Origin of the sequence: Robinsoniella sp. KNHs210 (assembly GCF_000686105.1) — a bacterium.
Classification (GTDB): Bacteria; Bacillota; Clostridia; order Lachnospirales; family Lachnospiraceae; genus Robinsoniella; species Robinsoniella peoriensis.
This window is the reverse complement of record NZ_JMLZ01000002.1, coordinates 3,690,415-3,748,085: the sequence shown is the minus strand read 5'-3', so window position 1 is coordinate 3,748,085 and position 57,671 is coordinate 3,690,415. Positions and strand designations below refer to the sequence as shown.

The window sequence follows — 57,671 nt, the reverse complement described above, 5'->3', positions numbered from 1 at the left end:
TATTTTACTTGTAATTACTTCCAGTCTGGAAATCTTTTCAGATACCTCTATACCCGGAATTGCATCATTGCTCTTTTTTATTTTATCCAGATAACTCTGACCCTCTTCTACTACTTTTTTCACATCTTCCGGTACAGAACCATCTTCCATTTTTGCTTTCTGTTCTTTTTTGATTGTCTCAGCATTCTGAATTCTGCTCCGCTCTTCCCGCTGGCGGATTTCCATCTGATGCTGTGCCTCTAAATATTGGTTATAGATCTGATCTGTAATCATGAGGCAGCTCTCCTGGGCATCAATATGTCCCTGGCAGAACATGTTTTTACGGATCATTTCCCTCAGATCCTTTACTGTGTAATTCAATGGTTTTCCAACAGCGTCTGCAAGTTCTTTAATAGAACAGTATTCTCTGCCCCGCAGCTGGCGCACATAGAGCTTAAACCGCTTTAATCTGCCGAGAATCTTACTCCCCCGCCATGCCATAATAATGCTGGCAATCAGGAATGGAAAAATTACGCCGATTGCTATTGCCGCCCCGCCTTCTATGCCTCCGGTAAGCATACTTACCAAAGCCACAATAAAGGTCGCAAGTCCAAGGCTTCCGGCAAAAATATACCCTACAATAGTCAGGGAATAGCCCGCCCCTTTCATCCCGCTGTTCCGGGAAATCAACTCATTTTTAACTCCTTTTTGCGGTACATCCCGAAATGAATTCTTATTTCTTTCCCGGTTCCTGTTCTTCCTGGAATCCCAGGGATTTTGCGGCTCTGAATAAGGATGTCCAAAATTTCCGATGTTTCCCATATTGCCGCGGTTGAACCTCTGATTTGCCTGATTCAGACTCTGATTCACATTATCTATCGCACTGTTTACTGAATTTCTAATTGAATCGTTCAATTGCCTAAAATTCTGCGAATCAATCGCAGACTGCACTGTATTCTTTATTTGGTCGCCCAGATTCGACCAGTCCTGGTTACCCATGATATCCTCCTGCCTTATCAATAAAAACATTATTTTTCCTGATTTGCTTAAGATAAATTATAAATGATAATCCATAAAAAAACAATCTATTTCCTCTATAAGTACTTGATTTTAGAAGCATAGCAGATATTTTTGACATATATATTAGAAAATCCTTAATTTTTTAAGAATTTTACCAAAACAGGGTTGCTTTTTTCTTTTTATGGGTATAATATAGTGATAACACAACATAGTTTTCATTACTACATGTCGTAATATCATTTCCAGAAATTAGTATATTGATGGCATATAATCTTGAGGAGGTATTATTATGAATCAAACAGCAACCATAACCCAGAGAAAATTCCGGTTAAAAGATCCCGGAAGTGCTATCACCCATTTTATTGGTATGGTAATGGCAATTTTTGCTGCTATGCCACTGTTAATTAAGACTGCGGTCATGCAGCCGGACCGGACACATATCGTATCATTATCTATATTTATTATCAGTATGATTATGCTGTATGCAGCCAGTGCCACATATCATTCCCTGGATCTGACTACCCGTACTAACCGCATACTGCGAAAACTGGATCACTGTATGATTTTTGTACTAATCGCAGGTACTTATACACCAATTTGCATGATAGTTTTAAACGGTCCCACAGGCAACCTTTTATGTACCATCGTATGGGGAATTGCGATTGTGGGGATTATCATTAAAATGTGCTGGATTACCTGTCCGAAATGGTTTTCATCTATACTCTATATCGGTATGGGATGGGTATGTGTTCTGGCATTTACCCAGATTGTTAAAACGCTTCCGGCGGCAGGCTTTGGATGGCTGCTGGCTGGCGGGATTATCTATACGGCAGGCGGAATCATATACGCTCTTAAACTCCCGATTTTTGATTCGAAACACAAAAACTTCGGATCACATGAAATCTTCCACCTCTTTGTTATGGGCGGAAGCATCTGTCATTTTATTCTCATGTACGTTTACGTTGCAGGAATGGCAATTTAACTGACTATACAGCCGGCTGCTCTAGAGCGTGTTTTAAAATTGCTTTCTGGCAGCTGTGCGTCACAGTTTGTGGGAGATTTGTCCCGGATGAAGGGCGCGTAGCGGGCTACGTAACCTGAATTCGGGGCAAATATGCCGCAAAGTGGGGCGTGCAGATGGCAGGAATGAATTTTCAAACACGCTCTAGAGCGAACGGATTCTTGAATTTGGGTTTCGCTGATTAAGACGCTTTGTAAATGATAGGTAGTGTACAGAAAGATGGGAGTTTGTTCCTTTTTCTGGTTACAGAATGAAAAACAAATTCCGTTCTTAAGATCAGCTGCTTTACGCCAATCGCGTCCGGCATGCCACAACCCCGGGGTCCTATCATGCTGAGAATACCAGCTTTGTATCAACGAATGCTATCTCGGAAAGAGAAGGGGGCGGACCAGGACATTGGTTCGTCCCCTTCTCTTTCCGTACACTACCTACATCTACAAAGCGTCTTTAATCAGCTAAACCCAAATTTAAGATGAAAATTGTTCGCTATAGTACTAGTATCTTCCGTGGCAGCCATTTTTTTGCGTTTACAGCAGATTCTCCAATTGCTCCCGGTATGAAAATCCTTCCATGAGTTTCAGCTTGTCCTTTTTCGGGAGTTTTTTAATCTCATATTCTCTTTTCATTGCCTCCTGTCTCGTTGCAAATATCTCACAATAAGCAAGTACTACCGGCCGCCTTCCTTTCGTGTACTTGGCACCTTTTCCACTGTTATGATCATCAATCCGTTTCTCCAGATTGTTTGTCCAACCGGTATAGTAGGTGTCATCACTGCACTTTAATATATACGTATAATTCATTTTACCTTCATCCTTCATTGTCTATGTAAAGCGCACATACAAGAACCTCATACATGCGCTTATTATAAAAAGCAATCGACGAAAAAGTACTTCACCCATATCAAATACGACAGTTTGCATTTGGAAATTGTAACGCCAAGTAAGAAAGATTCGATTGCGTATCCGCAGGTGTAACTTTATTCGGTACAGTGGAGTTCTTATCCGCTGTACTAATATAGTATACTCTCTTCTTCGGAAAGTGTGCAAGGTTTTTGAATGGGTGGGAAAAGGCCTTAAATCTTCTTCTTCCGATTAATCATGACGTGAACGTCACTTCTCCTGCCGGAAAGAATGAAAATTTAAGACCTTTATTTATCTTCTTGTTTATGATTACAATTGACTTTACTCCAGGTACAGGAATGGATCTACAGGTGCACCATCTTTTTTCATCTCAAAGAAAAGGTTGCTTCCTTCTTCGCAATAATATTTTGTAGGTTCGCTTACATAACCTATGATGGATCCTGTTTCTACAACATCGCCTACTGCTACCGGAACTTCTTTTAACTGTCCATATACCAATTCGTAGTTGTTTCCAATATTCATGGTGATAGTTGTTCCTGTTTCGTCATTTACGTCGATGGATTCTACAATGCCTTTTGCTGCTGCCAGAACTTGTCCGTTTACTTCACTCCCGATAATAAGTGCCGGATTATATTTGTAAACATTTAATGTTTTGAAGTATACGGTAGAGTCCATACTGTAGTCGATTAATACAGTTCCTGCTACCGGCCATGTCAATGTGCTGTTATCTCCAAAATCAACGGTTGGTTCTATTTTCGCCTGGATATTTGTTGAGTTTGCATCTACGCTGTCTTCTGACTCTTTTGCTGTTTTTGCATCAGCACTTGTTTTTGCTTCGTTATCTGCCAGATATGCCGGGTCTACGTCCATATCATTTGCTAATGTAGGTTTAGAAGCGTCTGATTCTGTCTGATTTTTGGTGTCGCCGGATGTGGCATTCTTATTTCCGTTTTCTTTTGTGTTGTTCTCTGATTGTGATGTTTTATCTGTTGTGATTGGGTCCGATGGTTCCGGATCTTTTGGTTCTTCATTCAGGTCTACCAGATTCTGCTCTTCTTCTTTTGCATTTTGTGACAATTCCATAGTATAATAGGAAGCTGCTGCTACTCCTCCCACCAGACACAGACTCAATGCCACAATGGTTCCTTTTTTCTTAAAAAACTTTACAACATCTTTTTTCTGCATATTCTTCACCTCGTACTATTGATCAATTATGTTCAACAATAGCATTGCCAGTTTATGAAAGAATATACAATGTTTGAAAAATCGATTTATGAATTTATGGCATTTGTTTCTGTCTCTGAACTGTTTTGTTTCTCATTTATTTCTATCGTTACATTTTTAAAATAATATTGCAAAATCTCATCATATGGTTTTCCTGATTCTGCCATTCTCTCTGCTCCGTACTGGCTCATTCCCACACCGTGTCCCAATCCTTTGGTGGTAATCCGAATTCCTTTTTCTACCTGCTCCATTGTAAAACAGCTGGAATTTAAATTCAGAAATCTGCGGAATTCTTCACCAGGTATTTCTGTGTCACCAATCCGGATTTTTGTTATATAACCTGCCTCATCATTACTTTCAATCTCCATATTGTCCCAAAGATTTGTTTTATTTAACTCCTCCGTTCCACTCTTATGATTATCTGTCTCTGACGGTTCTGTCTGGGGTTCTGTCTGGGGTTCTGTCTGGGGTTCTGTCTGGGGTTCTGTCTGGGGTTCTGTTACAGCTTCTGTCTGACTTGCTTTTGGAGTTTCGGACTCTGCCCCGCTCTGCTTCCGGGTTTCTTTTCCATTTCCCGGATCTGTCCCGTTTTGCGTCTGCGTTCCCTTTGGAGCTTCCGGTTCTGCTGCCTCGGTTAAAATTTCTGTTTCTACACCCGAAAGGTCTGTGGATATGGTATCCGGTCCCTGGTCTGCATTCCATGTAGTGGTGACGTTCTCTCTACCTTCTGCTTTCACATTTAATGCTGTTTCCTGCTGATAATTATCCTGTATTCTGCTTTCTTCGGCTCCCGTACCGGCAGTATGATCTGTAGAAACCTCAGTTCCTTCCGGATAATATGCTTTCATATCAGGATACTGCTCCCTGCATATTCGTAATATTTCTTCCGGATCGTATACTTCAGCGTGGAGATAACGTTCTGCCTCCACATCCTGAGCGCTCTGTACCGATACCAGATATGGGTAACTCTGGCTTCCCAGAACATCATTTCCATTTCTTGTCCTTCCGGCACTGATCGCATGATAGGATGCCAGAATCAGATTCCCGTCATAGGTGAGAACCTGTCCGCTTGTTTCTCTGCTTGCCCTGCCGAATTTATCCCTGATTCCCAGTTCCTCCATCTGATCAACGGTTAGATACTTGTCTTTCAATAGTTCCGTTGGATGGTCCTCCAGCATTTTACATAGATTCGTTCTCGCTACCACCATCTGGGCTTTGATTGCCTCTGTCTGATAAGCGGATGGAATCTGTAAGGCTGTAACGCCCATTACATAGTCTTCAAAATTAACTTCACGTACTTTCCCGTCTACTTCTACCGAAATAAAGGAATGATCATCTCCTCTGTCCAAATAGGTTTGTCTTATCTTTCCGGACATAAGAACCGTAATAACATAAGGCAATAAGAGTACCAGTAAAATTAATGCTAGAATATTTTTTATTTTTTCCTTCATGGCGCACCTTCCTTGTCTTATGTATATTACCGTATTTCTATATTATGCATAATTCAGGGATAATTTTTTATTATTTATCTGATACAGCTCTTATAGGAATGTTATACGCAACTTATAGGATAAAGGGCAGCAAAAAACCCGGTATATTTATCTTATTGCAGATAAACCGGATGGCTTCCGTTTTCCCACAATCATTTAAAGATACCAGGTTTTTTTACATTAAAACAACCTTTGTAATTTTAATCTGCTATTTAATTTAAATTCTCTATTCAATCACTACTTTATCTAAATGCCAGATTTCATCCACATACTGCTGAATGGTTCTGTCTGATGTGAATTTACCGCTGCTTGCTACATTCAGAATAGCCATTTTCGCCCACCGGGTTTCATCACGGTATGCTTCTTCTACTCTTCTCTGAGCCTCTGCATATGACTTGAAGTCTGCAAGGATAAAGTAAGTATCTGCTCTGTCACTGCTGTTGGTATTTAACAGGGAATCATAGATTTCACGGAAACGTTCCGGGTCATCCTTTGCATATTCTCCATTAATTAACTGCATCAGTACCCGGCGGATATCCTGATCGTTGTTAAAGTAATCCATTGGATGGTAACCGCCGTTATTTTCGAAGTTTATAACTTCGTCGGCTGTAAGTCCGAAGATAAAGGCATTCTCTTCTCCAACTTCTTCTACAATCTCAACATTTGCTCCGTCCATGGTTCCCAGGGTCGGTGCTCCGTTTAACATAAATTTCATATTTCCGGTACCGGATGCTTCTTTACTTGCTGTTGAAATCTGCTCTGATACATCAGATGCAGCAAATATCCATTCCGCATTGGAAACACGGTAGTCTTCAATAAATACTACTTTCAGCTTTCCTTTGATGGATCTGTCGTTATTAACAACGTCTGCCACTGCATTAATCAGCTTAATGGTGAGCTTCGCACGGCGGTATCCGGCTGCTGCTTTTGCCCCGAAGATAAATGTTCTTGGATAGAAATCCATTTCCGGATGGTCTTTAATGGTGTTGTATAAATACATTACATGCAGAATGTTCATCAGCTGGCGTTTGTATTCATGAAGTCTCTTTACCTGTACATCAAAGATGGAACGGGGATCAATTTCCACACCGTTGTGCTCTAAAATATATCTGGCAAGACGTACCTTATTCTGATACTTGATATTCATAAATTCCTGCTGCGCTTTTTTATCCTCTGCATAGATCTTTAATTTTGAAATCTGCGGCAGATCTGTAATCCATTCATCACCAATATGGGCGGTTACCCATTTTGCCAGAAGCGGATTCGCATGAAGCAGGAATCTCCTCTGGGTAATACCATTGGTCTTATTATTGAATTTCTGCGGCATCATTTCATAGAAGTCTCTTAATTCCTGCTTTTTCAGAATCTCCGTATGAAGCTGGGCAACACCATTGACAGAGTATCCGGCTACAATGGCAAGATGTGCCATCTTCACCTGTCCGTCATGTATGATTGCCATCTTGTTGACTTTATTCTGGTCTCCCGGATATTTTCTGCCAACTTCAATAAGGAATCTGCGGTTAATTTCTTCTATAATCTGGTAAATGCGCGGGAGCAGTCTGGAGAAAAGCTCTATCGGCCATTTTTCCAGTGCTTCTGCCATAATTGTATGGTTCGTGTATGCACAGGTCTTTGTGGTTACTTCCCATGCTTCATCCCATTCCAGGTTTTCTTCGTCCACCAGGATACGCATTAATTCTGCTACTGCCACTGTTGGATGTGTATCATTTAACTGGAAAGTCACTTTTTCGTGGAATTTCCTCATATCGGAATGTTTTTTCTTATACTTTTCAATTGCTGCCTGTACGCTGGCTGAAATAAAGAAGTACTGTTGTTTTAAACGAAGCTCTTTGCCGGCATAATGATTATCATTTGGATAAAGAACCTCTACAATGTTCCGTGCCAGGTTTTCCTGCTCTACTGCTTTCTGATAATCTCCCTTGTCAAAGGAATCCAGCTGGAAGTCGTTAATTGCTTCCGCATCCCAGACACGCAGTGTATTCACGATGCGGTTATCATATCCCACAATCGGAATATCAAAAGGAATCGCACGCACTGACTGGCAGCCTTCCTGGATAAAACGGTTTCTCTTTGTGGTTTCATCATATACCACACGTACATAACCTCCGAATTTTACTTCTTTGGCGTATTCGGGACGGCGCAGTTCAAATGGATTGCCGTCCTTTAACCAGTTATCCGGTACTTCAATCTGAAAACCGTTTTCTATTTTCTGTTTAAACATCCCGTAACGGTAACGGATACCGCAGCCATAGGAAGAATATCCAAGAGTAGCAAGTGAATCCAGGAAACATGCTGCAAGACGTCCAAGCCCTCCGTTTCCAAGCGCTGCATCCGGCTCTTCATCCTCGATTACGTTCAGATCAAATCCGATTTCCTCTAGCGCATCTTTTACATCGTTATACTCTGTGAGGTTAATCAGATTATTGCCCAGGGCACGCCCCATCAGAAACTCCATAGACATATAATAAACTGTCTTTGGGTCGTCTGTTTCGTACTGCTTCTGGGTTGCAAGCCAGTTGTCTATGATTGTATCTTTAATCGTATAGGATACCGCCTGAAATACCTGCTGTTTCGTCGCTTCATCAATCGTCTTACGATATAAGGTCTTTACGTTTGCCTTTACATCGTTAATAAATGCTTCCTTGTCAAATTTTTTACTCATGAACCATCCTCCTGTTTTCTGGTATATTACACCTTCTCCACGCCCATGGTTACTGTCTCCCCGTTGATGTTCCATTCCTTTACATAGCCGTTTGCAGAGCCTGTCACAATATCATTTGCCAGAACTTCTGACTTAATCTCTTCTCTGTGCTCTTCTAATATTTTTTCAATCTTCTGATTGTCTTTTGCATAAACCACGACTCTGTCTGTCACTTCAAAGCCCGCTTCTTTTCTCATGGTCTGTACCTTACTGATCAGCTCTCTGACGAATCCTTCTTCAATCAGCTCCGGAGTGAGATTTGTATCCAGTACAACGGTGATTTCGTTATCCTGCTCTGACACATATCCTTCCGTCTGCGCTGTCTCAATCAGCAGATCCTCTTCTAATAATACAACCTCTGTTCCGTTTATGTCAAGCTTAATGGAACCGTTTCCGTTCAATTCATCCATGGCAGCATTTCCATCTAACTGGGGAAGTGCCTGACGGATTCCTCCCAGAAGTTTTCCATATTTTGGTCCCACCGTCTTTAGCTGAGGCTTAAAGCTATAAGATGTAAAGTTTCTTACGTCATCGGTAAAGGTTACTTTTTTGGTGTTTAATTCCTCTCTGATTATATCCACAAAGAACTCAGGTAATTCAAAACGGGCTTTTACAAACATATTCCCAATCGGCTGTCTGTTCTTGATATTCGCTGTATTTCTGCATGCGCGCCCCATAACAACAATTTTAAGAACTTCATCCATATTTGCTTCCAGGTCCTTGTCGATCTGTGCTGCATCCGCTGCCGGGAAGTCGCACAGGTGAATGCTTTCCGGTGCTGTCTTGTCGATATTACGAACAAGGTTCTGATAGATATCCTCTGTCATAAACGGAATCATAGGTGCTGCAGCCTTGCATACATTTACAAGCGCCGTATACAGCGTCATATATGCATTGATTTTATCCTGTTCCATGCCCTTCGCCCAGAAACGCTCACGGCTTCTGCGCACATACCAGTTACTCATGTCATCTACAAATTCCTGTAATGCTCTTGCTGCTTCCGGGATTTTGTAATTTCCAAGATTCTCATCTACGGTCTGAATCAGGGTATTCATTTTCGACAGCAGCCATTTATCCATTACCGGAAGCTTATCATATTCTAAACTATATTTTGCAGCGTCAAATTCATCTATATTTGCATAAAGCACAAAAAATGCATAGGTATTCCAAAGAGTACCCATAAATTTACGCTGTCCTTCCGTCACTGCTTTTCCATGGAAACGGTTTGGCAGCCAGGGAGCGCTGTTCACATAGAAATACCAGCGGATCGCATCAGCTCCGAAAGTGGAAAGTGCATCGAACGGGTCTACGGCATTCCCTTTTGACTTGCTCATCTTCTGTCCGTTTTCATCCTGGACATGTCCCAGTACGATAACATTCTTGTACGGCGCTTCATTAAAGATCAGCGTGGAAATAGCCAGGAGGGAATAAAACCATCCACGGGTCTGGTCCACTGCTTCTGAAATAAAGTTTGCCGGGAATTGCTGTTTGAATAATTCCTGGTTTTCAAACGGATAATGATGCTGCGCAAAAGGCATTGCCCCGGAATCAAACCAGCAGTCAATTACTTCAGGCACACGGTGCATTTCTTTTCCACAATGAGGACACTTGATAGTCACTGCATCAATGAATGGGCGGTGAAGTTCGATATTCTCCGGGCAGTTATCCGACATTTCTTTTAATTCGGCAATGCTTCCGATGGAGTGCATATGTCCGCATTCACATTCCCAGACATTCAGCGGCGTTCCCCAATAACGGTTACGGCTGATTCCCCAGTCCTGTACGTTCTCCAGCCAGTCTCCAAAGCGACCTTTTCCGATACTTTCCGGTATCCAGTTGATGGTGTTGTTATTTCTGATCAGATCCTCTTTTACATCGGTCATTTTGATGAACCAGGACTCGCGTGCATAGTAGATAAGCGGTGTGTCACATCTCCAGCAGTGAGGATAGCTGTGCTCAAACTGCGGTGCAGAGAATAAAAGACCTCTGGACTTTAAATCTTCTAATACAAGGGGATCTGCTTTTTTACAGAAAGTTCCTGCCCATGGAGTCTCTTCTGTCATCTCACCCTTGCTGTCTACCAGCTGAAGGAATGGCAGATCATATCTTCTTCCTACCTGGGAGTCATCTTCACCAAATGCAGGAGCGATATGAACAACTCCGGTCCCATCTGTTAAAGTAACATAGTCAGCACAGGTTACAAAATAAGCTTTTTTCGCCGGTGTGGTAAATGGGAATAGTGGCTCATATTCTTTATATTCCAAATCTGTTCCTACATAAGTCTCCTGTACCTCGTAGTTGTCTTCGCCCAGTACTTTATCACAAAGTGCCTGTGCCAGATAATAAACCGTTCCATCTTCTTTCATGGATACTTTGACATAAGTCTCCTTCGGATTTACACAAAGTGCCACGTTTGAAGGCAGGGTCCACGGAGTGGTTGTCCATGCCAGAATATATGCTTCTTCGCCTTTTACTTTAAATTTGGCAATGGCTGAACGTTCCTTTACATCCTTATATCCCTGGGCAACTTCATGACTGGAGAGAGGTGTTCCGCATCTTGGGCAGTAAGGTACGATTTTATATCCTTTATATAACAGCCCTTTGTCCCAGATCTGCTTTAGCGCCCACCACTCGGATTCGATAAAGTTATTGTCATAAGTTACGTAAGGGTGCTCCATATCTGCCCAGAATCCTACGGTTGCAGAGAAGTCTTCCCACATGCCCTTGTATTTCCAGACGCTGTCTTTACAATATTTAATAAATGGTTCCAGACCATATTCTTCAATCTGCTCTTTGCCGTCCAGACCCAGCATTTTTTCCACTTCCAGCTCTACCGGAAGACCGTGGGTATCCCAGCCTGCTTTACGCGGAACCATCTTCCCTTTCATCGTCTGGTATCTTGGGATCATATCTTTGATTACACGGGTTAAAACGTGGCCGATGTGAGGTTTGCCATTTGCGGTAGGCGGCCCGTCATAGAATGTGTAGGTCTCACATCCCTCACGGTTATCAATACTTTTTGCAAAAATTTGGTTGTCTTCCCAGAACTTCTCTGTCTTCTTCTCCCGGTCAACAAAATTAAGATTCGTAGAAACTTTGTCGTACATGATTATATTCCTCCTTAAATTTTATGCGTTAGAGCGTGTTTGAATTGCTTTATTCCAGCTGTGCGTTCCAGTTTGTGGAATGAATGTGCACAAAAAAACTCCCATCCCTGTAAAAGGACGAGAGTCATACACTTCGTTAACCACCTGTTACAACATACTATCATACGCGTTCCTGTTAACGGTGGAAAACCGTCAGCACCTACTATTATTCAGCCTGAAACTCTGAAGTGATATTCCATCTATCCTACTCTTACCGGACTTCCACCACCACCGGCTCGCTGTAAATTTCGTTGATTATCAGATATATGTCCGTATTTCCCAGACACACTGACAAAATAAATGTACTGTCTTCGTCATCGTCTTTTCTATATATATTGCTAATTTTCATTATATGTAGCACGGAATGAAAAGTCAAGGAGAAAAATTTTTTAAAAGATCTGTGAAATTCCCTAAGTTTATGCTTTATTTATTTGCATTTTTCCCTATAATCCTATATAATTTGATGTAAACAAATAAATCGTTAAAAGAGGTAGTTTAGAATGGGTAGATTTTTTAGTATGGACAATAAGTTCTTTACTTTTATGTCCAGGGTAGCAGACTTGATGATGTTGAACGTTGTATTTCTTATATGCTGTATCCCGATTGTTACTATCGGTGCTTCCTGTACGGCTATGTATTATGTGACGCTGAAAATGGCGCGTAACGAAGAATCTTATATTATAAAAGGTTTCTTCAAATCTTTTAAGGAAAATTTTAAGCAGAGTACGATTATCTGGCTGATTATGCTGGTAGCCGGAATTATCCTGCTGATGGATTTCCGGATAACAGGACAGATGAAATCTACACTGACTACTGTCATGCGTTATGGTCTTATGGTGGTTGCCGTTGTATATGCATTTGTATTATCTTACATTTTCCCGATTTTATCCAAATTTGTGAATTCTATTAAAAATACTTTTAAGAATTCGCTGTTTATGTCCATCAGACATCTGCCATATACATTTTTAATATTGATTGTTGCTGTTGTTCCGGCCGGAGCTACTCTGATGATCCCTATTGTATTTGCCTATGGTTTAATTGTATGGATACTGATCGGATTTGCACTTATCGCTTTTATTAATTCTTATTTCTTTGTTAAAATATTTGACCGCTATATTCCTGAAGAAACGGAGGAGGATAATTCTTCAAGTGATATTCCCGAGATTATGGAACCATCTGCTTTTAAGAACCTTTCTCCTACAACGAATTCTTCCAATGAAAAATCAGAATAATTACATACTTATATACAGTATGTTTACAACAGCCAGTCCATTTAATAACCGGGCTGGCTGTTGTTACACTGATAAGGTGCTGCATACTTCATGCTGTACTATTGGAAATATTAATACTGCTTTGAACAGGTCGCCATCTACGCTGATGCGAAATTCTCCTCCCTGCATTTCTGTAAGGGATCTGGCAATTGATAATCCAAGACCGCTTCCTTCTGTGCTTCTGGATTTATCCCCCTGTATAAAACGCTCGGTCAGCTCTTCGGCTTCCATATTGAGAGAATATTCCGATATATTTTTAATGGAAAAAATCATCTTTTCATTTTCGGTGCGTATTGTGGCATAAACCCTGGTACCAGGCATGGCATACTTTACAACATTATTATACAGGTTTTCGATAACACGCCAGATACGTGTATTGTCTGCACGGATTATAATGGGATGATCCGGAACACTCGTTACCAGTTCCAGTCTTCTAGCTTTGAACTGGTCATCAAATTCTCCTGCTGTCTGCAGGATAAGTTCTTTGAAATTAATATTTATATACTCTAGAAGGATGTTTCCCGAACTTATTTTAGATGCTTCCAGCAGGTCTTCCGTTAAATATTTAAGCCGCTGTGACTTCTGGTCCAGTATCTCTAAGTAGTTCTGTGCCTTTTGATCTGATAATTCCAGTCTTTTTAACAAATCCACATAATTAATGATCGATGTCAGCGGTGTCTTGATATCATGTGATACATTTGTAATCAAATCTGTCTTCTGTCTTTCACTTTTGGTATTTTTCTCTATGATTGACTCCAGACTGTTACTCATTTTATTTACGGAATCTGCCAGCCTTTTATTTGCCGGCAAAAATTTTGACCCGTCTATTTTATAATCAAAATCTCCTTTTAAAATCTGATCTATTCCTGTTGATATCTTATCCTGCTGCACTGACATCTTTACTAAATTAATTCCGATAATTAATTCCAGTATTATTGTAAGGGGCATTCCCCATACTCCCAGATAAGTAATGGAAAGTATTCCCAGAATATTGACGATTAAAAATCCTATATACCAGACAAGAATTCTAATCGAAATTTTTCTCTTATATATCATATGAGATAACTCCCGCCACAGGTTGTAAATGGTGCTGTATTTTAAAAATACACCTCCCTTTACCCGGCGCACCATGCTGCCATACCACACAATAAACATTCCATTTGCAAATCCTGCAAGGGAAAATAGCACTCCGGCAATACCTGGAAAAATCCCTAGATGCTGATAGCTCAGATATGCCAGATGACCACCCAGTGCGAATACCATTCCGCTTATCACCGTCAGCACCTCTATTGGAAATGCGTCCAGTTTCATCAGCGCGAATTCCCCTTTTTCCAATCCTGCGATATTGGTGTAATATCCGATCGATGACAGCCAGATAAATATAAAAACACCGCATACAACTGCAGCCGCACGGCTCCATGGCATCCAGTTCTCATATCGTTCTTTCATATCATAAAATTCATCCTGCACCAGGAATGATGTATCGACTCCAATCACGATACGGCTGTCAATACAATTAGGCGAAATTCCTCTTCCCAGATTACTGTATATATTTTTCTTAAATTTAAGATTGGCATCGTACTCCAGTTTTTTATAATCCAGCACTACATAGGTACCCAGATCTAAAATCTGTTCCTCTGACAATCCTGTATTCCCATAGACCTGCTTGTTATTTTTATCCAGAACAATGTATTTCAAATTGGTATTCTTACCGTTAAATTCCACTTTCAAAGTATTATAGTGCCATACATCGTCCCAGATTCCTGCTATTGTGCTCTTCACATACAGATATAGTTTATCTCTGTCTTTTCCCGTCTTCCGGGCATATTCCTCAATATCTTTATATCCTATGGGGGAATAGGCTTCCTCATTGTCCAACTCTGCCCCCTGCTGAGCCCATTGCAAAAGATCGTGAAGACGGTAAGATAATCCTCCTTCACTTAGACCTGTAATATTCTTATGTAATGCGTAATTTTCTATATCAACGATTCTATCCGGATCGTAAATCCCATCCGTTTCAAATTTATTGCAGCCCTCCAGAAATTCATGCAGCTGACCGATCTTCTCTTCCACCTGTGTCTCGTATTTAGCCGTTTCCGGATACGGCTTTCCAAATGCATTTTGAAAATCTTCCAGAGAAGTCATCATGCTGAGACTGATCATAAAAGAGCAAATGATAATAATCAGTGACATGTATTCCACGGTCAGTGTTACAATCTTTCTCGCTGCCCGAAACTCATCCTCTTTACTTTTTGTTTCCTGCCCGTTATTCTTCATCTGCTATGCTCTCAACTTTATAGCCAATCCCCCATACTACTTTTAGATACCGGGGGCTTTTGGGATTGATCTCAATTTTTTCTCTGATATGTCTGATATGTACAGCCACCGTATTGTCAGCACCGATTGCCACCTCGTTCCAGATGCTTTCATAGATCTGGTCTATGGAAAAAACCTTGCCCTTATTTTTCACCAGCAAAAGCAAAACATTATATTCAATAGGCGTAAGTTTTACAATCACTCCATCTACTGTAACTTCTTTTTCTTCATCATTAATTACAAGGCCGCCCGTACGATAGAGAACGGTTATATCTCCTTTTACATAATTCCCCAGTTTCGTATATCGCCTGAGCTGGGATTTGACCCTTGCCACAAGCTCCAGGGGATTAAAAGGTTTTGTCAGATAGTCATCCGCACCTATATCAAGCCCCATGATTTTATCCGTATCTTCTGATCTTGCTGAAAGGATAATAATCGGAACCCCGCTGTTTTTTCTGATTTCCTTTGTCAACGCTATTCCGTCCAGCTTTGGCATCATTATATCTGCAATGACAAGATGGATTTCTACCACTTTTAGGGTCTGCAAGGCATATTCGCCATCCAGCGCTTTATAGACTTCATATCCTTCCTGATTCAAATATATTTCAACAGCATCCATAATCTCCTTGTCATCATCGCAAACTAGTATATTAAACATGTTAACTCCCTATTCCTTCTGGTGCAGAACGTGTTTGAAAAATGCCTGTACCAAAATATACAATCCACTATTTTAAATCAGCCGGTTTAACCATTGCAGAATATCCCGGTAAACCTGTTTTCTATCCAGTTCATTCAAAATTTCATGACGGTCATCCGGATAAAGTTTGCAGGAAATATCCTTCATTCCTGTTTTTCGGAATGTCTCGACAACTTTTTTTACGCCTCTGCCCTGGTCGCCTACCGGATCATCCTCCCCCGATACAAACAGGACAGGCATCTCCCGGGGCATTCGTTCTAAATATTCTTCAAAAGTTAATTTATATAGTCCATGAAAAAGATTATGGTAAGCATTCAGCGTAAATAAAAACTGGCATTTTTCTTCAGCAATATAAGCATCCACGACCTTCTCATCCCGGCAAAGCCAGTCCCTGTCTGTCCTTGCCGGTTTATAATTCCTGTTATAACCGCCAAATGCCATTGCATCTACGAGCCTGCTGCGGTACATCCAGCCATGTCTTTTCGCCAGTATTGCAGTCAGTACGATTCCTGCCTTCACTGCAAATCTCGGCTTATACCCGGTTCCCATAATAATGGTTCCGGCCAGCCCTTTTCCATGACAGCAGATATACTGTCTGGTCAAAAAAGATCCCATGCTGTGCCCCAGAATAAAATAAGGTAAGCCTGCATATTCTTTTTCCGTGATACACCTTAGTTTATGCATATCCCGTATGAGTGCCCGGTTCCCATTCTCTTTTGCAAAATAACCGTAATACTCTTTGGACTTAATGGAGTCTCCATGCCCCAGATGGTCATTTCCAACCACCAGGAATCCATGGTCTGCCATATAACCTGCAAATTCCTCGTACCTCTCAATGAATTCAACCATTCCATGAGCAATCTGGAGAACCGCCCTGACCTCTCCGTCCGGCATCCATTTTACTGCATGAATTTTTGTTTCCTGATCATCCGATAAATAATAAAAAACCTTTTTTACTGACATTCTATCCACCTCACCTGTTTAATTAATACAATATATATATCATTCCAGTCTCTAAATAGCTTAATAAAACAGTTTTTCCTATAAAGAAAACACATTCTTCCATTTCCATACAATAAGCCCATAATATAATATATTATAGCATAGAATAAACAAAAAAATTTTTAAGAATTACGAAAGATCATTTTTTAGTCTGTCCTAATTACTTTTTCTATGATATACTTAATATAGTCATTAAACTATAATGGAGGATATTATGATAACAGGAAGCAAGGAATTAATCCGTGATATTAACAGCCATCTTGTTTTGGAATCGATTGTTAACAACGGTCCCATTTCAAGGGCGGACCTCGCCAAGGCACTTGGGCTTACAAAAGCCACTATTTCAGCGATTGTCCAGGTTTTGATGGATGAGCACCTGGTTATTGAAATTGGCAGTGCCAAGACAGACAAGGGCCGTAAGCCAATCCTTCTGGATCTCAATCAATCCGGCGGCCATGTAATTTCACTGGATGTTAGCGTAGATTACATAACGGTACTCACCTCTGACCTGAAAGGAACCCATTGTTTTGTCAAACAATATAAAAATTCATCCCATGACCTGGAAATTCTTCCTATATTGATTTCTATTATCGAGAAAACTATAGAGGGGCTAACTCCTACTGTTCACGGGGTCGTTGGTATCAGTATTGGTATTCACGGAGTAGTGCATAACAATCATGTGATGTTCACCCCATACTATTCCATAAAAGAAGAGAACCTTTCTGATTCCTTATCGGAACACTTCCATGTACCTGTCTATATGGATAATGAAGCTAATCTATCCGTTTTGGGAGAACGCACTTTTTATTTTGATTATCCCAATATTATTAACCTGAGTATACATTCCGGTATTGGAATGGGAATTCTGATTGATGATCAGCTTTATACCGGGTATAACGGTTATGCAGGAGAGTTCGGACACACAATCATCGTTCCTGACGGGCGCGCCTGCCCCTGCGGCAATCATGGATGTTTTGAGCAATATGCTTCAGAACGGGCAATCCTGAAGGATTACGCAAGGCGTAAAGACAGTACGGAAGTTTCCATTGACGCATTGATCCGTTCTTATCAGGCGCAAGACAGTGATGCCCTGGAGGTCATTCAGCAATTTGTCAAATATATGGCAATCGGCATTAATAATATTCTGAATACGTTTAATCCTAATCTGATCGTAATTAACAGCGCTTTCACTATGTATATACCGGATATTACAAAGCAGATCCAGGAATCTCTCTGCAACCGTATGGATAAATACTGTACCATCCTCCCATCCGGACTGCAGGACACCGCTATTTTGCTGGGCGGCGCCTGCGTAGTAATTAAGAACTTCCTGGGGATTGATAAAATGATATTGAAGCCATAATAAAAACCGGGAATAAAGAAGACTTTACGTTTTCTTTATTCCCGGTTTTTATATTAAATTCATTTGATGCAGTTTATTCTTTTGCCGAAATGATGTTACTGAGCCTTGCAAACTCACTCAGCGTAAGCGCCTCCCCCCGGATAGTGGGTGAAACCCCAAGTTCCTCAATCGCTTCTGCAATGATCTCCTTGGAAATCGGAATCTCAGGTGAGTTATTCAACCCATTTACCAGCGTTTTTCTTCTCTGGTTAAATGACGCACGGATGATCCGGAACATCAGACGCTCATCCTTTACATCGATGGGAGCTTCTTTGTATGTTGTCAGCCGTATTACTGCACTTCCTACTTTTGGACGGGGCATAAAGCAATTGGGTGGCACATTTGCAACAATATACGGCTCGGCGTAATACTGTACCGCAAGTGAAAGTGCACCGTAGTCCTTGCTCCCCGGCCCTGACTGCATTCTCTGTGCCACTTCTTTTTGTACCATGACGGTAATACTGTCGATGGGAACATGGCTTTCAAATAATCCCATAATGATTGGCGTAGTAATATAGTACGGAAGATTCGCCACTACTTTAACCGGTCTGCCGCCGTTTCGCTCCATCACAAGCTGCTTAATATCCAGTTTCAGAACGTCTTCATTTATGACTGTTATGTTATCATAGGAAGACAGGGTATCCTCTAAGATCGGAATCAGCGCTTTATCAATCTCTACTGCCGCCACCTCTCTTGCAGCTTCAGCCAGATACTGGGTCATTGTTCCGATGCCCGGTCCGATTTCCAGCACAAAATCATCCTTTGTAATATTGGCAGAACGAATAATTTTATCCAGTACGTGACCATCGATTAAAAAGTTCTGACCAAACTTTTTTTGAAAGGCAAATTCATACTTTTGAATGACCTCTATAGTTTTCTGGGGATTTGATAATTTTTCCATTCGTTACCTCTTCTTCTCATGATTTTATCTGGTACATTTTCAATGCATTTTCACAGGTCTTCTCTTCTACTAATTCTTTTGATATCCCTTTGATACGTGCGATTTCTTCTATTATATAGGGCAGGAACAGAGACGAGTTCCGTTTTCCGCGATTAGGAGCCGGTGCCAGATAAGGGCAGTCTGTCTCAATCAGAATCTGTTCCAGAGGCACATATTCTGCAACCTCTTTCATTACTCTGGCATTTTTAAAGGTGACAACACCACCGATTCCAATATAATATCCCATGTTGACATAATCCCGTGCCATTTCCCTGGAATTGGAGAAACAGTGGATTACACCGCCTGTGCTGCCTGCGTGTTCTGCCTTCATAACATCTATGGTATCCTTTGCCGCATCCCTGCTGTGGATAATCACCGGCAGACCTGCTTTTTTGGAAAGGGCAAGCTGCCTTGCAAACCATTCCTTCTGGACTTCGTGGGACTCCTTGTCCCAATAATAGTCCAGACCAATCTCTCCTACCGCAACGATCTTCTCCTCTTCACACAGTTTCTCCAGCCAAAGCAAACGCTCTTCATTCAAGTCTCCTGCCTCATCCGGATGAATTCCAACTGCTCCATATATAAAGGGATAGCTCTTTGTGAGCTTTACCGTGTCCTCCACGCCCCGTAAGCTTGCACCTACATTTACAATATATCCAATTCCATTCTCCTGCATACTGCCAAGCAGGCTCTCTCTGTCTTCGTCAAACGCCTCATCATCATAATGGGCATGGCTGTCAAATATCATACTTTTCCCTCCTGCATATCGCAGGCCTGCCTGCGACAATGACTTAATAAGTAGTTTGAAAGCGCTTTTCTTTCAAGCTTTTCCTCCATGCATAACGCAGTTTGCACTGCGAAACTGCTGCCTATTTGTATTCTTTATTTTAAGCTATTGCTATATGCTGTTATTTTATTCTGTTATTTTAGCAGTATCTGGGGTTGGTTGCAAGTAAAAGAGGATGTTGCGGGTAGAAACTTGGGATTTTGTTGATTACTGCGCTTTATAGATTGAGATATCAAAGCATCTTTATCAGCAAAACACAAATTAGATTTCTCATTCTCCATACATATTTGTCCCCATAGACTACATATCTATAATGATAAAGGCAAAGCAGTATCGCAGTCTGATCCCCGATACTGCATGGGGTCATATGTCGTTATTTCGCATATCCGTTATCCGCTCTATCGGAAATCATCTCAAGGAGGCGCATTCATGCAAATGTATTACAATCTTTCAAAAGAAGAAGTCAGACAACAGATAAACGGCTCTGACCCGTTTCTGACTACCCGAAAGGCAAAGGCAAATCAGGAAAAATACGGTAAGAATATATTAATTGAAGGTAAAAAGAAAAATCTGCTGCAGATATTCCTGGAACAGTTTATGGATTTCCTGGTGGTTATCCTGATTGTTTCTGCCGTAATCTCAGGTGTTATGGGAGATATTGAAAGCACGGTGGTAATTTTAGTCGTTATTACAGTCAATGCCATCCTGGGAACAGCCCAGACAATTAAAGCCGAGCACTCCCTTGCAAGCCTGAAAACCTTATCTGCTCCTCTCGCTAAGGTAAAAAGAGACGGCACCATCGTAGAAATTCCTTCCAAAGAGGTTACTATCGGTGATCTGGTTCTTTTAGAAGCGGGAGACAGCATTCCTGCTGACGGGCGCATTATGGAAAATGCCAGTCTCAAGATTAATGAAAGTGCCCTTACCGGCGAAAGTGTCAGCGTAGAAAAAACCGACCATCCTCTGGCTGGCGAACTTGCTATCGGGGATCAGACTAATATGGTATTTTCAGGAAGCTTTGTCACTTACGGCAGAGGCAGTTTTCTTGTTACGGCTATCGGAATGGATACCCAGGTTGGCAAGATTGCAAGCCTCCTAAAATCTACTTCCGAAAAAAAGACACCCCTCCAGGTGAATCTGGATAATTTCGGACAAAAACTGTCTGCTCTGATTATGGCTATCTGCACCCTGGTTTTTTGTCTGGATATCTGGCATGGTGCCGATATCGGAGATTCTTTTCTCTTTGCGATTGCCCTGGCAGTAGCCGCAATACCCGAAGCACTTAGTTCTATCGTCACAATCGTCCTGTCCTACGGTACCCAGAAAATGGCTGCGGAAAATGCAATCATCCGGAAACTCCAGGCAGTGGAAGGACTTGGAAGCGTTTCTGTCATATGTTCCGATAAAACAGGTACTCTGACACAAAATAAAATGACGGTAGAACATTATTATACAAACGGCAAGGATATTGCAATATCCAGCCTTGATCTGGATAATTCTGCTCAGAATAAACTTATGACTTACAGTGTTTTGTGTAATGATGCGTCCGGTACCGATGGGAAAGAAATTGGAGATCCTACGGAAACTGCGTTGATACATGCGGGAGAATCTTTTTCTTTCCCTACTGCATCCATACGAAAGCGCAGCCCCAGAGTCAGTGAACTTCCTTTTGACAGTAACCGAAAACTGATGTCCACTCTTCATTCTATAGACCGCCATATGGTTATGATTACCAAAGGTGCCGTGGACGTACTGGTAAAACGCCTTTCTTATATTGAAAAAGACGGACAGATCCGTAATATTACCGTGCGGGATACGGCAAAGCTGAAACAGATGAATGAATATTACTCCAAAAACGGACTGCGGGTACTGGCATTTGCCTATAAAACGGTAGAACGCCCCATGCCCCTTAAAATGGCTGATGAAAATAATCTTACCTTCCTGGGTCTTGTGGCTATGATGGACCCTCCGCGTAAAGAATCGGCCGAAGCAGTTGCCCGGTGTATTGAAGCTGGAATTACCCCTGTTATGATAACTGGAGACCATAAAATTACGGCTTCCGCCATAGCCAGAAGAATTGGCATCTTAACCGATATGTCTCAGGCATGCGAGGGCTCTGATATCGAGAATCTCTCTGATGAAGAGCTTGAAAAATATGTAGAGAAGGTCAGGGTATATGCACGGGTTTCTCCTGAACATAAAATCCGTATCGTAAAAGCATGGCAGAATAAAGATCATATTGTCGCCATGACCGGAGATGGTGTCAATGACGCGCCCGCCCTGAAACAGGCTGATATCGGGGTTGCTATGGGCATCACCGGAAGCGAGGTTGCCAAAGATGCTGCATCTATGGTTCTGACCGATGATAATTTCGCCACAATTGTAAAAGCCATTGAAAACGGCAGAAATGTCTACTCACATATTAAAAACTCGATTAAGTTCCTGTTATCGGGTAACTTTGGGGCAATTCTGGCAGTACTGTATGCATCCCTGCGATGCCTGCCGGTTCCCTTTGCACCCGTGCACCTGCTCTTCATCAATCTTCTGACCGACAGCCTTCCGGCTATCGCACTGGGGCTGGAACCTCACAGTACAGAAGTTATGAAGCAGCGTCCCCGCCCACGGAACGAATCCATATTAACAAGAGGTTTTCTGTTGGGAATCGGCGTGGAAGGACTTTCTATCGGAGTTACCACCATGATTGCCTTTGTTCTGGGATATCACGCCTCCGGAGCTGAAGTAGGAAGCACAATGGCATTTGCCACCCTCTGCCTGGCCCGACTGGTTCATGGATTTAACTGTAAATCTGAAAGACCGGTGCTTTTAACTAAAAAATTCTTTAATAACATTTACTTAATTGCAGCATTTGTTATCGGTGTTGCCCTAATTAATGCCGTACTTTTCATACCGGAACTGCACAGCGTTTTTAAAGTCGCTCCTCTGGAACTTTCCCAGATACTGACGGTGTACGATCTGGCTCTGATTAACCTTCCTGTAGTGCAGCTTATGAAATACGTACGAACACATATGAGAAAACGGAGCAGGTAATCTGCTTTGCCAAAATTTTACTTGTTTATTTGACTTTATAGGAGTAAAATATAGAAAACTTTATAGATAAACTCTAAAATTTCAAAGAACAAGAAGGAGAAAGCTATGATTAATCTGACAAATGTTTCCAAGACTTACGGTAACAGTGGGAAGAAAGCTGTCGATTCCTTGAACTGGAACATTGAAGATGGCAAAATTACCGGATTTATCGGACCAAATGGTGCCGGTAAGACTACAACTTTGAAAATGATTACCGGTATCACCAGGCCTGATGACGGCAGCATCACTCTGAACGGACTGGATATATCCCGTAATCCTACAGAGGCAAAAAAACAGTTTGGATTTGTTTCTGATTCCCCTGACAATTTTCTCAGACTGAAAGGAATTGAGTATTTGAACTTTATGGCAGATATCTACGAGGTACCCTCGCAGACGAGATCGTCCCTCATAGATAGCTTTGCCAAACGCTTTGACATGGAAGAGGCGCTGAACAGCCGGATTATGGGATACTCCCACGGAATGCGGCAAAAGATTATGGTAATGGGCGCCCTGATCCACAATCCTTCAATATGGATTCTGGATGAACCCCTTACCGGTTTGGATCCAAATTCCGCATACGTACTGAAAGAAATGATGCGGGAACATGCATCTACCGGAAAATCAGTCCTTTTTTCCACACACGTACTGGAAGTAGCTGAAAAACTATGTGATCAGGTGGCGATCATTAACAAAGGCAAGCTGTTATTCCTGGGAACGCTTGACGAGTTAAAAACAATCCATCCTGGCGAAGATTCACTGGAAAATATCTTCCTGGAGATAACAAGGAATGCATAAATTTTTTATACTTACAAAGATTCTTTTAAAAAGCGGCCTGGGAATGACGCCTGTCACCAAAAATGGCAGTAGCCAAAAGAAGAAACGGTCTGCAGGAGGCAACAGTCAGCTCCTGCTATTGGTAGTACTTGCAGTTTGCTTACTGCCCCTTGCCGGTTCTTTATTCGCTTTTGGACGAACCTTTTATCATACTTTTGCACAATTAAATATGCCGGAAACTCCGGTTCAACTGCTCTGCTATGCAGCTTCCTTTACTGTATTGGTATTTGCACTGCCTTATGTGGTATCCGTGTTCTTCCTGTCTTCTGACCTGGAAACGCTGCTGCCCCTGCCATTGAAGCCCTGGCAGATTATTGGTGCAAAATTTACCGCTGTTTTAATTTATGAATACCTGATCATCGCCCTGTTTATCCTGCCTCCATTTATTGGGTATGGTTTTGAAGCACAGGGGGGCGTTCTATTCTGGCTCTTTATGATCCTGGTTGTTCTGGTGCTTCCGGTTATTCCATTGATTTATGCGTCACTGATTGCAATTTTGATGATGCGGGTATTTAAAAATATTAAGAACAAAGAGATGATCAGCACCGTATGCTCCTTTTTAATGATTTTTATTATCTGCGGTGCCAGCATGATGGTAAACCGTACGCCGGATGCAGCTCAAATGGCAAATCTGGTGATTGCTAACAAAAATCTGCTTGACAAATTGAATATAATATTTCCTAATTTAACATTTGCAGGGGATGCTTTAGTTCATTCCAGTATTGTATCCATGCTATTATTTATTTTACTGGCGGGAGTATTTCTGGTTATCTTTTTATTTATTGCTGACAGAATTTACTTTGGCGGAGTTATGGGGATGCAGGAAGTAACATCAAAGCGCAAAAAAATGTCGCAGACGGAGAAAGAATCCTATAGCCGCAGTAAAAGTCCGGTAAAAGCCTATGCCATTAAAGAGTTCAAACTGCTCTTCCGCACACCGGTATATTTCATGAACTGCCTGATGACACCGTTAATTTTCCCTCTTTTAATAGGCATACCGATCATTATTTCCTTAGCTGGCTCCAAGGTAAGCCTGTTACCAATACTGACTCAGCTGGCTTCCACAGCCGGGAATACCGTTACCGCAGTTTTATTGCTTCTTTCCTTTGTACTCCCGATTTTTATCGGCGGTTCCTGTATGGTAACCAGTACCTGCATTTCCAGAGAAGGACAGGGATACATCTTTATGAAATATATTCCTATGTCTATCCGGGATCAGCTTCGGGCTAAGATTTTGAATGGTTTTTTGATCTGCCTTGCAGCGACACTGCCTTACACAATCATCTGTACGGTTCTGGGCTTGGTTTTGCTGAATGCAAATTTCCTTGTGATTATTTTATGTCCGGTCATTACGGTGCTTACACTGCTTATGATTAACTATGCCGCACTGTGGGCTGACCTTACAAACCCGAAACTCATCTGGGAAAGCGAACAGGCTGCCGTGAAACAGAATTTCACTGCAACGATTCTGCTGTTTGCAGTGTGGATCATGGGATTCGCAATGGCAGGCGGAGCATTTGCCCTTTATATTATTCTGGGACTTCCTTCTATATTAATCGCGTTGTTCTTTTGTATTGTTCTGGGGATATTGCTATTTGTAATTAGAAATGGGGTTTATTCTTATGGTGCTAAGAGAATTGAAGAATTAGATTAAGTAGGTATTGCAGATGTGAGATTGCTTTTAGTTTCCGAGATGCTGGGCCATGGTGTAAAACAGCGTGGTTCCGGCATTTTTTTAATCTTTGAAACAGCTCTCTATCTTATCAAGAATTTGATCATATGTATAACCTTTAATTCCAAGGTTTTTTAAATCAATACGTTCCTTTCGTATGCTTCTAAGAAATCGCGTCACGTCTTTCTGAACCGTTCCTGTGGTTTTCAGCTTCATATCCGGATGCATATACAGTGCCAGACGAATAACATCATTCTTATGTTTTTTTATACTATTGCTATCGATCTGTTCTCCGTTCTGTTTTCTTTCGGTCAGGTCAAGCCACGCTTTCATTTTAAACAAAGCCAGACTTTCCAAATTCAAAACGGAAATTTCAAAACCATATCCAGATCCTTTGTCTTTCGAAAAAGAACTCCTTCTCTTTCTAAAACAATGTCGCAAGCTGTTCCACCAATAAACACATATTGTCCAGAATATTCCTGAAAGAACTCTTAAATTTCTCTATTCCTTGAACCATGTATACTCCTCCATCATTTCATTTATTGCCATGTCAATTCTCTCGTCGTTATTTTTCAAGCTGCATATCATACTTATTGGGTCTACACATTTGTCATTAGTCAATAAGGAAATGTCATATTTCATTATCTGAACCTCATATAACCTCTCTTCTAAGGCCATCTCCCTTGTAACCCTGTATTTTTGCAATTCCTCTTCTTTACTGGTATAAGCTGCAATTATTGGATGCTCTGGTTCACCTAACATTGACTTTTTACTCAAGGCAGCTAATCCTCCTGCATATATTTTCACATTTGAGGAAATATCGCTTACAAAGAAAACCTTTCTTACAGGATTGATTAAATATTGTTTGCCTTCTTTGAAAAATTTCTTTTTATCCTTACAGATATAAACCTTTTTACGTCCGGTCTTTCCTTCAATAAAGTACTCTAATAACCCGAGTTTCACAAAAGTATCTGATGCCCTTGACACTGTCATTCTGGTTATATTTAGTTTTTCACTGATTTCCTGTTGTATAACGTAATCCTTATCATGGTACAAGATCCAAAGAAAGATGAGCTGCATAGCCGGCGTAAACTGTTCTTTCACATTTTCTTCCCTGTATTCTTTTTCTTTAGATTGCAGATGAAGTCCCAAAAACGGCAAATACATCTGATTATCTTCACAGATAAATGGTATTTTTTGCGAAATAAACATCTTTCGTTTGTATGGGGATGTGCTTTTCATAGCTAAAACAATTGGATACCCCAATCTAGTTTCCATGATATTTATTTGCTTTTGAATCTGGGATATCATCCGTTCCTCAAGTGACTTTATCAGTATAAATTTTATTCCAATAGCTTTCACTAAATAATAATTATAGCTATCACACAGGTAAGGGCTCAATTTGTTTGCTGTATTAAAACTTTTTATCTCAACATCATTATCTACCATTTGCTGCAGATACTTTTTTATGTTTTCCATTTTATCACCTCAAAATCAATATAACATTTAAAAGTTATATTGTAAATAAAAATGTTACATTTATTTTAATTTTAAATATATCACGGTGCACTACAATAGTACACCGTGACACCGCAAAGCTATAACTTTAAACCTTATTGATTCTCCCCAGGAATCTGATACCCCCAGGATCTCCGCATATCATCCATAATCTCCAGCACCCGGATAGTTTCTTCATGAGGCATCTCTCTGCACTGGGTTCTCCCTTCCTGTATCGCCCTGCGGCAGGCTTCTACCTCATATTCATATCCGGTGATCTGTTCCGGAGGCGTGTAATCTGCTAATTCTCTGTAATTTTCGTCGAAGACTCTGATGTGCTCTATGTTATTTACATTTGTGATCTCTATGTAGCCTTTATCACCAAAGATGCTTGCCCTGCGATTCAGTGCGCCAAGCATACTGCTGTGCATCACAGCTATTTCCCCGCCCTCAAATATCATGGTGATGCTGTCCGAATAATCTACTCCTTTTTCAGACATCACTGCACTGGAAGTTACTTTGCTGATTTTATTTCCGAAGACCATCATTGCGAAGTTTACCATATAGACTCCCACATCCAGCAATGCCCCGCCAGCCAGGGACGGTTCTACCATCCTGGTTACACTTTCCAGAGCGTAGCCCAGATTGCCTGTCAGTGATACTGCCTTACCTATGACTCCGCTGTCTATAATATCATTTACCATTTTCCGGGACGGCATATATCTTGTCCAGATTGCTTCTGTCAGAAGGAGTCCTTTTTCTTCTGCCATTTGCAGTACTTCCCTCGCCTGCCTGGCATTTACCGTAAATGATTTTTCGCATAGAACATGTTTCTGATGTGCCAGGCACAGTCTGATATGCTCATAATGATGAGAATGCGGGGTTGCTATATATACCAGATCAACTTCTTTATCAGAAAGCATTTCTTCATAAGAGCCATATGCTTTCGTAAAGCCGTATTGTTCTGCAAAAGACTGTGCCCGTTTGGCATCTCTTGCTGCGATTGCGTATGCCTCTACCATTTCCATTTTTGTTATAGTCGCAGCCATTTTATGTGCAATCTGGCCTGCTCCCAGAATTGCCATCCTCATTCTTGAACCCTTGCCTGCCGCAAGCCTGCTTGCGGAATTTCCTGAATCAGCAGTATGATTTTCCTGTATTTTTTTCTCCATTTTATTCCCTTTCCTGTTATTTTTGCCCATAGTAGGCATTTGGTCCATGTTTATGCATGAAATGTTTATGCATGAAATGTTTACGCATGAAATGTTTATCCTGGGTTACCTGGGGTGCAGTCAGAACTCTCATGCCTCCATCTTATCTAATATTTTGCCCATTCTGTTACGGGCATCCTTCAGATCGTCTTTCCACTTCCCGCTCCCTGTATACCAGAATTCTGTTACAAATTTACGCACACCGATTTCCCAGGCGGCAGCAATCATTTCTTCGAAATTTACATGCCCTGTTCCAAAAGGAATCTCCCGAAACTTTCCGGGCACTGTCTCTTTTAAGTGAACAGATGTAATATGCCCGGCACCTGTTCGTAAATCTTTTTGAACATTGGTGTCATAGCTGACCGATGCATTTTTAATATTACCGCTGTCCGGATATACCGTCAGATAGGTAGAATTTATATTTTTGACATAGTTCATTGCCTTTTCCACGGTGTTCATAAACTCCGTTTCCATGGTTTCAAATCCTAATGTAATACCCAGACTTGCCGCCATCATTACCGCTTTTTTCAGGTTTTTTTCAAACCGCCGGACTGTTTCCGGAGTGGATTGTTCATAGTATACATCATAGCCTGCCAATTGGATAATCCGAATTCCCAGGTCATCCGCAAGGCAAATTGCTTTTTCCATTATTTCCATTCCTCTGCCTGCAATTTCCGGATTATTGCTTCCAAGGGGATATTTGCGGTGCCCGCTCAGGCACATACTTCTTATGGGAATGCCCGCTGCAAACATGGTATCGATCAGTTCCAGCCTTTCTTTTTTTGACCAGTCAAGCCTTGCCAGCTTTTCTTCCGTTTCATCTATGCTGATTTCCACAAAATCAAAACCGGCAGATTTTGCAGCCTGAAGCTTTTCTTCCCAGGTAAGTTCAGGCGGCATTGCTTTTTCGTATAAACCAAGAGTATATGCTTTCATTTTTTATCCTTTCTTTTTTCAATTCTTAAAATGTTTCCAGGTCCCGCTCAGCCCATTGATTACCGCACGATAAGCCGTATACTTTTCTTCATATATCTCTTTGTATTCCAAACGGGGCATCACCGTTTTAGTGATAGTGACCGTTCGTCGGATGGCATCCTGATAATCAGTGTAGATTCCTGCTGCTATTCCAGCTGCCATTGCCGCTCCCTGTGCCCCCAGTTCTTTGTCTTCAATCACATCAACCGGGATCTGCAGTGCATCGGCAAAAATCTGAACCCATACATCAGAATTAGCTGCACCCCCGGAAAGCCGGATGCTGGATGGCATGGAACGGTTTTGCATTAATTTTTTAACATGGGTCAGATGTGAAAATACAATTCCTTCGTACACTGCCCGCAGCATATGTTTCTTGTTGTGGTATCCGGTAAGGCCCACAAAGGTTCCCTTTGCCAGTGCATCTTCATTGGAGCCGTTTAAAAATGGCAGAAAGATCACGTTGGACTCCTCCGGCTTTATTTCTTCCACCCATTTATTAGTAATATCATAGATGGACTTCCCGTCTTCTTTTGCCGACTCTTTTTCAAAGTTCAGAAGATTTCGGATGAACCATTCCATGTTTCCGGCAGATGTCGGGCTGCTTTCTTCTATCAGAAAATAACCCGGTATGCAGAACATGGAGTTCAGAGCAACTGTTTTGTTGGTTACCGGAGCTTTTCCAATGAATTCATTGATACTCCAGGTTCCTGCTATCATGCACATCTGCTCTTCATCTGACAAACCGGAAGCGATCCCGCAGGCATCTACATCAAACATACCCGCCGCAACCGGAATCCCCTGTGGCAGAGTGGTTTTTTTACTAGCCTGGTCCGTTATGTAACCGCAGATATCCGCAGACCCCCGAAGAGGAGGCAGCTTTTCATATATTTCCTCTAATCCGAAGAGTTTCAGATGCTCTCTGTCATACTGTCCGGTGTTTAAATTTACCAGATTGGCTCCCGTAAAATCGGATAACTCTGCAAATGCTTCTCCGGTCAGACGATATCTGATATAATCTTTTACTGCGAAAATAAACTTTGTGTTTGCAATCACATCAGAATGGTGATCCTTCAACCATGCCAGAATACTCACCGGCTGACATGCCAGTATCTCCTGATAAGATTTCTCGAATACCTTTTCTCTGGTGCCGTCGCGATTCCATTTTTCTACATACTCCCATGCCCTGGCATCGGTAGACAGGATACCGTTATAGGATGGCTTGTCATCATACCCCACCATATACAACCCTTTTCCATGTCCGGAAAAAGATATACCGGCTATATCATCGGGATTTATTTTGCTGTCAGAAATTGCCGCACGAATTGCTGCTGCATTGATTTCCCAAAGTTCTTCCATATCTCTTTCCGTATAACCGGGCTTTGGTGTAATGGTCACGGAAGGGACGCTGGCTACAGATATCTGTCTTCCCTCCTGGTCAAAGATTGCTGCTTTTGAAAAAGTACCCCCATTGTCAATCCCCATCAAATATTTCATCTGCTATCTTCTCCTTTCCATATAAAAATCCCCGAATACAAGCTTGATTCCTGCATTCGGGGACGTAATTACTTGATTTTACAGGCAGCGGATCAAATGGCAGTAACTATTTGCACATTTGGCTGCTGACGCAGGATGCCGGTACTTCTTTTGGCACATCCGGATGGTTTGGACCAAAATGTTTTAGTAATACCAATGGCTCTACCTTACTCTCATTCGTGATTACAACACCCTCTTTTGCAGTACCTTCAGAAACGAAGAACTCATCTGAACTTTGCTGACCAAAACGCAGCAGGGTCACCGCTTCTGCATCGTAAACACCCATTTTCCCATGTCCCTGGATAAAGATACATCCATAAGCCGCCCCATCTTTTATCGTTACTGTCTGCCCTGGATAAATGGTTAATTCTTTTGCCGCAACATAATCATTTGCGTAAGTCACCCATTTTTCAATGTACTGTTCTGTCTCACTCGCTGTAACAGGCGGCCTGAAATAGGTCTGTTTGTAATGGGGATCCGTATTCTTTTCCCAGTCCAGCAAGCCAAAAATATAATCTATGTCATCCTTCTTGTCATCCGGACATTCCTCAACCAGCATATCTCTAGGATATATTTCTCCGGAAACTACATTTTCCTGTACGGAATTTACATCGGAATTCCACTGTGGTTCATATGTAAGATATGATGCCGGAGCATGAATGACACCGGCCGGAGTATACCAGCCCGTCCCAAGCTGAACCCGGTAAGCCCTGGATAATTCAGTAATTCTGGTATCATCTTCATTATAATTACGCAGTCTTCTCTTTACCTCTTCCGGATCTGTATCCGGATCAAAACCAAAGTAAGTGGCACCACATTCTCCCTGGTAATTATTTAACTGCCTGGGGAAATAGTAGCACTCCGGCTTGCCAAGCTTACCGACTCTCGCCGCATCCTCAAAGGTAAGGTGGACATGATGGAACAAAGGATTTTCGAAATCAAAGAATTTTGAATACATGGGCCATCCCCCATACTTTTTCATGAGTTCTTTTCCCACAATTTTCTCACCCATTGTATCAATAGCTTCCTTTAATGTAAATTTTTCATCTATTTCATAAGATACGGCTACATAACTCATTCCCTCGTCCGGTGCTGCCAGCGGTCCGTTATTAGCTGGAATTGTGGAGGAAAACCATCTTTCCTTAATAGACCCTCTCTCAATTCCCAGTGCATAATAATCATCAGGGTGTAATTTTAATCGGTGTCCTGCCTTTCCAAATCTTCTTGGTACAAAGGTGGGATTTAGGCGGAAAATCCCGCCTCCTTCTTCAAATACTTTTTCTATTAATGATTGGTTTGCCATATTTTTCTTCCTTTCTGGCTTCTATCTACTTTTTCTGTAATTTTCCGTTTTTTATATTTTCTAATGCCTCACGGCCGAGCCATTTTCTATTGCACCTGCAATGCCGTCAATGGTTGCATTTGCAGGCTCCAATCCCATGACGTAATCTCCGGCACCCATCATTTTCCATTGCACAAAATGATCCAGTTTGTGGGAGAACACGCTCTAGAGCGTGTTTTAAAATTGCTTTCTGACAGATGTGCGTCACAGTTTGTGGAAGAACACGCTCTAGCACACACCTTTCTGCAATACAATATTTGCGTAACGTGCTGTTGTTCCGGTCTGTACAACCAGATATGCCTTCTCGGATTCCTCATAAAAGGGAAGGCGGTCTGCAAAATCAAATTCTTGAAATGCCCGGTCAGTATCATGTTTTTTTAATATACGTTTATAGACATCCCATATTTCAGGTGTGGGCTCAGTTGGCAGATTGCGCATGAGCCTGACCGGATGTTTGATAAAATTATCCAGTGGAAAAAATGGTAAAATTGCTTCCAACAGTTCCGGAACCTCCACTCCTTCCAGCCGTATCAGCCGTTTTGCATGTGCCGCTGCCGGATAATTAGCATCGGCTATAATCAGTACATCACTATGTCCCATTTCCATCATTACTTTCATTAACTCCGGGGAAATAATCTTTGGTATATTCTTAAGCATACTGCACCCTCATTTCTACCGGCGCCTCCGGCAGGGTAAATGCTGACGGAGGCTGCCGCTTTTTATTAATTCATAAATTCGTCTACATTATCTTTGGTAACTAACTGGAATGGAATTCTGATATCATATTCCACCTTTTCTCCTTTTGCCAGTGCCAGAGCTGTATCAACAGCTGTGGCTCCCTGACCTTCCGCATCCTGGAAAACCGTACATGCCATTTCACCATTTTTCACTGCCGTCAGGGCATCAGAAATGGCGTCAACACCTGTGATCATAATATCTGTTCTGCCTGCTGCTTTACATGCAGATAATGCACCAAGAGCCATATCATCATTTTCGCAGATAATTCCTTTTAATTCGTCTCCATAGGTAGTAATCCAGTCTTCTGCCAGTGCCAGAGCCTCTTCTCTCTTCCAGTTTGCAGTCTGCTCAGCCAGCAGTTCATATTTATCAAATAAACCGGCTTCTTCATAACCTGCCCAGCGTCCTACCTGGCCTGCCTGTCCCATCGGTCCCTGGATAACACAGATTTTGGATCCTTCCGGCAGGTTTTCTAATACATAGTTCGCTTCAATCAAACCGGATTCTTTGTCTTCACATCCTACAAAGGACTGGTAATCCTTATTTACCGTATCACAGTTACAGTTTACAATGGGAATGTTTGCTTCATTGGCTTTTGTAATACAGGGGCTGCTTCCATCCATATCCTGAGCATTTAAAATAATTGCATCCACCTGCTGTGTGATCAGATTCTCTGTAATTTCTATCTGCTTGTTAACATCGCCTTCCGCATCATTCATCAGCAATTTTACACCCAGCTCTTTTCCCCTTGCCTCAATTGCATCTGCAATTCTCTTAACAAATGTGTCTGAATTGTCCTTCATAATTACGCCAATGGTGAAATCCCCGTTATCTGCTGAAGCGGCTGCGGCCGCCTGTGTGGCTTTCTCTACTGCTTCTGTGCCTGCATCGGCAGCTTTTGTCCCGGCTGATGTCTCTGCATTTGCCGGTTCTGTTGTCTCAGCCGCATCCGTTGTCTTTGCTGCCTCTGTTGTCTTTGCTGCCTCTGTTGTCTTGCTGCTGCCCTGTCCGCATCCTGCGAGAACTGAAGCCACCATTGCCACTGCGAGTAAACCACTGATCATTTTCTTCTTCATACCTTTATCCTCCTTATTTTTTAATAAATAGGTATCTTAGTTGTTATTCCCTGCTCTTTGTCTTCATGTCCATTAATACAGCCAGCAATATAATGAAGCCTTTTACAATCTGCTGCCAAAACGAGTTGACATTTACAAGGTTTAGTGAGTTACTGATTAATCCAATAATGATAAAGCCGAATATTGTTCCGCGCAGGCCGCCGATGCCGCCGCTCATACTGGTACCGCCAATTGCCGTTGCCGCAATGGCATCCAGTTCAAATCCCTCTGCTGCCGTTGGCTGACCGGAACTAATGCGGGCCGATAATATCAAACCAACGATACCGCAGCAGACACCGGATAATATGTAAACCATCATTTCCACTTTACGCGTCTTCACACCTGAGAGTTTCGCGGCATTCTTATTGCCGCCGATTGCAAATACATATCTTCCGAAGGTGGTACATTTCAAAACAACCAGACCAATGATACAAACGATCACCAGAATGATAATCGGTGTTGGGACTCCAAGTACATTTCCCTGCCCGATTGCCAGGAAGGATTCATTGGTAATGGTATATGGCTTTCCATTGGAATAGACCATTGCAAATCCCCGACCGATTGTTGTACTGGCTAAGGTTGCAATAAATGGCTGAAAACCAATATACGCTACCAGGTAGCCATTTAATATGCCGAATGCAACTGCTGCCAAAACACCAGCCACACATGCCAGAAATACATTTCCATCATTCATAAGCAGCGAACCGCTGATGACACTGGTAACTGCAACAAGCGATCCTACCGAAAGGTCAATTCCTCCTGTCAGGATAATGAAAGTCATTCCCACTGCCAGAATACCGTTGATGGATACCTGCCGAAGAATATTTAAAATATTTCCGCTGGATAAAAATACCGGTTTAACAATTGTCATAAGTACCACTATGAATATGATTACGAATACCAGTCCAAATTCCCGAAGTACCTTTCCCAAATTCTTCTTATTATTCATTTTGTTCTCCTCCTAGAGCGTGTTCTAAAATTGCTTTCTGGCAGCTGTGCGTTACACTTTGCGGGAGATTTGTCCCGGATGAAGGGCACGTAGCGGGCCACGTAACCTGAATTCTGGGCAAATATGCCGCAAAGCGGGATGTGCAGATGGCGGGAATGAATTTTCAAAGAAGCTCTACAGAGTCTTTGAAAATGCTATAGGCTATAATGCTAATTTTAAAATTGTCTGCTGTGATTTCGTTTCATCTCCCTGAAGTTCTCCCGTAATCTTGCCTCTGGACATTACGATGATACGGTTACTCATTCCAATCAGCTCCGGCATTTCAGATGAGATCATGATAATAGCCATGCCCCCTTTTGCAAGATCTACCATCATACGGTAGATAGCAGCTTTCGCTCCTACATCGATTCCTCTCGTGGGCTCATCCATAATTAATACTTTAGGTCCGGCCAGAAGGCATTTTGCTAAAACTACCTTCTGCTGGTTTCCTCCGGACAGGCTGCTCACCAGGTCATTAATGCCGTTCATTTTTGTAGTCATTTTCCGTGCCATTTCATCGCATATTTTTCTCTCTTTTGCCTTGTTGATAAAGCTTAACCGGCTGTATTTATCTGCATTTTGAAGGGTTATGTTCTCCTTAATATCGCGGCATAATACCAAACCCAGATCCTTTCTGTCTTCAGATGCCATAATGATATGGTACCTGTTTGCATCCTTTGGGTGGTTGATGGTTATGGGCTTTCCCTCCATAATTATTTCGCCGCTGTCCAGCCTGTCGTATCCTACCAGGGCACGCATTACTTCGCTTCGTCCGGCGCCTACCAGACCTGCCAGCCCCAGGATCTCCCCCGCGCGAACCTCAATATTAATATCCTGAAATACTCCTTTTCGGGTAAAGTTCTTCAATTCCAGGACAACTTCTCCTTTTGGCGAATCGTTAACCGGATAACCACCTTCCAGCTCCCGTCCTACCATCATGTTGATGAGTTCTTCCGGCGATGCCTCGGATATCCTCACGCAGCCGATAAAGCTTCCGTCACGAAGAACCGACACCCGGTCTGCCAGCTGAAACACTTCATCCATTCTGTGTGATATATATACAATCCCTACATTTTTTGCTTTTAAATTATCAATTATCTTAAACAATATTTCCGTTTCTGTCTCAGATAATGATGATGTTGGCTCATCCATAATAATTACTTTTGAATCATAGGAAACTGCTTTTATGATTTCCATCATCTGAACCTGGGCAATGTTCAGATGTTTCATTTTCATATTTGGTTTTATCAGCTCCTGTAAACCATATTCCTCTAATATTTTTTCCGTTTTTTTATTGAGCTCTTTAACATCAACAAAAGGAAGTCCTTTTATTTTTTTATTTTCTCTTCCTAAAAAGACGTTTTCGGCAACTGTCATTTCCTGTATCGGACTCAGTTCCTGATGAATCATGGAAATCCCCATATCCAGGGCATCACGCGCATCTTTAAAATCAACCCGCTGCCCCTGAAAGATGATCTCGCCGCTATCTCTGGTATATATTCCCATGATAATTTTCATAAGCGTTGACTTTCCCGCTCCGTTTTCACCCATTAATGCATGGAGTTCACCGGGTGCGATACATAGCTCTACGTTATTCAGTACATTTACGCCTGCAAATGATTTACTGATACCTTTTGCCTCCAGGATATATTTTTCACTTTGCAAAATACTTCCTCCTTCCTATATGTTTAACAGCGCGTGTCCGGAGTTTCAAACGGGCTCTGGTTTATATTCAATTCCGGATTATCCGAGAAGTGCTTCAGAATAACAATTGGGTCTGTGGAGGAAGGATTTGTGATTGTGACCCCTTCCTTTGCGGCTTTTTCTGTTACAAAATATTCATCGTGGGTTAATTCCCCATAATGGATTAAAGCCGGAGACTCTATTTCCCATACGCCAAACTTTCCATTTCCCTCCAGGCAGATGAGTCCATATGGTGCCAGATCCCTGATCGTAACGGTGTGCCCCGGTAATACGGTAAGCCTTTTTGCTGAAACTGTCTTGCATTTGTAGCAGATCCATTCTTCTATGTAACCTTTTTCCAGCATTTCTTCCAAAGGTCTCACCGGAACCGGCTTCATGTACCGTTTTTCATGGAAGTCGGGATCTATATTCGCTTCCCAGTCAATTACATCTAAAAGGTAATCATAGTTCCCCATTTCCTCCGGGGGTGTATTTTTCCATAGGAGATCTTCTCCCACGATCTGTCCATTTAATAGTACTGACTGGTACATTGCGTAAACATCAGATGCAAACTGAGGCTCGTAAGTGCAGAGGCTGCCGGGTGCATGCATTACTCCCGGCGGTACATCATACCCCGTATCCAGTTCCAGTTTATGAGCTCTGGATAAACCCAGGATGTTGTTATCCCCTTTTGTAAATTTCTTTAATGCTTCCAGCACTGCTTCCTTTGTAGTCTCAGGATTAAATCCAAAGAACGTAAATGGAAATTCACCGCCATGATTGTTCAGCTGGGAGGGAAAGAAATACATCTCCGGCTTGCCGGATGCCCCTACCCGTTTTGCATGTTCTTCTCGGTGATGGATATGATGGGGAAGCGGTCCTGCATTATCAAAGAATTTGGAAAACATTGCCCAGCCATGATACTTATTCCATAGCGTCTCACCGATAATTGCCGGACCTGCCAGTTCTATGGCATCTCTCAGAAGTACTTTTTCCTTTCCTTCATCATCCGCAACGATATAACTCAGTCCTTCATCCTCCGGTGTACCGGGACCATTTTCTGCCCAAGTCGTAGAAGCAAACCATCGTTCATCAATACCGCCCCTCTGACCCAGAATAAAATAATCGTCCGGATGTAGTTTTATTCGTTTACCTGGTCTGCAAAATGATCTCGGCACCCAGGTTGGCGCCAGCCGTAAAACTCCTTTTCCCTGCTCAAGTGCCCGGTCAACTACTTCCTTTTTATTCATTTGCATAAACCTCCTCCAGTATTTGTACATTTCTTATAATTTTTTATTTACTTTCTAAAATCATCTGTTTAACTTGACACAAGAATATCAGAAAAACGTTTTTCTGTCAATGGTGTTTTAAATAATATTATTTTTTTATACAATTTATTCAAAATATTATCTGTATTTTTAGCACTATATCACAACTTATACCCCTGTCCCTTTACTCTTTTGCAAGACAATTTTATTCATTTACGCTAATTCCATAAAATATTACGTTTGTTTTAATTATGTCAGCAAAACGTTTTTCTGTCAATTGAAATTACTTTTACCACAAAAAAATAAGGGCTTCCTCCTGTTAAAAGGTACCCTTACTCTTTATTCTTACCAGTCCGACAATATCCAATCTTCCGGTGCATCTTTCACCGTAGATTTACGAACAACCAGACGCGATTCCATCTTCATCCTGATTACTTCTTTATTTTCTTCATTTTCAATTCTGTCAAATAAAATTTTTGCCGTTTCAATCCCTGCATGTTTTTTGCGTATATGAATGGTCGAAAGAGCCGGTTCCACTACGCTTGAAATAAATACATCATCATAGCCGATAATCTTAATCTCTTCCGGAACTTTTTTATGGTGCTCCCGCAGTGCTTTTAATGCGCCTACTGCCATCTGGTCATTGCCGCTGAATACACCGTCAATGCCAGGCATGGATTTAAGCAGTTCCTTCATCGCAGCATAGCCGCTCTGGTGAGAATAATCCCCTTCTGCAACCATAGAATCATCCACGCTTAGTCCTGCTTCTGCCATTGCCTTCCGGTATCCAAGGGCACGGTCTGTTGCGATGCTCATAAAAAAAGGTCCGGAAATATGCCCAATCCTTTTACATCCTTCATCTATCAAATGTTTCACTGCCATTTTTGCACCCGTTACACCATCGAAATACACAGAATCTATCCCAAATTCTGAAAAGTCACGCTCTATGCTGACCAGCGGAATTTTCTTATCATGCTCCGCCAGATTTTTTAACTTCTTCAGATAATTGTCCTGTCCACTCTGGGGCACTACAGAAGCAAATATAATTCCATCTACCCGATTCGTAATCAAACTTTTAAACTTTTCCAGCTCCCGTTCGATAGCCGCCGCTTCCCCATAAACTCCCTGGGTATCACAGATCATAATCTGGTATCCTTTTTCATTTGCTACAGAATAGATTCCTTTCACAATATATGGATAAAAAAGCCCGCACATATCAGCTGTGATAACTCCTATGGTTCCTGACTTTTTCTTCTTCATGCTTCTCGCTACCGGATTCGGTTTGTAAGAAAGCTCTTTTGCAGCTATTTCTACTTTTCTCTGCAAATCAGGGCTGACAAATTTGGAATTATTTAATACATTTGAAACCGTGGATATGGAAACTCCGGCGCGCTTTGCCACGTCTTTTATGCCTGCCATGGCTCCTCCTTTCTCACCTTACATGGGTTTATGAATATCCTCGCTGCATTTATTCTATCATCTCATAAATGCAATATGTAAAACCATACGATTATCACTATATGGGAGGTATTATTATTATAATAGCATAATATTCCGAAGATTCAAACAGCTTAAATTATTTTTTACTGACCGCATTTTGGGGATAATCTTTTGGAGGATCTTGTGAGATACCGAACCTCAATGCCGTACTGAAATATATCTGAAACAAATTATAAAAAGAACTTTATAATATAAATGTTTTTTGGCTGTAACTGTAAATTAACGTATTTCTCACTCTCATAAGCACTATCCTGCCTTACTTCCGCTTCTACACCATCAACAGTTGCCCATTTCCATGTCACACCTACCTTTACATGGATTTCCTTTTGTTCCCCTCCATCTGCCGCTGCTATTTCCATTTCAATATATTTTGATTCTTCTTTTTCATCTGTGAGCATCCAGGTAAGTCTGTTTATCCCTGCACTTGTTCTGGTTTTGATTCCCCTGATATTACCCCGGTGCAAGCCATCCGGCAATGCTGGCAGAGCTTCAATAATATGATCATTGGAATACAGCAGAGCCTCCAATACAATGCCCGGTAAAGTGATTGCATTATCTGTGCAGAAAGCAGATTCATGATTTTTATCATGAGAGGTAAGCAATGATGTATATTGATATCCTTCACTTATTAGTATGTATAATGAACGTGCAACTTCTTTTTTGTCTTTAATACGTGCTGATGCCAGGGCTTTATGCAGATGCCCATGCGACATGGCATCATCCCCTTGATTGAACAGGGTACGCTTTTGTATGGCACGAAAAATTCCTAGTCGCAGCACTCTATTTTCCTCAGCCTCATGACAAGGCCACGCTGCATACGCGTGACTGATGTGACGATGATTATAATTTTCTTTTAAACTATCCAGTGCCCACTCTTTTAGCGCTCCATCTTCTGTATATAAATATTCAGGCAGGCGTCTTTCTAATACTTCCCACTGTACCTTCTGAATCTCTAACTTCATATCCCGACTGTCTGCATATATTTTTTTCGCCATATACAGCGAATTCTTTATTGCTGAAATATCCATTGTCACATTTGCTGCCACAGACTCCATGCCATTATATCCAATCCCTCCGGGCGCATTTTCCGGAGAATAGCCCGGACTCAGAATATAACTTACTCTGCTAAAACCGGACGGGGTATTTTCTTCCTCCTCTATAGTCGTCCCGTCTGCCAAATGAATCGTTCCGTCCCCACCCCTATAAAATCTATTATCTGTGTATTGCACCCAGAATTTCATAATCTTTGCTATCACTGGTACCAATATGTCTTTCAAAAGATCGAACCCATCACACACAATTCTGGCAATATCATCATCTTCCAATTCCAATACCCGCTTCAGCCGTGGCAGATCTACGTCTTTTCCCACAGGAACCTTAACCCTTCCAAAGCATTCATAATATTCAAAAATCGGATATATCATCCAGTCTGTAGATGCATTCCAATATCCGTGAGGATATCCGGGCAGAGAATGATAAAGTTCTCCGTTTCCGCTGCCATCTGTGTGAGAAGGTGCTTTCAGTGCACCTGTCATTCCATAAATATTTCCTGCATTCTTTTCCCAATCAGGGAGCTGCCTTAAAATAAAGTTTATATATCCCGCTGCCACTTCTTCCATATTTCCTATATTCATAGATGCTATCTGAAGATTTACATTTGCATCAGTAATGAAATTCCCTTGAAACAGGGGCAGCCAGCTCCCCGTCCAGATACCATTCATACGCGGTACATGATAGCCGCTGCTGCAAAGAAGCAGGTACCTTCCATTTTGAAAAAGCCTTTCCAGATATGCTTTATTTATCTTCTCGGAGTGCTGCTGTTTATAGATCAGCGCCTCATTTGTCAGCTCTCTATCCGCCTTATCTTCAGCAGAAAAACAAAGTTCCAGATCCATTCTGGAAAATGCCTTCTGATGAAGTTTTTTGTGTTCCGACAGTGCTTGTTCATACTGGAATTCACCCTGCACTTTATACTTTTGGGCAAGCCCGTTAAGTCTGTTGGAACTTTCTTTAAATAGCATTTTTTTTGCGTCATCTAAACAATGAATGCGATGTTCTTTTTTATCAATCTCTGCCAAGAGAATAATTTTATCAGCATTTTGAATATGAAGCCTCTGCGATTGGAACCCGGGTATCATTTTTTCTTTTCTATTGCGGCAAAATTCTGGCTGCACCTGAATATCTCTTATATGGTCTTCTATTTCAACTTTTCCATTTGTAAGGATACAGATTGTAACAGACCAGCCTCCATAAGCATATTCAGAATATTTTTTTGGACTTCCACTTGTATAAAACGTCCCATATTTCCCGACTTGCCCCATCCACACTTTGCTTATTTTTTCATTACAGTTATCCCCATTATCCGTTGCTTTTCCCCAATCTTCCTCAACAAATTCGCAGGTTTGTGGAATTTCAGGCACACCCCGGTCTATAAATGCATCTGTTTCTACGGACATCTCAAGCAGATTGTCAATCCATATTTTTGTATCCAGCTGCTCACTTTCAGGTGCTGTGATCTCTGTTATAATTACATTATCTTTTCTGGAAGCAAAAGACCTTATATTCCACTCGCATTTTTTCCTGTCCTTCCACTGTCCCCCTATTTCACCTGTTTCAAAATTCGTATAACGGTTAAATTCTACCACTTCTCTGCACTTTAAATTTCTTATACGAAGCTGAGCTGCAGGATGAAAAGTTCTGGAATTAGATGATACATATCCCTTTACACCATAAGTTTGTTCATTATAATCTGCTGCTTTTCTGACCCAGCATCCTGTATCTTTTCGAATTACTGCATTTTTTCTCTGCTCATCCAATATATCCGCATAATACGGCACATGGAATATTTCATTTGTATCCAGAATCAGCTTGGTATTTTGATAAACAATCACATCTTCTTCCGGTGAAAAACTTTCTAAGATCCCGATTTCTCCATTCCCTGCTGCCAGGGCATCCCTCCATTTATCTTTTCCGTTTTTTCCCACACCAATTGCAGGATATGTATCTGAATCAAATCCTTTTGCTCCTTTTCGTCCATACAACCAGTTCCCCATTTTTTGCCTCCTCTGTCGTATCTGATTTCATTCTTATACCCTTTTCCATTTTTTGTGTCCACATTAAAATGTTTAGTAAAATCATATCTCACGATATGAAGTCCTTTCCGGAACCGTACGTGCGGCTTTCCCGCATACGGCTCTTCATAATAACATTTACAGTTGCAAGCTACGCATAGAGATTGAAGTATTTCTTGGGATAAGCTAGTGGGTAATACGCCAACATCTGCTTGAATCCCTCCCAGTTGTAGCTTCTCTTCTGACTTCTGCGGTTCATCCAACGATATAGCAACTGTGTTGTGTTGTAGTGATATTTTACCAGTGACTGGATGTTATAGGTCAAACCATAGTACCTGTAGTGCCCTAGCAATTTAAGATTTAGAATCGGCATTTCCGTTTTATAGTTGTACGCAATACTTGCAGTCTGCCCGCAAGAGACCACAGGCTCTCCCCAGTTGACTGGATAGCCATAGTGAAACATGATTGGCTCTCAGACTCCGCCGAAGCCACAACAGACTCGCTCCTGAATCCTTAACGTCTGCCATGATGTTGCCTTCCGCATGGATAAACTGCGTCGGCCTTCGGGACTTTGTAAAATTTCGGAGCTCTATAGCATTACAACCCTGCTCCCTAACTGTCTACGCTTAGCCCTGACTGTTACCAGTCAGAACCCAAGACTCGCTAATGGTGGCTCGCTACGCCTTGCCATGCGGGTGTTCCACCCGCTAAACTATCCGCCCTTTCCTGGGCGCACTTATCCCTTAACTGCTCCCATAGTCATTCCTTCAATTATGTGTTTACTAAAAATACTATACAATATTAAAATCGGTGCAATACTTACCACTAAAGCCGCAAAGTACAAAGTATAATTAAAGGAATGTGCCTGTCCGAAAAACCTTATTCCTATTGAAATCGTTCTATATTTTGCCTCTCCAACCAAGATAAGAGAAAATGGATATTCATTCCATGCACTGATAAAAGAAGTTATTACGATAACCGATATTATCGGCTTACAAAGAGGAAAGATCACCTTCCACATCATCTGCAATATGCCGCATCCCTCCATAAAAGCTGCCTCATCAAGTTCTTTTGGTACGGTCTTAATAAAATTTTCCATAAGTAATACAGACAGTGGCATGGCAAAGGCAACATAGGGCAGCAGCAGCGTAAACCAGTGATCCAGGAGATTCAGCATTTTAAATTCGATAAATACCGGAACCATCAGGGACAATACCGGAATTACCATCCCCGATATGAATAACAAATAGATCAGACGAGCTCCCGGAAACTTATACCTGGATACCACAAAACCTACTGTAAAGGAAAAGATTACAGTCAACACAACCGTAAGAATACTCAGGTAACCGGAATTCAGGAAACAATGCCATAAATCCCCAGTCTGTAAAGCTTCAGCATAATTATGGAAAACCGGATTTTGGGGAAATCCAAGAACATTCTGCATAAAATCTTTGTTTTCTCTAAGTGAGGATATAATCATCCAAATGATAGGAAGGATACAGCTTAGCGAAAACAACATGATTACCGCGTTAACTGAAAAACGAAATATCTTCCCTCCTGTTTTTCTTATATTATGCATACTTTTTCCCTCCTAACAACAGACGGCTGCCAAGAATCAGAATTAACGAAATCAATAATATTGTTACGGCAAGAGCACATCCATATCCCATCTTCATCATGGAAAAACTCACATCATAGTTATACAGAGAAAGCACCATAGATGAATTCCCCGGTCCTCCGCCTGTCATAACAGAAATATGGTCAAAAGCTTTAAATGAACCTGCAATACAAACCATAATACAAACCTTTAAAGTATCGTATATCATAGGAATGGTGATATAAATACTTCTCTTCCAACCATTTGCCCCGTCCACCTCAGCCATTTCCAATACGTCTCTGGGTACAGATGCTATTGCACTTGTCATAATTACCAGGTAATATCCGACAAACTGCCAGATTACAGGGACTGCCACACTGAACAGTACTATTTTCGGATCATCCAGCCACAATTTTATCCAGCCCTCTTTTCCAATCAACCGCAAAAATTCATTTAAGATACCTGTTTGATTACTATAAATAATCTGCCACAAAAGTCCGATTACCACTGCTGATATGATATTTGTTGTAAACATGATTCTTCTATGAAATTCTGTAAACTTCATCCACTTCATTGTAAAAAACAAAGTGAATACAAAAGCAATTCCTACCTGACCAATTACCATGAGTACCGTGAAAATCATTGTGTTTTTAAATGATATCCAAAAAGCCTCATCCCGAAAAATATTTATGTAATTTTCTAACCCCAAAAAAGTCATATTTTTACCACCGGACCATTTAAATAAACTATAATATCCTGCAAAAAAGATTGGGATAATTACCATGAAGACATAAACTCCAACCGGTGCTAAAAGCATCAGCGCAATCTTATATCCCTTTGGCTGCAATGGATTTTTACGCATGTTACACTTCCCCTTTTCTATTTTTAGGTATAAAAGGAGCAGGCAGACAAACCTACCTGCTTCTTTCATTCATTTTATGTTTCTGTTCAACTGTTTCTGTTCTGCTGTTTCTGCTTACTTTATACTAGTTGATGTCCAGTTACTACTGTTGTCCTTCTTCATAAGCAGACTGCAATTTCTCTGACAATTGTTCCGGTGTAAGAGAACCTATTGTAAGCTCCTGATATCCATCCTCTGCAGTGGATACATATGTTGCATTAAACTGTATCTCAGGATTAGGAACTACTTCATATCCCTCAAACATCTTAAACATTGCCTTTTCAAGATCACTCTGGGATGAATTGTCAATTTCAGAAGTTTTAGCACACGGTATAGAACCTTCCCCGGCAATTTTTGCCTGTATGTCAGGATCGGACAAACTTTTTACAAAGTCAATGGCAATCTCTTTCTCTGCGCCTTCCAGTCTGCTGTTTACCGCTACGCCCCATCCCTGTCCTCCTGACATATACTTTCCATTACCAGGTTTTTCTGAGGTTGGAGGGAACATTGCCGTATCTGAATTCTTCAATACCTCATCCGATGCATTCTTTACTACATTTCCGGTAACCCAGTAACCGCCCATAAGCATTGCCGCTTTTCCGTCATAATAGTAAGAATTTCCTAAAAGTTCTTCCTGACTGTTTACATCTTCATTAAACAGCCCCATATCCGTCAATTTCTTTAATTCTGTAATTGCAGCAACCATACAGGGATCCGTAAACTTTGCACCCTGCCCATTTTTTAAGCTATCATACCAGTCTAAATCCGCATACCGGAACAAAATGCTTGGCATAATCTGGCTGGATATCATATAGCCTTCTTTATTTCCACAAGCCAGAGGTATATACCCCTTATCTTTTATAGCTGTTACTGCTTCTTCAAAATCTTCCACTGTCTTTGGAAACTCCTTTATTCCACATTCCTCAAAGATTGCCTTATTGTAAATCATCATACTGCTTACAATCATAGACTGGGGGACGCCTAAGATCTGATCATCAAACGTATAATCATTAAATGCCCCTTCATCCATTCTGCCACTCCATTCACTGTCCGCTGCAATCTCCGGTGCCAGATCCATAATCTGTTCATTGTCATACATGGATGGCATCAGCCCGGGTAATGACTGGAAAATATCCGGAAGAGAATTGGTCGCCATCAAAGTCTTCAGCTTGTCCTCATACAAGTCATGCGCCACTACTTCCACACTTAGTTCCAAATCCGGATATTTCTCCTGCAGTTTTTCTAATAACTCATTTCCCGTTCTGGCTACCACATCTCCATCATTACTCCAGGTCACCATAACTGAAAGTTTCGAATCCTCTCCTTTTTCCGACTTAGCCTGTCCGTTATCCTGTGTCTCGGTAATATCTTCCTCCGTTTCTTTTTGAACATTTTCTTTGCTTCCAGGCTCTGCTTCCGTTGTATTGTCAGTCGTCTTCACCTCTTCTGCAGCCTTAGATGCACCTTCCGTAATCCCGGAAGAATTACCGCATGCGCTTAATGATACTGTCATGATAGCTGCCATTAACATTGCTACTGCTCTTCTCTTCATTTCTTTTCCTCCCAATACTGTTTCATTAATTTTCTTTACAACTCTTATTATATTGATTTTCATTTTTTCGAACACCTTAAAAACTATAAAAACACCCAAAATTCTATACATTTTTACAGAATCCTGGGTATTTTTATTTTTCTGTTTATATAACCGGAATATCATATAAAACCGGCTGAGTAATAACCGCTACCGTAAAATTCTCACTGTCTGTTTCATAGTGCAGCCCAAATCGTTCGCCAAAGCGCATTTTAATCCTGCTATTTACATTTTTAATAGCAAAATACGATTTGTCGGAAACTTCTGTATCGTCGATATTTAAAACTGAGTTAAGCCTGTCACAGTCGGTGCCTACGCCATCATCACTAACTTTAATCATCAGGCTGTTCCCCTTTATCATTATTTCCACTTTTATGATTCCCGCTTCTCCTTTGGGAATAATTCCGTGAAGAATCGCATTTTCTACAATGGGCTGTAAAATAAATCTCAGCGTATGCAATCCTTCTGCTTCCTCTTGAATCACAAATTGAAAATCAATCGTATCCTCCAGGCGTATTTTTTGAATCACCAGATAATTATTCAGATAATCCAATTCCTCTGTGATTGTCATAATTTCATTTACATTATCCAGACTCAATCTATATAATCTGGAGAGCGCCATTATAATCTCACCTGTTTTCGGTGCATTTTCAATATGACTCAGCCAATATGCCGTATCTAGATTGTTGTACAGTGAATGGGGATTAATCTGTGCCTGCAGGGAAGCAAACTCCGCTTCCCTTAATTCTATTTTCTTTCTCACCAGTTCGTCGGTCAGCTTTTCGATATAACCAGACATATTATTATATGTTTCTACCAGTACCCCTACCTCGTCATTAGAGGGGATAACATCGATATGTTTCATATCCATAACTTTCAGCCTCTTCGCCAAAACAGTAAGGGGCCTTGTACATATTTTAGAAAATAAGAAGGCACATCCGGCACATAAAATAAAACTAATCAAAAGGCTTACCGTAAGAATACGCTGTAATACAACACTGTCACTTAATACATACTTCGTAGGAACCACATTAATCAGGATCCAGTCACTGTGGGTAATCTGATACGAAGTGACCAGACAATTTTCGTCCCCAATATATTTTTCAGCCATTGCGCTTGATTCATTGGCTTCATCCATCACCTCAGCAGGTGCTTTCTCCCCTAACTTAGAGATATCCTCCGACGCAATTATATTACCGCTCCGGTCTATCATATAGGTCAGATTGTGTTCGTCTGCAATTTCATCCGTAAATAACTTAGATAACTCCGAAACTAAGATTTCTATTCTCATAACTGCAAGCTTTTTCCCGGTATTAATATCATTCACATTACGCACCATAGAGATCGTCTTTTCACCCTGGTTTAAATCCTCCCATTGCCCGCTGTCCGTAACCCAGGTTAATCTACCTTTTTTCTCATCCAGATCATGAATCAACGCTTTGTCAGCTGTTTTATTACGGTAAGTTCCTGTAAATGCGATATCACCCCCCAGGCTTTCTATTCCAATGGCAGACATATAGTCTTTATTCCCCACACAAAAGGACAGCCTCCGCTGAACTGCTATTTTTTTAACATCTGTATTATTATTTCCCCCCTCAACACTGTGAAGCCATTCCCGAACAATATTATCCTGTATCAGCAACACCGACAGATCATCCACATAATTCATAATTGTCTGTACATTTGTGCTGATATGAGCGAGGGTATTTAACTTTGCCGCACTTTCATTTTTTTTAACTATATTGGCAGACTGAACATATAACATTGTACCCACAATCATCATTGGGAGGATCGCTATCACAATCGCTGAAATAAAAACTTTGTAACTCAGACCAAAAAAAGACTTCTTTTTCTCATTTTCCATTGCTTTTCTCCTTTTGACCTCCCATTACTCCGGACGCTGTGAAATACCTGCGTTCTCCCGAAACTGACGGGGAGAACACCGTTCATATTTTTTAAATATAAAACTGAAATATTTATAATTTGGATAACCGCACTGCTGTGCCACCTCATAGGTTTTTAACCTTTTATCTAATAGCAGAATCTTTGCCTTATCTATTCGGTATTGATTTAAATAATCCACAAAATGAATCCCCATCTCCTGGCAGAATATGCGGCTGAAGTAGTTTGGCGTTACATAGACTTTCTCCGCCACTGCTTCTACCCTTACTTCCTCCTGATAATGCTCTGCCACATACTGGAGGGCTATTGTTACTACATTGCTGTATGAATATGTATTCATAACACGAAGCAATTCAATTAAATTTTTGATAAACCCCTCTACCCATAACTGAATATCATCCATAATTTTGCAGTTATTCAATTCATCCAGGATACTGGCATTTTTGCCTAATACGTCCTGGAAATCAACTCCCATGTTCTCAACCGAAATCAGCGCTACAATTATTTGACGTACCGACAAGTTTTTCAGCTGCTCATAACTAATGTTGCTCCTTCGCATTTTAGCAAATACCTGTTCAATAATACTGCATGCTTTCTTCAGATCCAGCATCTTTATACTGTCAATGAGCTGCTGCTCTTCTTCCCTGATATCTACCGTACCGCTGTTTTCTAACAGATCAATCTGCGAAAATTCTATAATGCATCCCTTTCCTTTATAACTTTTTGTCTTGAATGCTGTCATTGCTTTTGTAAAAGAATCCGGAATACCATCTACACTTTTTTGTACATCACCCAAAGCTATCGTAACAGATGTATTCTGGGCAATTTTCGTTTTATTCTGCATAGTTTTACATCTGTCTAAAAGCAGCTCCCCCATTGATTCGTTTATATTTAAGACAGCGCAAAGAAAATTATCATGGGTATAAAACGCATCTGCTTCAAAGATACTGGCAAAAACCTGATTAAACACCTGTCTGATGGTATCATGCATTTTCTTTATCTGATCATTGCTGTTAGATGGTACAATCACAGAATAATCATCAATGTCCACAATAACAACCTGATACCCGGGTCCTTTAAATGAAATACTCAGATCTTCTGCTTTTTTCCAGAATTCATTATTAAAAACAACCTGACTGCTAAAAAGCTGCAACAGAAAATACGTCCTCAGGATCTCCAAATTACCTGACATAACTTTCTTTTCTTCTTCCATCTGCCTCAAAGCGTCCTGTTGTTCCTTAATTTCTCTCTGTATCTCCAATATATTCTCAGTTAATTCTTTTGACGTCACCGGTTTTAACAAATAATTCTTTACACCCAACCGCAGTGCTTCCCGGGCATAATCGAATTCACTGTAGCCGGTCAAAATCAGAATTCTGGTTTCCTTCATGTTCTCACTTACAATCCTTGCCAATTCTAATCCGTCCAGTACCGGCATTTTAATATCGACAATCGCTATGTGGGGACGCTTTTCCTTAATGATCTGCAATCCTGCTTTTCCATTTGATGCTTCTCCAACAAGCTTACAACCAATGCCGTTCCAATCGACAGACATCTTAATTCCCTGCCTTACAATTTTATCATCATCAATAATTACAACATCCAGCATCATTGTCCCTTTCTTTTGTAAAATGAAGGATCCATCCGCATACCTGAGCCCTGCACTGACCCTGTTTTGTTTACTATAACGCAAAGAAGTCCTCCCATCGTCCGCACCCGGATAACAGGAGATTCCTTCTCACACTAATATTTTTTTATATTATAACACAGATATTCAATATCCCCTATATTTTCTCAACTTGTTTTATTCCCAATTATTCCCTCAATCTTCCTCAGTGATGCCCTGTAAACCACATACATATACACACCCACACCCAGCACCAGCAGGAAATCCACTCCCAATGCCCAGATTTCCGTTGACGATACCACACCATCATTGCCTTTATAAGTCATCAGGGTGAAGATATAGATCAAAATACTTCCGATAATTACGGGCAGTGCATAAATCTTCATAAGCTGGCTTGTAATGCATTTTTTCAGATATTTATGATTGCCGCCCAGTTTTTTCAGGTCATCAAAGAGCTGTTTGTTATTCATTCCTATGGTAACGCTTCTGGTATATGCAATGATTCCCACCGCTGCCAGGCAGATGATTGCTACATAGATGAACAGCATGAAAAATACTGCATTAGTCTGGAAAAATGTCTTCTCCTTCATGACCTTCATATTGGGATAGAACTTCCAGTATCCCATAAGATCGGAATTGTCCGGCGACATCTCCATTTGTTGGTCCGCGCCGTATTCTTCTCCTGCCTCTATGGCCAGCTGTTCCTGATATTCATCGTATCCGGATTGTACCTGCATCTCTCTTGGCGCACGTTTCAGGATTTCACCATACAGTGCTTTGGAAAAATCAAAAGCTGCTTCTGAATCTTGAATGTTGAACAAGATCTGATGATACAGTCTGTTATCCGGCAGCTCTTTTGTGATTTCCCGGTAATCCTCATCATTCAGAATGTAGCTGTTTACCCCGTTTATCATTAACGCTTCATATGCAATAGTTCCTGCTAACCTGACTTTCATCTGCTCTTCTGTTACAGGATTCGTGATTAAATCCATATCCTCAAACTTATCCCAGAATCCGTTCTGCTCCTGGGGAAATGTGATCCGGTAGAAAGTTCCCCTGTCCACCTGAATATTATCCCCGGTCATTTTCCGGTAGTCTCCGGCGCTCATATATTTACTGTACTCATACTTTTCCATGTAATTTTCTATCAGTTTATTATTGTCATCCCAGTCTCTTAATACACCGCTTCCAAGCAGTTCCGCAAAGTTCCCTTCCCGGTAACCGGTAATTTCGATCTGGTAATCTCCCGCCAGCTTCTCAATATCTTCTTTCTGTACCTCTCCAAAAGATACTTTCGACGGGATGGAAAAATCCACCGGATTATTGTCAATCTCACTGATACCGGATAACATACCCGGAGCATAAAAGCAGGCATAAAGGCTGGCTGCTACCAACAGGGAAATAATGCACATATTTCGAACGGTTTGTTTTCCCTGAAATTTCATCATGTTATAGGAAATGATATTCCGGTAGTATTTCTGGGGTCTTTTTCCCCGTTCGTGATGAACAATGGCATAGGTAATTACCATATAAATTCCTGCAAATGAAAGCAGATAGGTTGCATTCCATACAGAAGGCATAAGTACTCCCATTTCTCCAGCGATTCCAGGAACCAGATATCCCAGCACAAACCCCATAATGCTAAAGACAATTCCTAGTATTCCATATAATTTACTTACATCTCTTAACGGCTCACTTTTCCTATGGTCGTTCAGAACATCCATGATATTTGTTCTTTTAATAAATCCCACTGCCATTCCCATAATACAGACAGACATTACTGCTGCAAATACAAACCCGATGATAAATCCTGTGACATCAGCCTGGTACTTCATTTGCGCATTATCTACAACAAGAATGCAAAACAGCTGCCATATAAAGTAGGAAACAACAGCCCCTAAAGCTAAACCGACCGCCGTACAACCAGAAAGGATAATGCTGATCTCCGCAAACAGTGCATTCCGAAGCTGACTCTTTTGAGTTCCCAATGCCAGGAATACGCCCGCTTCCCTGCTCTTATATTTAAAAAATAAACCGGCAGCATAAATCGTAAATATAAAGCATCCAATCAAAGCGATAGCAAAAATCATATAAGCCTGTTTCCTGGAGTCTCCGCCCTCCGGAAGTACCTGCATAACTGTGGGACTGAACATCATGATCCCATAGGAGGTAATCAGCATTACAGACAGGGTCACACAGAATACCATCTGTACATAATTCTTTTTATTATAATCTCTGAGTTTACTGAATATCTTATTCATTGTCATCATCGTCACCGCCCATTTCTTTTAGTACCACTAACAGTTCATCCAGGAATTCTCTTCTGCCTTTGCTTTTTCTTAATTCGGTAAATACGCCGCCATCCTTCATAACTACCACGCGGTCACAAAAACTTGCTGCAAAGCTGTCGTGGGTTACCATAAAAATTGTTGCTCCCAGGGATTTCTGCGCCTGTTTAAATGCATGGATTACAGCTTCACTGGACCGGCTGTCCAGGTTGCCGGTAGGCTCATCCGCCAGGATCATAAGCGGGTCATTCATCAAAGCCCTTGCCACTGCCGTTCTCTGCTTCTGACCTCCGGATATCTCAACCGGATACTTATGTCCGATATCATCAATCCCAAAGAGGTTTAAAAGAGTCTTGGCTTTCTTTTCCATGCTGCGGTAAGGTTCATCTTTAATGACTTTTGGAATACATACATTTTCAAATACGGTCAGACCGTCCAGCAGCATGAAATCCTGAAATACAAATCCCAGCTTTTCATTTCGGATCTTTGCCATCTTTTCTTCTTTTAGAGCAGCTAACTTTTCCCCATCCAATAAAATTTCTCCGCTGTCATAGGGAATAAAACAGGAAATACAGTTGAGCAATGTTGTTTTACCGCTTCCCGACGGCCCCATGACTGCAACAAATTCACCTTCATTTACTTTCAGGTCAACCCCCTTTAACACCTGATATTTTGTTTTTCCGGTTACGTATGATTTGTGTAATTCTTTAATCTCTAACATGGTAATTCTCCTTCTCTTCTATCCTTATTTTTTTTAAATATTTTTGTTGGTTTTCCTCATGGACACACAATATCACGGAACCGGACGGGGTTCAATCCGAAGATTTTTTCAATGTAATCTTTGGTTGCTGATTTGTAACTTTTGGTTTTTATTGTGCATTTTGTACAATGAATTTCTGTAAAATAGGGTTAGCAAAACCCGGATTCCACCCTATTCCCAAAATCAGAATCTTATGATAAAATCAATGTAGTTATTTTATTTCCATAAACTTACAATATTTGGCAGGACTATAGATTGGATTTGCAATAAAATATTGGCATTTACGAGGGAGAAGTATTACAATGATACATATTGCAATCTGTGACGATGAGATTAAACAGAGATATCTGCTTCAATTAGCAGTGGAGAAAATACTGAAATCAAAAAACATTGCTTACCACATCTACGAATATGGCAGCGGAGAATCCCTTTTGAAAAGTGATATCTGCAGTTATGACCTTATTTTTCTGGATGTAGAAATGAAAGAAATAAATGGTGTGGAAACCGCAAGGGCAATCAGAAAAGAAAATAAACTGGTTAACCTGGTATTTGTTACCGGTTTTACGGATTATGTATTTGACGGATACGAAGTTCAGGCTTTGAATTACATTATGAAACCATTTAAAGAAGAAAAAATCAAGGCTGTTTTGGATACTGCCCTGAAAAGCATGAATTTAACAGAAGATTCCTTCTTTCTCCTGGAATGTGAGCAGGGAACCTTTAAAATTCCCTGGGACAGTCTTCTGTATTTTGCCAGCGACAAACGGAAAGTCACGGCATTTACCAGAACGGAAAACTATGAGTTCTATGGTAAATTAAACGATCTGGAGGCACAGGTACCCCATACCTTTATGCGTATCCATCAACGCTATCTGGCGAATCTGACTCATGCGTCGGGTATTGAGGGACAGGAGCTGCTCCTGAAAAATATAAGGCTTCCCATCAGCCGGCAGAGAACGAAAGAAGTCATGATTACATTTGCAAAGTCAATGCTATAACCTGTTTGAAAAACCGGATTAGGAGGTCCTTATGCTGCCGGCACTTATTGCTTTCACCATGTCACTGCTTGTGGGATATTTTGTATTCCATTTGATTAGTTTATTTATTCAGCCAAGAACCCGGTTAATTATTCAGATTCCTGCCATGCTGATCCTGGGGTATATTTGTTATAATGTCATTTTTCTTTCCGATTTAGTAAATATCTCTTATGGGCTGGCGGCTTTTCTTCTGTTAACCCTGGTCTGCTTTAAAGGTTCAGCCATAAGCCGGATATCTATTGTCGTTTTGTTTTATCCTATTATGACTGCGGTTTCCATTATCTGTACGGAAGGCATGAAAACCCGCTTCACCATCCCGGTAACCTTTTTATTCTGGCTCACCGTATATCTTTTGTTTAAAAACAGGCTGTCAAACTGCATCAACCAGCTTACCGACCGAATGTGGCTGTTGATGGATATCATTTGTACCGCTGCATTTTTTATGACCTTTCTGGTTGTACTGAAGATGGAGACAGGTGAAGTGGCTGTAATTATACTTGGTTCCTGTACCACCATAATTACTAATACCGGTGTTCTTGTTCTGATTATTGCCGTTATCAAATCCTTAAAGGCACAATCCGACTTGAAGCAGCTCCAAATGCAGGCAACATATTATGATATTTTAGATCAGGAACATCAAAATACCAGAAAAATACGCCACGATATGAACAACCATATGCAGGTTGTAGATGGATTACTGAATGAAACCCAATACGAAAAAGCCCACGCTTACATTGAGTCTGTCTTTTCATCCCTTAATCATTCCGTACTGAAAAACTATGCCGGGGATCCGGTGATTAATCTGGTTTTAAACCAAAAAATAAAGGCAATGGAAGATCATCATATTTCAGTGGACGCTAAAATCAGCCTGGAAAAGCTGGAGAGTTTTCGTGATATGGATCTATGCTGCATCTTATCCAATACCCTGGATAATGCACTGGAAGCATGTAAAAAAATCCCAGATAAGTCCAACCGCCGGATTGAAATCAAAGCCAGAATTAAAAGTGGATATTTCAGTTACGCTCTGATCAACAGCAAGACAAATGCCACCACAACCAAAAACGGCAAATTTATTACAGATAAAGCAGATAAGAAACAACATGGATTTGGAATCTCTAATGTAAAAGAAATTGTGGCAAAATATAAAGGTGAAATAGATTTTAAGGACCTGGGGGAAACATTTGAAGTAGTTATGATTATACCCCTTTCCAGCGTGTCATGAATTGCTGCGTGCAGTTTATCCAAAGAAAGGCTTTTCTATAAGAAACAAAAAAATGCCATTACTTATCCATTTACAGCGGGCTGCCCTGACTATTTTCGGAGCAAATTCCACACGAATTAGAGCGTGCAGATAAAGGGAATGAATTTTCAAATACGCTCTAGGATCTTATTTGCACATATGATATAATAAGATCAAGGTGTGTTTTACCAGATTTTAAAAACAGGCATTTTTTTAACAGATATTGAATCGATACTCACAAGAAAAATAAAAAATCAGACACAGAGAAAGGGTTCAAAGTGAAGACGATTTTTTTTAAACTACGTAGTGGTGCAATGCCGCTCATATTATGTATTGCTTTGGTAGTGACCGGATTTCAGTCGGCACGGTCTATTACGAATCTTGAGGGAGATGCACGCGTGATTAACTATGCCGGAATTGTCCGCGGTGCTACACAAAGACTGATCAAAAAAGAACTAAATCATGTACCCGACGACAAATTAATCTCGCATTTAGACGATGTACTTGCAGGATTGTGCGGTGGAAGCGATGAATATAATATTATCCGGCTGGATGATAGTAAATATCAGGCTCTATTGGAAGAAATGAAGGACGATTGGGATGATATAAAGTCTGAAATTTATCTTTACCGGAGTGGCGATTCCTCCGGGGATCATTTATTTGAAATGAGTGAAAACTATTTTGACTTAGCAGATCAAACGGTGCTTGCTGCCGAAGTTTATACAGAGAAAATTGTTCAGCACTCCCGTAACGCATTATTTTTTATGAATCTCTTATTCATCGTACTAACCGCTTTATGTGCCATATTCACCTATTATCAGAGTAAGCGCCGCGATAAACTATTAGAAGCAGAAAATGAAAATCGTTTAAAAAGTGAACAGCTTTCAAAACGTTTTGAAAATTTGCTTATTCCCATGAACGAAATCTCCGAGCTAATGTATGTATCAGATATCAACACCTATGAATTGCTCTTTGTAAATGAAGCCGGAAAGAAAACGTTCCAAATCAGTGCCGAGGAACAGCAGAAGTGTTATAAAGTGTTGCAGGGATTTGATTCCCCCTGTCCATTTTGTACGAACTCCCGCCTGAAAAAGGATGAGAATTATACCTGGGAGCATACAAACCCGATTACCAAACGGCACTATTTACTAAAAGACCGTTTATTGGAGTGGGAAGGTCACGCAGCCCGGATGGAGATCGCCTTTGATATTACAGACGCAGCCAATGAAAAAAGAGAACTGAAAAACCGACTGGAGCGGGATAATATTCTAGTTGAGTGCATAAGGGAGCTTTACCGAAATCATGATGCATTAGAAGCTACTTCCTATGTCTTAGAACAAGTAGGAAAGTTATTTTTAGCAGAACGCAGTTATGTCTTTTTATTTCATGGGGACAACTTGTCAAATGTGGCAGAATGGTGCAGAGAAGACGTCATACCGCAGATAGATTATCTTCAGAATCTTCCGCAGTCAGACTTTGCTATCTGGTTTAATATGTTTAGAAATCAGGAAAATATTGTGATCGATGACCTGGAAAATATTAAATCAACCATGAAACTTGAATACGAGTTTATGACCCAGCAGGGTATCAAGAGTGTAATTATGGTGCCTTTAGAACGTGAAGGAAGATTAGATGGCTGCATTGGTCTGGATAATCCGTCATGCAGTATTAAGGAAAATGCCGTGACTTTCCTTGAAACACTTCGCTATTTTATTATGCTTGCTATTCGCAGGAATGAAGATGAAGAGACCCTGTATCGCTTAAGCTACCTGGATACATTGACTAATTTTTATAATAGAAACCGTTATATACAGGATATCAACAGTCTGGAAGACAAAAGTATTCCGATCGGCATTGTTTATCTGGACGTAAACGGACTGAAAGAGGTCAATGACCATTATGGACATGATAGTGGTGACAATCTCTTAAAGAAATGTGCTGAATTAATGCAAAACAGCTTTAATCAAGGTTCCTACTATCGAATCGGAGGCGATGAATTTATCATTATCTGTACGGATATCAGCCAGGAGATTTTCAGCGAAAACATTCATAAGCTGAAATATAATTTTGCCCATAATGATTGTAAGGCCGCCATTGGTTATGAATGGGCGGAGGACTGCCATAATATCCAGTCAATTATAAAAACAGCCGATGAAAATATGTATGCCGATAAAAAAGAATTCTATCATAATCATCGCGAAACAGGACGTTACAGACACCGCAATGATGTATTAGATTTTCTCTCTGATCCGGACGTATTGGAAACAAAGTTACAAAACAAACAGTTCCAGGTCTATCTGCAGGCTAAAATTGAACTGGAGAGCCGCAGTGTAGTAG

At 41.0% G+C, this 57,671-nt stretch carries 45 protein-coding genes and 3 pseudogenes (2 of these 48 only partly in view); 13 read left to right on the top strand and 35 right to left on the bottom strand.

What is annotated here, in order from left to right:
* On the bottom strand, positions 1–978 hold the 5' portion of the coding sequence (locus CD03_RS34490; protein WP_044289610.1) for a 5-bromo-4-chloroindolyl phosphate hydrolysis family protein. 372 nt of this gene lie to the left of the window's left edge; the window shows 978 of its 1,350 coding nt (coding positions 1–978); the start codon lies at positions 976–978; its stop codon lies off the left edge, out of view.
* A gap of 310 nt (positions 979–1,288) precedes the next feature.
* Here CD03_RS34490 and trhA point away from each other — a divergent pair, with 310 nt between their 5' ends.
* Together trhA and CD03_RS40115 are read left to right on the top strand one after the other, a co-directional pair.
* On the top strand, positions 1,289–1,981 hold the full coding sequence (gene trhA / locus CD03_RS0122820; RefSeq protein WP_044289609.1) for a PAQR family membrane homeostasis protein TrhA: 693 nt from the start codon (positions 1,289–1,291) through the stop codon (positions 1,979–1,981).
* Positions 1,933–2,100 carry a DUF6783 domain-containing protein gene (locus CD03_RS40115; protein ID WP_442969745.1) on the top strand — a complete coding sequence of 56 codons (168 nt, stop codon included), beginning with the start codon at positions 1,933–1,935 and terminating at the stop codon, positions 2,098–2,100. Before trhA ends, CD03_RS40115 begins: the two co-directional genes overlap by 49 nt.
* Here CD03_RS40115 and CD03_RS40110 read toward each other — a convergent pair.
* A pseudogene (locus tag CD03_RS40110) lies at positions 2,056–2,157 on the bottom strand (DUF6783 domain-containing protein); the annotation flags it as partial. The gene CD03_RS40115 and the pseudogene CD03_RS40110 overlap by 45 nt on opposite strands.
* Between CD03_RS40110 and CD03_RS39605 the strand changes: the two are divergent.
* On the top strand, positions 2,131–2,205 hold the full coding sequence (locus CD03_RS39605) for a hypothetical protein (RefSeq protein WP_334291699.1): 75 nt from the start codon (positions 2,131–2,133) through the stop codon (positions 2,203–2,205). The pseudogene CD03_RS40110 and the gene CD03_RS39605 overlap by 27 nt on opposite strands.
* A 342-nt stretch (positions 2,206–2,547) precedes the next feature.
* Here the strand turns inward: CD03_RS39605 and CD03_RS34485 are convergent, their stop codons facing one another.
* From CD03_RS34485 to ileS, 5 genes are all read right to left on the bottom strand, one after another.
* Positions 2,548–2,820, bottom strand: a complete 273-nt coding sequence (locus CD03_RS34485) for a GIY-YIG nuclease family protein (RefSeq protein ID WP_044290266.1) — start codon at positions 2,818–2,820, stop codon at positions 2,548–2,550.
* A gap of 381 nt (positions 2,821–3,201) precedes the next feature.
* On the bottom strand, positions 3,202–4,065 hold the full coding sequence (locus CD03_RS0122810) for a M23 family metallopeptidase (RefSeq protein ID WP_027295607.1): 864 nt from the start codon (positions 4,063–4,065) through the stop codon (positions 3,202–3,204).
* Between the two features lie 86 nt (positions 4,066–4,151).
* Positions 4,152–5,555, bottom strand: coding sequence for a SpoIID/LytB domain-containing protein (locus CD03_RS36385; RefSeq protein ID WP_027295606.1), 1,404 nt, complete (start codon positions 5,553–5,555; stop codon positions 4,152–4,154).
* 265 nt (positions 5,556–5,820) lie between these two features.
* A complete protein-coding gene (locus tag CD03_RS0122800) occupies positions 5,821–8,277 on the bottom strand; it encodes a glycogen/starch/alpha-glucan phosphorylase (protein WP_027295605.1) in 2,457 nt (818 codons plus the stop codon).
* A gap of 26 nt (positions 8,278–8,303) precedes the next feature.
* Positions 8,304–11,423, bottom strand: a complete 3,120-nt coding sequence (gene ileS / locus CD03_RS0122795; protein ID WP_027295604.1) for an isoleucine--tRNA ligase — start codon at positions 11,421–11,423, stop codon at positions 8,304–8,306.
* Positions 11,424–11,962: 539 nt separating this feature from the next.
* Here ileS and CD03_RS34475 point away from each other — a divergent pair.
* Positions 11,963–12,694 (top strand): YesL family protein, encoded by a 732-nt coding sequence (locus CD03_RS34475; protein WP_044289608.1) that lies wholly within the window; start codon positions 11,963–11,965, stop codon positions 12,692–12,694.
* Between the two features lie 63 nt (positions 12,695–12,757).
* On the opposite strand, the gene CD03_RS34470 is transcribed toward CD03_RS34475, so the two are convergent.
* From CD03_RS34470 to CD03_RS0122775, 3 genes are all read right to left on the bottom strand, one after another.
* Positions 12,758–15,010: a sensor histidine kinase gene (locus tag CD03_RS34470; RefSeq protein ID WP_052377931.1), complete on the bottom strand. Its 2,253-nt coding sequence runs from the start codon at positions 15,008–15,010 to the stop codon at positions 12,758–12,760.
* The gene (locus CD03_RS0122780) at positions 15,000–15,707 is read right to left on the bottom strand and encodes a response regulator transcription factor (RefSeq protein ID WP_027295603.1); all 708 of its coding nucleotides are present in this window, start codon (positions 15,705–15,707) and stop codon (positions 15,000–15,002) included. The genes CD03_RS34470 and CD03_RS0122780 overlap by 11 nt, the downstream gene beginning before the upstream one ends.
* A 72-nt stretch (positions 15,708–15,779) precedes the next feature.
* Positions 15,780–16,709 (bottom strand): alpha/beta fold hydrolase, encoded by a 930-nt coding sequence (locus CD03_RS0122775; protein WP_044289607.1) that lies wholly within the window; start codon positions 16,707–16,709, stop codon positions 15,780–15,782.
* Between the two features lie 253 nt (positions 16,710–16,962).
* On the opposite strand from CD03_RS0122775, the gene CD03_RS0122770 reads away from it, so the two are divergent.
* Positions 16,963–18,111 carry an ROK family transcriptional regulator gene (locus CD03_RS0122770; protein WP_027295601.1) on the top strand — a complete coding sequence of 383 codons (1,149 nt, stop codon included), beginning with the start codon at positions 16,963–16,965 and terminating at the stop codon, positions 18,109–18,111.
* 73 nt (positions 18,112–18,184) lie between these two features.
* Here CD03_RS0122770 and rsmA read toward each other — a convergent pair whose 3' ends face one another.
* Both rsmA and CD03_RS0122760 read right to left on the bottom strand, forming a co-directional pair.
* Positions 18,185–19,051, bottom strand: a complete 867-nt coding sequence (rsmA, locus tag CD03_RS0122765; RefSeq protein ID WP_027295600.1) for a 16S rRNA (adenine(1518)-N(6)/adenine(1519)-N(6))-dimethyltransferase RsmA — start codon at positions 19,049–19,051, stop codon at positions 18,185–18,187.
* A gap of 16 nt (positions 19,052–19,067) precedes the next feature.
* Positions 19,068–19,838, bottom strand: a complete 771-nt coding sequence (locus tag CD03_RS0122760) for a TatD family hydrolase (protein WP_027295599.1) — start codon at positions 19,836–19,838, stop codon at positions 19,068–19,070.
* A gap of 468 nt (positions 19,839–20,306) precedes the next feature.
* On the opposite strand from CD03_RS0122760, the gene CD03_RS0122755 reads away from it, so the two are divergent.
* From CD03_RS0122755 to CD03_RS0122745, 3 genes are all read left to right on the top strand, one after another.
* Entirely contained in the window at positions 20,307–22,925 is a 2,619-nt protein-coding gene (locus tag CD03_RS0122755; protein ID WP_027295598.1) for a cation-translocating P-type ATPase, read from the top strand.
* Positions 22,926–23,030: 105 nt separating this feature from the next.
* Positions 23,031–23,759: an ABC transporter ATP-binding protein gene (locus CD03_RS0122750; protein ID WP_027295597.1), complete on the top strand. Its 729-nt coding sequence runs from the start codon at positions 23,031–23,033 to the stop codon at positions 23,757–23,759.
* A complete protein-coding gene (locus CD03_RS0122745) occupies positions 23,752–25,452 on the top strand; it encodes a putative ABC transporter permease subunit (protein WP_027295596.1) in 1,701 nt (566 codons plus the stop codon). The genes CD03_RS0122750 and CD03_RS0122745 overlap by 8 nt, the downstream gene beginning before the upstream one ends.
* An 81-nt stretch (positions 25,453–25,533) precedes the next feature.
* Here the strand turns inward: CD03_RS0122745 and CD03_RS0122740 are convergent, their stop codons facing one another.
* From CD03_RS0122740 to CD03_RS0122685, 11 genes are all read right to left on the bottom strand, one after another.
* Positions 25,534–25,833 (bottom strand): hypothetical protein, encoded by a 300-nt coding sequence (locus CD03_RS0122740; protein WP_242849141.1) that lies wholly within the window; start codon positions 25,831–25,833, stop codon positions 25,534–25,536.
* 138 nt (positions 25,834–25,971) lie between these two features.
* Positions 25,972–26,949, bottom strand: a complete 978-nt coding sequence (locus tag CD03_RS0122730) for a MarR family transcriptional regulator (protein ID WP_027295594.1) — start codon at positions 26,947–26,949, stop codon at positions 25,972–25,974.
* 134 nt (positions 26,950–27,083) lie between these two features.
* Entirely contained in the window at positions 27,084–28,058 is a 975-nt protein-coding gene (locus tag CD03_RS0122725) for a Gfo/Idh/MocA family protein (protein WP_027295593.1), read from the bottom strand.
* Between the two features lie 210 nt (positions 28,059–28,268).
* Entirely contained in the window at positions 28,269–29,114 is an 846-nt protein-coding gene (locus CD03_RS0122715; RefSeq protein ID WP_027295592.1) for an L-ribulose-5-phosphate 3-epimerase, read from the bottom strand.
* An 18-nt stretch (positions 29,115–29,132) separates the two neighbouring features.
* Positions 29,133–30,647, bottom strand: coding sequence for an FGGY-family carbohydrate kinase (locus tag CD03_RS0122710; protein WP_027295591.1), 1,515 nt, complete (start codon positions 30,645–30,647; stop codon positions 29,133–29,135).
* Positions 30,648–30,753: 106 nt separating this feature from the next.
* The gene (locus CD03_RS0122705) at positions 30,754–31,989 is read right to left on the bottom strand and encodes a hypothetical protein (RefSeq protein ID WP_027295590.1); all 1,236 of its coding nucleotides are present in this window, start codon (positions 31,987–31,989) and stop codon (positions 30,754–30,756) included.
* Positions 31,990–32,049: 60 nt separating this feature from the next.
* A complete protein-coding gene (locus CD03_RS38025; RefSeq protein ID WP_255348110.1) occupies positions 32,050–32,190 on the bottom strand; it encodes a DUF4432 family protein in 141 nt (46 codons plus the stop codon).
* Complete coding sequence (locus CD03_RS40105) at positions 32,148–32,345, bottom strand: DUF6783 domain-containing protein (RefSeq protein WP_442969726.1); 198 nt, start codon at positions 32,343–32,345, stop codon at positions 32,148–32,150. Before CD03_RS40105 ends, CD03_RS38025 begins: the two co-directional genes overlap by 43 nt.
* On the bottom strand, positions 32,257–32,685 hold the full coding sequence (locus tag CD03_RS0122695) for an RbsD/FucU family protein (protein WP_027295589.1): 429 nt from the start codon (positions 32,683–32,685) through the stop codon (positions 32,257–32,259). Before CD03_RS0122695 ends, CD03_RS40105 begins: the two co-directional genes overlap by 89 nt.
* Positions 32,686–32,750: 65 nt before the next feature.
* Positions 32,751–33,842 carry a substrate-binding domain-containing protein gene (locus CD03_RS34465; protein ID WP_052377930.1) on the bottom strand — a complete coding sequence of 364 codons (1,092 nt, stop codon included), beginning with the start codon at positions 33,840–33,842 and terminating at the stop codon, positions 32,751–32,753.
* Between the two features lie 43 nt (positions 33,843–33,885).
* On the bottom strand, positions 33,886–34,830 hold the full coding sequence (locus tag CD03_RS0122685; RefSeq protein WP_027295588.1) for an ABC transporter permease: 945 nt from the start codon (positions 34,828–34,830) through the stop codon (positions 33,886–33,888).
* Between CD03_RS0122685 and CD03_RS40100 the strand changes: the two are divergent.
* Positions 34,779–34,898 (top strand): annotated as a pseudogene (locus CD03_RS40100) (hypothetical protein); the annotation flags it as partial. The gene CD03_RS0122685 and the pseudogene CD03_RS40100 sit on opposite strands and share 52 nt — an antisense overlap.
* On the opposite strand, the pseudogene CD03_RS39600 reads toward CD03_RS40100, so the two are convergent.
* Positions 34,851–34,997: pseudogene (locus CD03_RS39600) on the bottom strand (DUF6783 domain-containing protein); the annotation flags it as partial. The pseudogenes CD03_RS40100 and CD03_RS39600 overlap by 48 nt on opposite strands.
* On the opposite strand from CD03_RS39600, the gene CD03_RS40095 reads away from it, so the two are divergent.
* Positions 34,971–35,030: a hypothetical protein gene (locus CD03_RS40095; RefSeq protein WP_442969744.1), complete on the top strand. Its 60-nt coding sequence runs from the start codon at positions 34,971–34,973 to the stop codon at positions 35,028–35,030. The pseudogene CD03_RS39600 and the gene CD03_RS40095 overlap by 27 nt on opposite strands.
* A 1-nt stretch (position 35,031) precedes the next feature.
* Here CD03_RS40095 and CD03_RS0122680 read toward each other — a convergent pair whose 3' ends face one another.
* The 11 genes from CD03_RS0122680 to CD03_RS0122630 all read right to left on the bottom strand — a co-directional run bounded on the left by CD03_RS0122680 (position 35,032) and on the right by CD03_RS0122630 (position 53,018).
* A complete protein-coding gene (locus CD03_RS0122680) occupies positions 35,032–36,534 on the bottom strand; it encodes a sugar ABC transporter ATP-binding protein (protein ID WP_027295587.1) in 1,503 nt (500 codons plus the stop codon).
* Between the two features lie 23 nt (positions 36,535–36,557).
* On the bottom strand, positions 36,558–37,802 hold the full coding sequence (locus CD03_RS34460) for a hypothetical protein (protein WP_044289605.1): 1,245 nt from the start codon (positions 37,800–37,802) through the stop codon (positions 36,558–36,560).
* A 363-nt stretch (positions 37,803–38,165) separates the two neighbouring features.
* Entirely contained in the window at positions 38,166–39,239 is a 1,074-nt protein-coding gene (locus CD03_RS0122670; RefSeq protein WP_027295586.1) for a LacI family DNA-binding transcriptional regulator, read from the bottom strand.
* Positions 39,240–39,490: 251 nt separating this feature from the next.
* A complete protein-coding gene (locus tag CD03_RS0122665) occupies positions 39,491–42,373 on the bottom strand; it encodes a glycosyl hydrolase family 95 catalytic domain-containing protein (protein ID WP_027295585.1) in 2,883 nt (960 codons plus the stop codon).
* A gap of 754 nt (positions 42,374–43,127) precedes the next feature.
* Positions 43,128–43,970, bottom strand: a complete 843-nt coding sequence (locus CD03_RS0122660) for a carbohydrate ABC transporter permease (RefSeq protein ID WP_044289604.1) — start codon at positions 43,968–43,970, stop codon at positions 43,128–43,130.
* Entirely contained in the window at positions 43,963–44,850 is an 888-nt protein-coding gene (locus CD03_RS0122655) for a carbohydrate ABC transporter permease (protein WP_027295583.1), read from the bottom strand. Before CD03_RS0122655 ends, CD03_RS0122660 begins: the two co-directional genes overlap by 8 nt.
* A gap of 142 nt (positions 44,851–44,992) precedes the next feature.
* Complete coding sequence (locus tag CD03_RS0122650; RefSeq protein ID WP_160295829.1) at positions 44,993–46,441, bottom strand: ABC transporter substrate-binding protein; 1,449 nt, start codon at positions 46,439–46,441, stop codon at positions 44,993–44,995.
* Between the two features lie 145 nt (positions 46,442–46,586).
* On the bottom strand, positions 46,587–48,344 hold the full coding sequence (locus tag CD03_RS0122645; RefSeq protein WP_027295581.1) for a cache domain-containing sensor histidine kinase: 1,758 nt from the start codon (positions 48,342–48,344) through the stop codon (positions 46,587–46,589).
* A gap of 24 nt (positions 48,345–48,368) precedes the next feature.
* A complete protein-coding gene (locus CD03_RS0122640; RefSeq protein ID WP_027295580.1) occupies positions 48,369–50,075 on the bottom strand; it encodes a response regulator transcription factor in 1,707 nt (568 codons plus the stop codon).
* Between the two features lie 101 nt (positions 50,076–50,176).
* Positions 50,177–52,279 (bottom strand): FtsX-like permease family protein, encoded by a 2,103-nt coding sequence (locus tag CD03_RS0122635; protein ID WP_081820346.1) that lies wholly within the window; start codon positions 52,277–52,279, stop codon positions 50,177–50,179.
* Positions 52,263–53,018, bottom strand: coding sequence for an ABC transporter ATP-binding protein (locus CD03_RS0122630; protein WP_027295578.1), 756 nt, complete (start codon positions 53,016–53,018; stop codon positions 52,263–52,265). The genes CD03_RS0122635 and CD03_RS0122630 overlap by 17 nt, the downstream gene beginning before the upstream one ends.
* A 341-nt stretch (positions 53,019–53,359) precedes the next feature.
* On the opposite strand from CD03_RS0122630, the gene CD03_RS0122625 reads away from it, so the two are divergent.
* From CD03_RS0122625 to CD03_RS0122615, 3 genes are all read left to right on the top strand, one after another.
* Positions 53,360–54,055 (top strand): LytR/AlgR family response regulator transcription factor, encoded by a 696-nt coding sequence (locus CD03_RS0122625; RefSeq protein ID WP_027295577.1) that lies wholly within the window; start codon positions 53,360–53,362, stop codon positions 54,053–54,055.
* Positions 54,056–54,086: 31 nt separating this feature from the next.
* Positions 54,087–55,316 (top strand): sensor histidine kinase, encoded by a 1,230-nt coding sequence (locus CD03_RS0122620; protein WP_027295576.1) that lies wholly within the window; start codon positions 54,087–54,089, stop codon positions 55,314–55,316.
* Between the two features lie 296 nt (positions 55,317–55,612).
* Positions 55,613–57,671: the 5' portion of a sensor domain-containing phosphodiesterase gene (locus tag CD03_RS0122615; protein WP_242849140.1), read on the top strand. It continues 665 nt past the right edge of the window; 2,059 of the gene's 2,724 nt are visible here — the first part of the coding sequence; it begins with the start codon at positions 55,613–55,615; its stop codon lies off the right edge, out of view.

Coding starts and splice junctions, on each gene's coding strand:
- trhA (WP_044289609.1), top strand. CDS start 1,289: ATGAATCAAACAGCAACCATAACCCAGAGAAAATTCCGGTTAAAAGAT.
- CD03_RS34485 (WP_044290266.1), bottom strand. CDS start 2,820: ATGAATTATACGTATATATTAAAGTGCAGTGATGACACCTACTATACC.
- CD03_RS0122810 (WP_027295607.1), bottom strand. CDS start 4,065: ATGCAGAAAAAAGATGTTGTAAAGTTTTTTAAGAAAAAAGGAACCATT.
- CD03_RS36385 (WP_027295606.1), bottom strand. CDS start 5,555: ATGAAGGAAAAAATAAAAAATATTCTAGCATTAATTTTACTGGTACTC.
- CD03_RS0122800 (WP_027295605.1), bottom strand. CDS start 8,277: ATGAGTAAAAAATTTGACAAGGAAGCATTTATTAACGATGTAAAGGCA.
- ileS (WP_027295604.1), bottom strand. CDS start 11,423: ATGTACGACAAAGTTTCTACGAATCTTAATTTTGTTGACCGGGAGAAG.
- CD03_RS34475 (WP_044289608.1), top strand. CDS start 11,963: ATGGGTAGATTTTTTAGTATGGACAATAAGTTCTTTACTTTTATGTCC.
- CD03_RS34470 (WP_052377931.1), bottom strand. CDS start 15,010: ATGAAGAATAACGGGCAGGAAACAAAAAGTAAAGAGGATGAGTTTCGG.
- CD03_RS0122780 (WP_027295603.1), bottom strand. CDS start 15,707: ATGTTTAATATACTAGTTTGCGATGATGACAAGGAGATTATGGATGCT.
- CD03_RS0122775 (WP_044289607.1), bottom strand. CDS start 16,709: ATGTCAGTAAAAAAGGTTTTTTATTATTTATCGGATGATCAGGAAACA.
- CD03_RS0122770 (WP_027295601.1), top strand. CDS start 16,963: ATGATAACAGGAAGCAAGGAATTAATCCGTGATATTAACAGCCATCTT.
- rsmA (WP_027295600.1), bottom strand. CDS start 19,051: ATGGAAAAATTATCAAATCCCCAGAAAACTATAGAGGTCATTCAAAAG.
- CD03_RS0122760 (WP_027295599.1), bottom strand. CDS start 19,838: ATGATATTTGACAGCCATGCCCATTATGATGATGAGGCGTTTGACGAA.
- CD03_RS0122755 (WP_027295598.1), top strand. CDS start 20,307: ATGCAAATGTATTACAATCTTTCAAAAGAAGAAGTCAGACAACAGATA.
- CD03_RS0122750 (WP_027295597.1), top strand. CDS start 23,031: ATGATTAATCTGACAAATGTTTCCAAGACTTACGGTAACAGTGGGAAG.
- CD03_RS0122745 (WP_027295596.1), top strand. CDS start 23,752: ATGCATAAATTTTTTATACTTACAAAGATTCTTTTAAAAAGCGGCCTG.
- CD03_RS0122730 (WP_027295594.1), bottom strand. CDS start 26,949: ATGGAAAACATAAAAAAGTATCTGCAGCAAATGGTAGATAATGATGTT.
- CD03_RS0122725 (WP_027295593.1), bottom strand. CDS start 28,058: ATGAGGATGGCAATTCTGGGAGCAGGCCAGATTGCACATAAAATGGCT.
- CD03_RS0122715 (WP_027295592.1), bottom strand. CDS start 29,114: ATGAAAGCATATACTCTTGGTTTATACGAAAAAGCAATGCCGCCTGAA.
- CD03_RS0122710 (WP_027295591.1), bottom strand. CDS start 30,647: ATGAAATATTTGATGGGGATTGACAATGGGGGTACTTTTTCAAAAGCA.
- CD03_RS0122705 (WP_027295590.1), bottom strand. CDS start 31,989: ATGGCAAACCAATCATTAATAGAAAAAGTATTTGAAGAAGGAGGCGGG.
- CD03_RS40105 (WP_442969726.1), bottom strand. CDS start 32,345: ATGAGGAATCCGAGAAGGCATATCTGGTTGTACAGACCGGAACAACAG.
- CD03_RS0122695 (WP_027295589.1), bottom strand. CDS start 32,685: ATGCTTAAGAATATACCAAAGATTATTTCCCCGGAGTTAATGAAAGTA.
- CD03_RS34465 (WP_052377930.1), bottom strand. CDS start 33,842: ATGAAGAAGAAAATGATCAGTGGTTTACTCGCAGTGGCAATGGTGGCT.
- CD03_RS0122685 (WP_027295588.1), bottom strand. CDS start 34,830: ATGAATAATAAGAAGAATTTGGGAAAGGTACTTCGGGAATTTGGACTG.
- CD03_RS34460 (WP_044289605.1), bottom strand. CDS start 37,802: ATGAATAAAAAGGAAGTAGTTGACCGGGCACTTGAGCAGGGAAAAGGA.
- CD03_RS0122670 (WP_027295586.1), bottom strand. CDS start 39,239: ATGGCAGGCATAAAAGACGTGGCAAAGCGCGCCGGAGTTTCCATATCC.
- CD03_RS0122665 (WP_027295585.1), bottom strand. CDS start 42,373: ATGGGGAACTGGTTGTATGGACGAAAAGGAGCAAAAGGATTTGATTCA.
- CD03_RS0122660 (WP_044289604.1), bottom strand. CDS start 43,970: ATGCATAATATAAGAAAAACAGGAGGGAAGATATTTCGTTTTTCAGTT.
- CD03_RS0122655 (WP_027295583.1), bottom strand. CDS start 44,850: ATGCGTAAAAATCCATTGCAGCCAAAGGGATATAAGATTGCGCTGATG.
- CD03_RS0122650 (WP_160295829.1), bottom strand. CDS start 46,441: ATGAAGAGAAGAGCAGTAGCAATGTTAATGGCAGCTATCATGACAGTA.
- CD03_RS0122645 (WP_027295581.1), bottom strand. CDS start 48,344: ATGGAAAATGAGAAAAAGAAGTCTTTTTTTGGTCTGAGTTACAAAGTT.
- CD03_RS0122635 (WP_081820346.1), bottom strand. CDS start 52,279: ATGATGACAATGAATAAGATATTCAGTAAACTCAGAGATTATAATAAA.
- CD03_RS0122630 (WP_027295578.1), bottom strand. CDS start 53,018: ATGTTAGAGATTAAAGAATTACACAAATCATACGTAACCGGAAAAACA.
- CD03_RS0122625 (WP_027295577.1), top strand. CDS start 53,360: ATGATACATATTGCAATCTGTGACGATGAGATTAAACAGAGATATCTG.
- CD03_RS0122620 (WP_027295576.1), top strand. CDS start 54,087: ATGCTGCCGGCACTTATTGCTTTCACCATGTCACTGCTTGTGGGATAT.